Genomic DNA, 57,671 nt, shown 5'->3' on the forward strand with positions numbered 1-57,671 from the left:
ATAAAAGATACTTTCCAAACTATATTTTTTCAAATGATCTCTACGAGGATCTGATACTTTTTCTAATATAGAGAATATTTCCATTACTTCTTTGATTTTTATTATTATTATCCCTTTGACTCTCTAAAGATAAATACTTTTTAAAAGGTCTGGAAGTTTGTAATGCGTCAGCCCTGTGCTGAGGCAGAATTTCTGACATGATAATAAACTTTTCCTGCCATTTTGGGTCTGTTTTTATGATGATACAGCAAGAATGTCAGAAAATAGATTGTTAAAAAGGTACTTTGCATCACAAAGTACTGTTAACCCCGGTTAAGCCTGAGATATTGCTCGTTAAAAGTGATAAAAAATGGGGAGGAAAAGAAATACTTGTACATTTTTTGCTCTTTCTTTGTCGTAACGAAAGTGTTAAAATTGAATGTTGAACCTAATTAGATAAAAGGATTATGAATACAATTTGGAAAGGAGTCTTAGGAGTTGCCTTAGTTGCAGCAGTAGGTTCGGGTGCCGCTATTGGTACAAGTACTTATATGATGAAACATCAGCAATATGCTGTATCAGGAGATAGTATATCCAATGTGTTTAGCCAACCGGTACGGATGGTTAATTATGCGGCAGTGGCGGCTGAAAATACAGATTTTACAGTAGCAGCCGAGAACGCGGTTCATGGTGTTGTGCACATTATGGCGACACAACATGCGGATGAATCTGCTTCTCGTGGTCAATATATGGATCCGTTAGAATTCTTCTTCGGTTTTGGTGGCGGTGGTAGTTTTCAGCGCCCGAAAGCACAGCCTCGTGTAGGATCGGGTTCTGGTGTGATTATCTCAACTGATGGATATATTATAACCAATAACCATGTGATTGACGGTGCGGATGAGTTGGAAGTAACGTTGAATGATAACCGTAAGTTTGAAGCTAAACTGATAGGAACAGATCCTGCTACCGATATTGCTTTGATCAAGATTGAAGCAAAAGATCTGCCCACTATTCCTTTCGGGGATTCAGAAAAGTTAAAAGTGGGAGAATGGGTTTTGGCTGTAGGTAATCCATTTAATTTGACATCAACAGTAACGGCTGGTATTGTCAGTGCCAAAGGTCGTAGCATACCTTCTTTGGGATCGGGCGATAAGAGTAAGATAGAATCATTTATCCAAACGGATGCCGCGGTAAATCCAGGAAACAGTGGTGGTGCCTTGGTGAATACGAAAGGAGAGTTGATCGGAATTAATACGGCGATCTATTCGGAAACCGGGAATTACGCAGGATATTCATTTGCTGTACCTATCAGTATTGCCGGCAAAGTGGCCAGCGACTTGAAACAGTATGGTACGGTTCAGCGAGCTGTTTTGGGCGTAGAGATCATAGGTGTGGGAGATATTATGGATCGATTGAGTGTACCGAATCTTCCGGATGAATATAAGGAAGAATTGAAAGGTATGAAAGAAAACATCAAAGTTTCGGAAGGTGCATATGTGGCTGAGTTTGCCGATCGTAGTGTAGCTAAAGAGGCAGGTATCGAAATTGGTGATGTGATTATATCTGTCAATGGAGTAAAAGTGAAATCTGCAAATGCACTGCAAGAACAGATTGGTAAATATCGTCCGGGAGATAAAGTTACGGTGAAAGTTAATCGTAAAGGCACGGAAAAGAGTTTCGAAGTTCAATTGAAGAATGCGCAAGGAAGTACGAAAGTGATTACACCTGATGATGGAACAGAAATGTTAGGTGGTGCATTCAAGGCTTTGACGGATAAGGAAAAACGTGAGTATGGCGTTAGTTATGGTATTGAAGTGACCGGATTGACAAACGGTAAGTTGAAAGATGCCGGTATCAAGAAAGGCTTCATTATCATGATCGTTAATAATCAGCGTGTGAAGACTCCGGAAGATCTGGAAAAGATCGTGGATGATATTTTACATGGTCGTACAGAAGATCAAGGTTTGTTCATCAAAGGATTCTATCCGAATGGAAGAACCAAATATTATGCAATCGATTTGGCTGAATAAGCATATATTGTATAGAGTACTTTTTCAAAGTGTATGATATCTTCAGAATGAGAAGATATATATTAAAATGTTAAAGGTATATAATAGGCTGAACATGATAGGTGTTCAGCCTGTTCTTTTGGTAGATTTTATTTATCTTTGTACCCTGTATTTTTCAATTAGATTCGTTGGATGAGACAATTAAAAATTACAAAGTCCATTACCAATCGCGAAAGTGCTTCTTTGGATAAGTACCTTCAGGAAATAGGTCGTGAAGATCTTATTACAGTAGAAGAGGAAGTTGAGTTGGCACAGGCTATTAAAAGAGGTGACCGTAGGGCATTAGAAAAGTTGACAAGAGCAAATTTGCGTTTCGTTGTTTCTGTAGCTAAGCAATATCAGAATCAAGGTTTGAGTTTGCCTGATTTGATTAATGAGGGAAACTTAGGATTGATTAAAGCGGCTGAAAAGTTTGATGAAACACGAGGCTTCAAGTTTATTTCGTATGCTGTATGGTGGATTCGTCAATCTATTTTGCAAGCGTTGGCAGAGCAGTCTCGTATTGTTCGTCTTCCGTTAAACCAGGTTGGCTCACTGAACAAAATCAGTAAAGCTTTCTCTAAGTTTGAGCAGGAAAATGAACGTCGTCCTTCTCCAGAAGAACTTGCAGAAGAATTGGATATTCCTGTAGATAAGATTTCTGATACATTGAAAGTGTCAGGACGTCATATTTCAGTGGATGCTCCGTTCGTTGAAGGCGAAGACAACAGCCTTTTGGATGTGCTTGTGAACGATGATGCTCCTATCGCTGACCGATCGTTAATGAACGAGTCTTTATCGAAGGAAATTGATAGAGCTCTTGCTACATTGACCGAAAGAGAAAGTGAGATTATCAAAATGTTTTTCGGTATTGGGTGTCAGGAGATGACATTAGAAGAGATTGGCGATAAATTCGGTCTTACACGTGAGCGAGTACGCCAAATCAAGGAAAAGGCTATTAGAAGATTGAGACAAGGAACGCGTAGCAAGCTCTTAAAGTCGTATTTAGGTTAATCTCCGAGTTGAGGTTCGATACGCAAAGAATTATAGGCTTCTTATCAGGATTGATAGGAAGCTTTTCTTTTTTTTGTACATTTGCAAGTAAAACTGACAATCAGTATACAAAATACCATTAAAAGCAAAATAAGATTATGACGACAAGACGTAATTTTCTAAAAACAGGTTCTCTTTCTTTGGCTGGATTAATGATGGGCGATAAATTGTTCGCTCAAACAGAAGAATGTACAGTCGCTTCTGTCGAACAATCGGGTTCTTTTACAGAGCAGGCAGCCAAAGTTTGGAATGATTTCACAACGAAACGTCCGGCAGAGAATGCTCGTAAGTTTACTTCTGATGCTGTGGAAGCTAAATTGGCAGAAGTGAAAGCTCATATCAAAGATCCCAAATTAGCATGGATGTTTGAGAATTGTTTCCCTAATACATTGGATACAACCTGTGAATTTAAGATGAAGAACGGAAAGCCTGATACCTTTATCTTGACGGGTGATATCCATGCGATGTGGTTGCGTGACTCATCGGCACAAGTATATCCTTATGTCGTATTAGCGAAAGAGGATAAGAAATTACAGGAGATGTTACAAGGAGTTATCCATCGCCAGGCTAATTGTATTTTGATCGATCCTTATGCTAATGGTTTTAATGAAGGCCCGACTGGCAGTGAATGGGAATCTGATCATACAGAGATGAAAAAAGAATTGCACGAACGTAAATGGGAAATCGATTCTTTATGTTATCCAATCCGCTTGGCTTATCATTATTGGAAAGAAACAGGTGATACATCTGTATTCGACAATGAATGGATGAAGGCCATGGAGTTGGTATATAAGACGTTTATCGAGCAACAGCGTAAAAACAATAACGGACCGTATCAGTTTGGCCGTACAACTGCCAAGCAAAGTGATACTCTGTTGAATGGTTTTGGTAGTCCTGTAAAACCGGTTGGTCTGATTGTCTCTTCTTTCCGGCCTTCGGATGATGCGACAATATTTGGTTTCTTGATACCTTCCAACTTGTTTGCCATTACTTCTTTGCGTCAGTTGGCTGAAATAGTCCGTGTAGTGAAGAATAATACAGAATTTGCAACCCGCTGCGAAGCTTTGGCTTCAGAAGTAGAAGCTGCCGTTAAGAAATATGGTATTATTGAGCATCCGGAGTTTGGGCAGATTTATGCCTTTGAAGTAGATGGTTTTGGGGGTCGTAATTTGATGGATGATGCCAATGTTCCCAGTTTGTTGGCTTTGCCATTTTTAGGATGTGTGGATGTCAATGATCCGATTTACCAAAATACGCGCCGTTTCGTATGGAGTCAGGCAAATCCTTATTTCTTTAAAGGTTCTGCGGCCGAAGGAATTGGAGGACCGCACGTGGGTATTGATTACATTTGGCCGATGAGCTTGATCATGCTTGCGAATACGTCAAATGATGAAAAGGAAATTCGTTATTGTATTGAGACGATTCGGGATACGGAAGCAGGAACCGGATTTATCCATGAGTCTTTCCATAAGGATAATCCCAAAGATTATACCCGTCCTTGGTTTGCATGGGCCAATACGCTGTTTGGAGAATTAATTATTAAACTGCAATCGGAAGGTCGCCTGAAAGATCTTCTTTAATGGGGTTGTAATTAATGGGTATTTCTTTTTCTCCTTTTTGCAGGAAATGATGTAATAAGAGATTGTTTACTGTTCGGGTGAAAGGAAGTAAAAAGATTGATATTCGTATATCAATAAGTATCACAATAAAATGAACGAGAATCGAAAACAAATCCCGTGAGGATTGTCGACGATTCTCGTTTATTTCATTTAGAAAGGCTAGGTATTTATCGGAAAATACACCGGTTTTTATACATTTGTTTATGATCTATTTAATCTTGTTCCGTTAGTCTGATGCCATCTTTTTCAAGGACAATGAGATGCTGTTTATATAAAGCACCAACAGCTTGTTTGAAAGCTTTCTTGCTGCACCTGAATAGTGAATAGATCACATCCGGATCGCTCTTGTCGTGGACAGGCAGAAATCCTCCTTTTACTTGCAGGGCATCCAATATCACTTTAGCTATTCCATCAACTTTCTGATAGCCAAGAGGAGTCAGACTGATATCTAATTTGTCGTCATCGCGGACTTCTTTTACATATCCTTTCAGATGTTCTCCTTTCTCTAAACGCTGAAAAACCTGATTGTGATATATCATGCCCCAATGCAGGTTGTTGACAATCACTTTATAACCGATTTCCCCATCTTCAACAACCAAGAGATCTACTTCCTGATTATACTTGTATTGAGGAGGTATATTATTGAGAAACTTTTCAACTTTTTCAGAAGCCATGATTCTTCCTGTTATCGGATCAAGACGCACATACACAAGATACCATTTACCTTCTCTCATGGTCATTTTCTGTTCTTTGTAAGGAACAAGCAAATCTTTCATAAGTCCCCAATCCAGAAAAGCCCCTGTAGTATTGACCGATTTAACCCTCAGGAAAGCAAATTCTCCGACAACAGCTTTCGGATGCAAAGTTGTTGCAATCAGTCGTCCTTCATTATCATGATAGATAAAGACCTCTACTTCATCGTCTACTTTAGCATTATTAGGTACATAACGGGTTGGAAGCAAGATCTCTTTCCCATCACCTCCATCCAAATAGGCACCGAAACTAAGTATTTTTACGATTTTCAGCTTATTGTAATTACCAATAGTAAACATACTCAAATTTAATTTTAGACAAACATACAGAATTATTCCTGAATGTAAAAAAAACTGTGATTAAATGTATCCCTATGCAGCAATATTCTGTCAAATGCATCGTTAGAAGAGTAGAGATTTAATGAATTACTTGTTAAGTCTTGTGGAATTGTTGTACCTTTGCAATTACATTAATAATTATCATAGATTGTATGAAGCTAAAGTATTTTTTGTTTATTCTTTTTAGTGGGTTGATGGTTGCCTGTAAGACCCCAAAAGATGTCATTTATTTTCAGGGGATTGATAATTTATCTGAAGATAAGTTGGCTCAATTGAGCACACAGTCTTACTCTACTAAGATAACATATGATGATTTGTTATCGATTACAGTATCTGCATGGGATCCTACTTCAGTAACCCCTTTTAATCCTCCAGTATATGCTTTTGCTTCTCAAGGAGATGAACCTGTTGTTGTTTCAGAAGCTATGTATAATTATTTAGTAGATAAAGAAGGTAATATAAAATTTCCAGTGATTGGGACAGTTCATGTAGAAGGTTTGACAAAAACAGAAATTAGTGAGAAACTTGAATCTTTAATTTCTAAATATGTTGATAATCCATTAGTAAATGTTCAATTGCTAAATTTTAAAGTGACGTTGATGGGGGATTTTAATAGGCCAGGAACCTATAATATAAAGAATGATCGTATTTCTATATTGGACGCTATTGGAATGGCTGGAGAACTTCAATTAACAGCCAATCGTACCAATATAATGGTGATTCGAGAAGCTGATGGAAAAAAAGAAATTCATCGGATGGATATTACTAATCCTAATATATTTGAATCTCCATGTTTTTATCTGCAACAAAACGATGTGGTCTATGTTGAACCAATTGCCTCTAAACTTAAGTCAAGAAGTAGCTCTACTAGAAATTTCTCTGTGGCTTCGTCCATTATTAGTACTTTGTCTGTTGTAGCTAGTATGATTTTTAGTGTAATAACATTAAGTCGAAGTAATAATTAATTTCAATAATAAGTATAATGGAAAGAGATAATGAAGTAATAAGCTTGAAAAATATAATCATATATTATTTGAATCATTGGAAATTATTTCTAACATCAGGGATTATATCCTTAGTTATAGCGATTCTTTATTTGATTTTGTATCCAAAGACCTATGAGGTGATGTCTGTTGTTAAGATTCAAGATGAAAAAGATTTAAGTAGTGGAGGGGGAATCAGTATGGGGGATGCTGCTGGTTTGATGCGATCTTTTGGTCTTGGAGGGGGAACTGGTGGTTCAATTAATATCGATGATGAGATATCTACATTGAAATCTAATTCTTTATTGTCGAAAACAGTTGTAGAATTAGGTTTAGATGTTACTTATGAACAGCCGTTTTCTTTCAGAACGCTATATGATGATTCTCCAGTGGTTGTTTATCCGGACAGTATGTTTCGAAAGAATATTGATCAAGTCCTTGACTTTCAGTTGCAAGTGAACGAAAGAGGTGTTTTGGTTAAGATGAGAGAAACAGGAGATAAATTTACGTTTGATAAACTTCCTGTAATATTACAAACAGATAAAGGATCTTTAGCTATTTGTTATAGAGATAGCGTTCATAAAGAAACTACTATTAAATTGAATATTTCAATAATGCCAACTAGTTGGGTCGCAGAAGATCTAAGTGAGGATATAAATATTGAAGAGTATTCGAAGACTTCCAATACTATAGAGTTATTGTATTCAGATCATAATAAGAATCGAGGGAAAGATTTGCTGAATACTTTATTACGGCAGTATAACGAACAAGCTAACTTGGTAAAACGAAAAGACGGCAATAAATCTCAGAATTTTCTAGATCAAAGAATTGATGGTATTATTGATCAATTGAAAGAAACAGAAAGATTGATAGAGATGTATAAGTTGAAGAATAGGATGACAGATATTGAATATGATGTAATGTTCTATTCTGAAGCAATAAAAACGTATCGAGAAAAACTTATAGAACTCGAGGCTCAAAAATATATGGTGAATTTGATTGAAGAGTATGTAAAGAATCCAGAGAATAAATACAAGCTGGTTCCTGCTGCTCTTTCTTCTGGTGCAGGTGAATCAGATAAAAGTAGTCCTGTTGCTTTATATAATCAGGCTTTAGTATTGAGAGAAAAAACGTTGAAGTCCTCTAAAGAAGAGAATCCATTGGCCGAAGTAGAAGAAAAACAGATTGAGAAATTAAGAGAAAGTGTTATAGTTTCTGTTGAGAATGCCAGCAAAAGTTTAGATGTTGTAATGTCTGATTTGAAATCTCAGGAACAAGCTATTTTTGATAAAATGGGTAATGTTCCAACGTATGAACGTGAATATTTAGATATGAAGCGTCAACAAGAGATTTTGCAAGGTGTTTATTTAGTTTTATTACAGAAGCGGGAAGAAGTTGCCTTATCAACTGAAGGTGGAAGAGATAAAGGCTTTATAACGGATGCTGCATATGTAAAACATAAACCAGTTGCTCCACGAAAATTGTTTGCTGCGATTTTTATGGTGTTTTTTACCTTTGGAATTCCTATGGGATATTTATTCATAGTAAATAGGCTGAAAGAGTTGTTGGATGAATTAAAAAGACAAAAGTCATGCAAGTAGTTATATTGGCAGCTGGAATGGGAAAAAGGTTGGATAATTTAACCCGTAATAATACAAAATGTATGATTCGGGTTAATGGCATCACTTTGATTGATAGGGCCCTTTCACAGTTCTCTAAAATGAAGCTTAATAGAATAATTTTAGTGATTGGTTATAAAGGTAAAGAATTAAAAGAATATGTGGGTGATAGTTATAATGGAATACCTATACATTATATTTATAATCCAATTTATGACAAGACAAACAATATTTATTCCCTTTCATTAGCGAAGAAAGAATTACAGGAAGATGATACTTTATTAGTTGAATCTGACTTGATTTTTGAAGATGCCGTTTTAGATAAAATCTTATCAGATCCATATCCTAATATAGCTTTGGTTGCTAAGTATGAGAGTTGGATGGATGGTACGGTTGTTACTTTGGGTAGCGATAATATTATTTTGAACTTTATAACAAAGAAGGCATTTAATTTCGATCATAAAGACTCTTATTATAAAACAGTTAATATATATAAGTTTAGTAAAGAGTTCTCGAAAACGCACTATGTTCCATTTTTAGATGCTTATATTAATGCTTTAGGATGTAACGAATATTATGAGCAAGTTTTGCGGGTAATCGCATTATTAGATAAACCTGATTTAAAAGCACTTCCACTGTCAGGTGAAAAGTGGTATGAAATAGATGATATTCAGGACTTAGATAATGCTGAATCTATTTTTGCTGATGAAGACAAAAAGCTTAAAGCATTTCAAAAAAGATATGGAGGTTATTGGCGTTTTCCTTCTTTGTTGGATTTTTGTTATTTAGTAAATCCTTATTTCCCTTCAGAAAAAATGAAAAAAGAAATGAAGGCTAATTTTGATATACTATTGACGGAATATCCTTCAGGTATGCAGGTAAATGCATTGTTAATGGCTAAATATTTTGGTTTAATTCCGGATTATGTTTGTGTGGGAAATGGAGCTGCGGAATTGATCAAAAGTTTAATGTCTTTGTTGACAGGTAATTTAGGAGTAATATATCCTACTTTTGAGGAGTATCCAAATCGATGTGAGAAACATAATATAGTATCTTATTTCCCATCAAATGCTGATTTCTCTTATAGCGTAGATGATTTGATTGGCTTTTATGATGATAAGGATTTAAGTACATTATTAGTAATTAATCCAGATAATCCTTCAGGAAATTATATTTCTCATACAGATATTTTGAAATTGTGTGAATGGACAAAAATGAAAAATATACGATTGATAATAGATGAATCATTTGTGGATTTTTCTGATTTTTCATACGAAGATACGCTTTTATTGAATTCGACTTTGGAAAAGTATCCTTTATTGGTTGTTGTTAAAAGTATCTCTAAATCTTATGGTGTGCCAGGGCTGCGTCTAGGTGTATTAGCTTCATCTGACAGGAATTTAATTCAAGACATACGAAAAGATGTGTCAATATGGAATATTAATTCTTTTGCTGAATTCTATATGCAAATTTTTAATAAGTATGAAGTTGATTATAAATTAGGCTGTGAAAGATTTATAAAAGAGAGAAAACGTTTTTTTAAATCTTTGAGTTCAATTTCATATCTTCGAGTGATACCATCACAAGCTAATTATTTTTTGTGTGAAGTAATCGAAAAATATTCTTCATCAGAATTAACTAGTTTATTACTAAGTAAATATAATATTTTGATAAAAGATTGTGGAACGAAAAAAGCTTTTTCTGAAGGTGAATATATTCGCGTTGCAATACGTTCAACGGAAGATAATAATTATTTGGTCCATGCTTTAAAATCGTTGTGATATGAAGATATTTGATTTTGAACAAATAAAAAATAGAAATATTGCTCCGTCTGATTGTTTGAAATGGGTTGAATGTGCTTTAAGAGAAAAATATGATTGTATTTTGCCTGGTAAGGTTAGTATTACGACTTCTCCTGACATCTTTTTTAATACTATGCCGGTATATTTACATCCAGATAAACGTTTTGGAGTTAAAATAGTATCTCGTTTTCCTGATCGAAGACCTTCGTTGCAGAGTGATATACTATTATATGATTCACTTACAGGTGAGTTGTTAGCTTTTATGGATGGTTCATGGATTACGGCAATGAGAACTGGGGCTGTTGCTGCATTAAGTATTAGTTATTTACAAAAAAAAGCTGCTAAGAATTATGCTTTTATAGGTTTAGGAAATACGGCTAGGTCTACATTGTTATGTTTGCTTGAATTAGTTAAAGGACCTATGCAGATTTCCTTATTAGCTTATAAGGATCAGACAGATTCTTTTATTGAGAGATTTGAGGGGTATCAGAATATATCGTTTACTGTGTATTCAGATGTGCATCAAATGATAGCAGATTCAGATGTAATTATTTCAAGCGTAACAGTTGCACATGATTTGTTTGCTCCAGATGAATGTTTTAAACCTGGAGTTTTGGTTGTTCCCATTCATACGCGAGGTTTTCAGAACTGCGATTTGTTTTTTGATAAAGTATTTGCTGATGATGTGAAACATGTATGCGGTTTTAAGTATTTTAATCAGTTTAAAAAGTTTGATGAATTTGCTCGTGTACTTTTAGGAGAGAATCCAGGTCGTGAATCGGAACAAGAGCGGATTTTAGTATATAATATAGGTATTGCGTTGCATGATATTTTCTTCGCATCTAAAATTTATGATAAGCTTTCAGCAGAAGGGAAAGTATTAGACTTAAATATGACAACAGAGAAATTCTGGGTATAATTAATGTTATTAGAAAAAGGTAAAAAATATAAAGTGATTTTATCCAATACAGCTTATTTGTCTGTGTTGGAGATATTAAAAATGGTAATGCCTTTTGTGGCATTACCTTATTTAATACAAACTGTAGGTACAGAGAACTATGGAATTGTTGTCTTTGCGCAGACTGTGATCTCTTATTTTATTGTTCTTGTAAATTTCGGTTTAGATGTTTCTGCAGTAAAGGATGTTTCTGTCGCAAGAAATGATCTTCCTAAACTAAATGAAGTTGTATCATCTGTTTTACTGATAAAAACAATTCTATTTTTAATTTCATTTGTGATATTAGGGGGAATGGTTTTGTTTATTGATAAATTTAGAATCCATTGTCTCCTTTTTTTCTTGTCTTTTCTTTCGTGTTTGTCTGAAATATTATTTCCTGTATGGTTTTATCAGGGTATAGAAAAAATGAAATATATTACGCTAATACGTTTTATATCCATATTTATATATACTGTTTCAGTTTTTTTATTTATTCGACATGCAGATGATTATATATTAATACCTCTTTTACAATCCGTAGGTTGGATCATTTCAGGTATTGTTTCTTTTCTGATGTTGTTGAAGGCAGAAAATATATCTTTGTTTGTGCCTTCTTACTCTTTGGTCAAAAAGTATTTTGTAGATAGTATACCTTTCTTTTTTTCTCGAGTTTCTGTTGTGATTAATAGTGGTATGGCTAAAATTATTTGTGGCATTTTCTTTTCAATGCATGAGGTTGCAGCATTTGATTTAGCTCAGAAAATAGCTACAACAGCTTTGGTGCCATTACAAATGTTAAATCAGGCTGTTTTTCCTCATATAGCAAAAACTAAAGATGTGAATTTTGTTAATAAATGTTTTCGAATGATGATGTTTGCTACATTAGGAATTATTGTTTGTGTATATGTTTTGGCTCCATTAGGAGTTAAAATTCTTTCAGGAGGAGAATTGATGGATTCTGTTTCTGTATTGCGAATACTTTGTCTTTTTATTTTTAGTGGAGGAATAACATTATATACAGGATCTCCTGTATTAGTGTCTTTTGGATTTTCAAAGCCTTTTAATCGTAGTGTTCTTTTGTCTACTGTTATTCTAATGTTGATATATGGAATTTTATATCTTACGAATAATTTTTCGATAGGACGTTTTGCTTTAGCATTAGGTTTGGCAGAATTTGCAATTGCGGTTTATCGTTTGTATTATTGCACTCATTATAAATTAATTCAGTTTCATGGAGGATTTAAGCTATTTTAATCCAGAGGGATCTATATTGCGGAAACACCAAATGAAGATGGTTGATATTTTGTGTGTGATAGACAAAATTTGTAAGAAACACAAAATCAACTATTGGCTTAGTTCGGGAACATTATTAGGAGCAGTCCGACATCAGGGGTTTATACCTTGGGATGATGATTTAGATATTGAAATGTTAGCTGAAGACTATAATAGATTTTTATCAGTTATTCAGTCCGAGCTTCCAGAAGATTTGGTGCTTCAATCATATAAGACAGATCCTAATTATGTTGCTCCTTATGTTAAAATCAGAGATACAAAGTCTTGTTTGTATGAGACATCAAATAAGGATTGTAATTATAAGTATAGAGGGATCTATATTGATATTTTCTATATAGAGCCTTCTATTCGGTTTTTTATAAGAGTGGCTATGAAATTACATGGCTATTTATACAAGTTGTCATATAGGCCTTGTAGGAAAGGGTCATTTCTTTTTTATTGCAAACGCTTGATCTTAGTTTTTTTGCAGAACTGTATTTATCCATTATTTAGGATACTGTCTAAGCTTTTACGTTGTAAAAAATTTTATCAATGTTTAGGCGCAGGTTTTTTAGGAGAACGGGATAAAAAGGATTTATTTCCATTATCCACAGTTTGCTTTGAGGGGAAGATTTTTCCTGCTCCTTATAATCCAGATGCCTATTTGACGAGATTATATGGTAATTATATGCAATTGCCTGATTTATCGAAAATAGAAGTACATTTAGATAAGATAGAATTTGATAAATAGTATTTGAAATGAAGCAAAAAATATTATTAGTATTTGGGACACGCCCAGAGGCAATAAAAATGTGTCCATTGGCAATAGCATTTCAAGCTGCCACAGATTCTTTTGAGACGATTGTATGTGTAACAGGTCAGCATCGAGAAATGTTGGATCAGGTATTATCTGTATTTGGAATCAAACCAGATTATGACTTGAATATTATGTCAAAAGGACAAGATTTATATGATGTAACCTCTCGAGTTTTATTAGGGATGAGAGATGTATTGTCTAACGTTAAACCAGATGTTGTATTAGTGCATGGGGATACCACAACTTCGATGGCTGCTGCGTTGGCTTCATTTTATCAACAAATTCCAGTAGCCCATATTGAAGCGGGTTTACGTACTCATAATATATATAGTCCGTGGCCGGAAGAAGTAAATAGGCAGATTACAGGAAGGATTGCAACTTATAATTTTGCTCCTACTTTATTAAGTAAGAAAAATTTATTGCTTGAGAATGTAAAAGAATCTTCTATTTATGTGGTAGGGAATACAGTTATTGATGCTTTACATTTAGTTTTAAAGAAAATTAAATCAAACAATAAGATAGAACATGATATATTGAAAGATTTATCAAATATGAATATTCCTCTTTCCTTAGTTAATACATGGAAAGGAGGAAGACGGATGGTTCTAATTACTGGCCATAGAAGAGAAAATTTTGGGGAAGGTTTCATGCATATCTGCTTTGCTATACGGGACTTAGCAAAGACGTTTTCTGACGTAGATTTCGTTTATCCTATGCACTTGAATCCTAATGTTAGAAAACCGATACATGAAGTATTTGGATCAGATTATAGAAATAATTATCCAAATTTGTATTTTATCGAGCCGCTTGACTATTTACCATTTGTATATATGATGGATCATTCTTTTATAGTTTTAACAGATAGTGGCGGAATTCAAGAAGAAGCTCCTGGTTTAGGTAAACCTGTTTTGGTAATGCGTGATACAACAGAAAGGCCTGAAGCTTTGGATGCTGGTACTGTGAAATTAGTAGGAACGGATTATGATAAGATCATAAAGGAAGTTTCATTATTATTAACTGATGATGTGGCTTATGCTAATATGTCAAAAGCAACCAACCCATACGGGGATGGATTTAGTTGTGGAAGAATAGTAGATATAATGCGTAAGAAATAGTCGTATGAAAAAGAAAGTATTGATAATTCACCGAGGTTATCCTTTAGGAACTAATGCTGGCGATAAAGTACGAACTTTGAATATGGCAAAGTCTCTGCAACGTATAGGCTTTCAAGTATTCTTGCTTGGTTTTTATACGAAAGGTTTTTCTTTGAAAAAAAAGGAAATAGAAGAGTTACCTGAAGGAATAAAACCTTTATTCTTTTATACGTTACCAAATCGTTTTCGTTTGCATAATATAGCGGCATTATATAGAGCTATTTTGACTTGGTTAATTTGTAAGCATTATTCAATAGACTTGGTGCAGGGGGAATTAGCTTCGGCTGCTAATTGTGTAAGATTTTTGCCTAAACTTCCTTTGATAACCGATTTCCATTCAGATATTGTTCCAGAATTGGAAATGGATGGTTATTTGAGTTATCAAATTGAGAATGCGAAATGTGAAAACATATATGCCATAAAGCGATCCACAAAAACAATAACTGTTTCTGCTAATTTAAGAAAAAATCTATCTGTATATGGGAATACAGATGCTCCTAATTATGTTTTGCCTTGCAATTTTGTAGCAGAACCATATCTTAATTTTACGATGGAAAAGCGCAAAGCAATGAGAATTGAATATGGTTTAGACGATCGTATACTTTTATGTTATTCTGGAGGATTGCATGTTTGGCAGTGCATATCAGAAACTATTAATTTGGTAATAGAGCTTAGGAAACGTAACCCAGCTTATTTTCTGTGTATTTTTACAAATGATAGTATAGAACCATATAAAGATAAATTAAGTTTTTTGGAAAACTCTTATATGGTAAAAAGTTTGAAGCATGATGAGGTTCCAGCTCATTTATTGATGGCTGATGTTGGATTTGTTTTGAGGGCAAATAGTCTGGTTAATATAAATTCATCTCCAACTAAAACTTCAGAATACATGGCTGCAGGAATGATGGTTGTTGCGACTCAGTATGCAGGAGACGTTCCTCAATTAATTGAAGATAGTGGTTGTGGTTATACTTTAAACGCTCCTGTTGCTTCACCCGATGAAATTGAATCGTTAGATCATAAAATTGCCCAATTTATGTCTAATAGGCATGATGAGTTTGAAAAGACTAGAAAATTTATTTTTGAACATCGTGTTTGGGAAGTAAATGAATGCATATTAAATCAACTATATCAGGATTTATAATAGAAAGGCATGTCCGATTTACCCGGGCATGCCTCTTTTTATCTATTAATTTTAAATCTGTTTTTTCTGAAAAAATATAACATGCTTTTTAAATGTAACAATGTTTTTCTATTTATTTTTTGCGATGATCTTTGATGCGCATGAATCATTTTGCTTGAAGGTAAATAAATAACTTTCTTCCCTAGTTTCCAACATCGGTGGCATATGTCCATATCTTCAACATATAAGAAAAAGCCTTCATCAAATCCGTTTAATTGCTGATAAAATGAATTCTTTAAAAGAAGTGCTGCTCCCATACACCAATCTACATCACTTGGACTTGTTGGTGAGAGTTCTGTCATTAAATATTGCTTTACATAATGATTGGTACTATTATCGTTCCCTTTGGTGAAAATTCTAGCCATTAAAATTGGGGGAGAAATAAATGTTCTTACCGAATGTTGTATGGATAAATCTGTATTTAATAACTGAGGGGCAATAATACCAACTTCTTGGTGGTCTTGCAGATATTGATAAAGCGTATCTATGCTATCCTTTAAAAGGATAATATCCGGATTTAGTATTAATATATATTCTCCTTTTGCATAGGAAGCTGCTTTATTGTTATTGGCTGCAAATCCTGCTATTTTATCATTTTTGTAGTAGCGGATTTGTGGATAATGGGTTCTTATAAATTCTTCAGTATTATCTGTTGAACAATTATCAACAAGGATTAGTTCAAAATTAACTTTAGGTGGATTGTCAATATATAAAGAATGTAACATCTTCTCTAGAAGAGGAAGATGATTCATTGTTACAGTGATAATTGAAATAATAGGATTCATTATTTGCATGATAAATAAAATTGATAATAATCTTTTGCCATTCTTTGTGCTGAAAACTGATCGATAATAATCTTTCTAGCAACCTCTTTTAAGTCGTTCACTTCGTTTTTTTGATTTAATAGTGAAAGACAGATTTTATATAAGGTATCTGTATCATTACAGTCAAATAAATAATTTTCAAAACAACTGTTTTGCACAATTTCTTTATGAGGGTCTATTGATGATAGTATAGGTATAACCTGATTACTCATTGCTTCCATAACAGATAGCGGTAAGCCTTCTGAATATGAAGCTGAAATGTATAAATCTGCAATTTGAAGATATGGAATGATATCCTTCTTAAACCCTAAAAAAAGAATATTGGAGTTCGCTGATTCTTCTAATTCTTTTTTAGCGGATCCTTCTCCAATAATTAATAAGGGGTAATTATTGCCTAGTTTATTATAAACTTGTATAATTGTTTTAATATTTTTCCTAGGATGTAATCCAGACATAACTATAGATATAACTTTTTCTCTTATACCAAGCTCTTCTTTTAATTTTTCTAATGCCTTTTTGTCACATTGTAGAGAAGGTATTTCAATCCCATTTTGGATAGCGGATATATGTATATTGTATTTTTCTAAAGATTTAGAAATACTTTTAGAACAAGCAACAGTATTATCTGCTTCTCTAATAATGTTCGTATGTTTATTAGTTCTCCACAAAGAAAATAAAGGTCCTAAAGGATGTTTTGCATCATCTTTAGGATCTAAATGAATTGTCATTACCTCCTTTGTCTGTGGTATTAATTTTTTAATTTGGTGGTGTATTAAGTTTGCTCTGAAACCATGAGAGTGCATTATATCGAAATGCTCTTTATTTACAAGTTGGGCTAACGCTTTTTGAGCACAGAACATACCTTTTAAACGAGACATGTTCAAAGAATGTACAGGAATATTTTCTCGTTTGAAAGCATCTATCATACTATTTTGTGGCTCCTTGGAAAGCGTAATAGCATGTATTTCTACGGGATAATTGGCTTTAAGTTCTTTTATGAGTGTAAAAGCTATTTTTACTAGCCCGTAACCTTCTAATGTTGAAAACAAAAAAGCTATTTTCATTTTTGTACAATTTTATCTGTTACTTGCTTTTGTTCTGCAATGACTACCCCTAATAACATCATTAAAAAATATCCTCGATGACTGGTGAATGTAGCATCTGCAATACTTTCTATCAGGAAAAAGCCTATGATAAGCAGAGTGATTACTAAGTATTTTTCTTGTAGATTTTGTATGTATAAAGAATATGATTTCTGTATTAAATACCAAAAGAAATAAAAAAATAAAAGTATTCCAATTACTCCAAATTGAGTTAAACAAGGATAATAAGTGTCAGCTATATAACTATAGTCAATTTTGTTAATCCCCCAAACGCCGTCAAGTCCATATTTATAATATAAATCAGAATAATAGACACCTGATGCATAAGAAGCGAAACTAGCGAATCCTGGTCCAAATGGAAAATAATCAACTAGAACTTCTAAAGATGTTTTGTATAACATCATTCGGGCAACAAGACCTGATTGAATGTCTTCTTCAGTTCCTCCTACAGCAAAATATAGATCCAACTTATTCCATCCAACTAATATCAATAATCCTATCACTATAATGCCAAATAGAATTGTTTTGATATTTATTTTAAAATCTTTAAGCTTGGGCGCTATTAATATAAGAATGACGGATATTAGAAAGAAACCATAAAATTTGGATCTAGTGGAAAAAAGGCCTGCTGATAACATTACTATGAATACAAGTTTGTCTCTCAATGTATCGCTTCCACAGAATAGAACAATTAAAGATAAAGCTATAATACATGCTGCAAAATACGAATTATGAAACATGACAGTATTGATGATAAACTTGTCATATAGTGTCATGAATCCAAGCCCTAGTAACAGAAACCAAAAACCTATGCAAATGATTCTCAAAAGACTTTTTTGCCTGTCAGAAAAACTAGGATATAAAAGGTATGTTCCAAAAAAAGCTAAGTAAGGTTTAAATTCAATGATAAGATCCTTGATGATGGCTTGTTTAACATTACTGTTTATGAGTATTGAATAGATTGTGTAGAATAAAAAGATACCAATTGTCACCAAAAAAGGCTTATTAAATCTCCAATCTTTTGTGTGAAATACACCAAAGAGCATGAATATAAATAATAAAAAGGCACATATTTCGTCTATTCCATCAAATCCAATAGTCCCATACAGAAGGAGACCTAGAATGAGTGTGAAGACAAATAATTCGAAATAATGCTTGTTTATGAACTGTTGTAGCATATCAGATCGTTTTTGAATATATAACGCGATGTGTAATTATATGTTGTTTTGATGCGGAAACAAAGATAATGCTATTTTTTGAAATAAGTTCTTTTAAAGTTTAGTTGTAAGGTAAAACAATGACTTCTGGGAAGGAAGGATCATTATCTGGCTGGTACGCCCCAAAAAAAGTTATATATATTTTTTCATTTAAAGTGTCTATATAATATATATTGAAACTATTACTAGATATTGAGTCTTCTTCTCTTTTGACCCGGTTATATACAATACCTGCATCTTTAGGCGCTTGATTTGAACATAAAATCATCTGTTGGTGAGGTAATGAAGTAGGGATACTTACTCCTAAAACATTGAAATAAGCAAAACAATGAGCATGTCCTCCTAAATAACAGATAAATTTCCCGCTAGAGTTCGTGAAGTCGAAATTGACAGAAATACTATCATTCGTGGATAATTTATTTTTATAGATTGATTTAATTGTGGTATGATTGCGGAATGCTTCAACAATATCAGGAATCATGTTCCAATTATGGATAAAATCTCCGTCACATAGATATGTAGTGGAGTTATCCGAGTGAGGTTGAAATGGATAATGATTTAGGATAATGACATTATGTTGATTAGACAGACCTTTTTTTAGAGCAATATTTCCTAGCCAATTGATCTGTTCCTGCGTGTAAGAAGCATAATATACGGTGTTGTATTTTTGCTCCGTTTGATCAAGCATATCTAAAGATATGATCCGAATATAGCCTCCTAGGGGATTAGGAATGTCTGTATAAAAATAATTCTTATTAGCTTTTTGACTTCTTAAACCAAAACAAGATATAGAGGATAAATTTTGATAGATTTCAGAAGCTGTGATATATGTAGAAAAAGATGAATCAATAATATTTGAGTCGTGATTGCCTGTGCAAATATAGGATGGTATATTGTTATTGCTATAGAAGTATTGCGTGAATGACCGTAAATACTTAATGGCAATGTCTTTATCTTTATGATTGGATATAAAATCTCCCGTAGCCACCATTGCATTAATGTTTAAATCTGCTTGATTGGCAAATTTTACAGATTGTATTAGATTTATAGGATAAGAGTAATGATTACTTTCAGAAAAATCGGATAAGTGTGGATCTGAAATATGTACGAGTTTGAAACAACCTTTCACGTTATATTGTGATTCAATTTTAGCCATGCGTTCTTTTGCTAGTTTATTATTAATAGCATATATAGAATCATTTATACTCTTTTTTACTTCCCAATCAATGTCGTCAGCATGCGAACATGAGAATAAAAAGCTTGTAATAAAAAGACATAAATATGAAAGCCTTTTAGTTTGAAAAAGCAATATTTTAATTATGAATGCAAATATATATGCCATGATTAGTTTCTTATCTTAATTTGTTTGTTACAATATTAAGCAAAATATTTTTGTTATCTATGAAATGCTTATAAGTATTTTGAGGAAATGTATTAAATAGATGGGAGGCTACCAAAAAACATAATTATATTTCTGAGTGAGTAATAAATGTTTTAAAAAAACTGTGTTCCTTTAATAACAATTACCTAAACCTTCGTTCTCAATTCTCCTATGTTTTGATTTTGATTTTCTTGAGCAATAAAAGTGGAGTAGAATGTGTGTTTTTTTCATCCTTTTCTCCTATTCTGATTTTTCTTTTAGGGGTTCACACACGGACTCATTGCTTTGATTGCCAAATTATTCCTGTGAAGGGTGTGAAATCTATAAGGAAAAAAGATGATCTCTTTTGATCGCATCTTGAGAATAGGGAAAAATCGTCCTACTTCTTGGTTTGGCGTGAGGAAGTTTGGCATCCTTGTTTTTTGAGTGGACAAGTCTGACAACTTTGGCAACTTGATTTGTCTGATATAGGACGGGTAAAAAAACGATAGATTTTGTGTCCCATCCAAAAGATGGTGACACATCCTATCAAATAAACTGCTATTTCCTGCCACATGGTTAGTTGATAATTATGTTTCCGATTTGATAAACTAAGAAGGATACGACCCAAGCCAGGCAGCAGGTGTAGAGAATGACAAATGCGCCCCATTTCCAGGAATGGGATTCATTCACGATGGCTGTCACTGTAGCTATACAAGGGAAGTAAAGCAGGACAAACAACATCAGACTGAGTCCGACCAAGGGCGTAAAGACGTCTGTCCCGTCTGGATTCTTTTCTTGTAACAATCGTTCCGTCAGTGCTTGTTCACTGTCGTCGCTACCGGTGTATAATACACTCAGCGTACTGACAACGATCTCTTTGGCTGCCATTCCGGATAACAGGCTGACACTGATTTTCCAATTGAAACCAAGCGGTTCCATGACGGGCGAAATGATTTGACCGATGCGGCCGATATAAGAGTTTTCCTGGTGGTCCATAGCCATCTGGTGTTCTATCTCTTGTAATTGCTTGGCCTTTTCTTCCGGACTTATCTGGGTATTCTCGATGGAAGCTATTTGTTGTTTGAAATCAGCTGTACGTGATGTCTCCCTCGGGAAATAACCTAAAAACCAGATGATGATGGATGCAACCAGGATGATGCCTCCCATCTTGTGCAAATATTGTTTGGCTTTTTCCCACATATGGAGCAGAATGGATTTTCCTGTAGGCATACGATAGGGCGGTAACTCCATCACAAAGGGAACATCTTCTTCATGAAAGAAGGCACGTTTGAATACCCGGGCTAAGATAACGGCTAGGATAACACCGGTGACGTATAACGAAAGTAATACGAAACTGGCATTTTTCGGGAATAAGGCTCCCGTGATTAATACATAAACCGGAAGTCGGGCGCTGCAACTCATCAAAGGCGTTACCAGCATCGTGATCATACGGCTGTTTCGACTTTCAATGGTTCGGGTAGCCATTACGGCCGGAACATTACAGCCAAAGCCCATAACCAATGGGATGAATGATTTGCCATGTAAGCCCATTTTATGCATGATCTTATCCATGATGAAAGCGGCACGAGCCATATAGCCCGAATCTTCCATAAAGGAGATGAAAGCATATAGGATCAGGATATTGGGTAAAAAGACGATGACGCCTCCGACACCACCTATGATGCCATCAACAAGCAAGTCTTTGAGCGGTCCTTCAGCCATGTGGGTACGGACAAAATTACCGATCATTTCGACCAGCCATTCAATGCCTTGCATGGGATAATCGCCTAAACGGAAAGTGGCTTCAAACATGATCCACATGAAAAGAAGGAAAATAGGAAATCCCAATACTTTATGAGTAACGAAGAGGTCTATAATCTGGGTACTGGTCGCTTCCTTGATTTTGTTCTGTTCAAAGGTCTCGCGCAAAGCTCCCGAGATGAAGCCATAACGCGCATCTGTCAACGCCGTTTCGCAGTCTTCCTGCAAAAGATTTTCGATTTGGGCGGCGTTGCGGTTCCGTTCTTGGATGATTTGTTCACCGTCAGGAAACTTCCGTATCTGAGATTCTATTTCCTGATCGTTTTCCAGTAACTTGATAGACAGGTAACGCCTTGATATACTTTTAGGCATATTACTATCTACTTTATGGATACTGCGTTTTATGTTGGCAATACCTTTTTCCAGTATATCTCCGTAGTTGATATGTATATGGCGGACAACGGGATCTTCTTCTTCATACACTTTGATAACGCGGTTGAATAACTCTTCGATACCAAAGCCTGTCTTACTGATGGTCGGAACAATTGGGCAACCGATCATACGTGCCAGCGATTCATAATCAAACTTATTACCGGCTTTTTCCAGTTCGTCGTACATGTTGAGGGCAATGACCATTTGCACGTCCATGTCTATCAACTGGGTTGTCAGATATAAGTTTCTTTCCAGATTGGAGGCATCAATGACATTGATAACAATATCCGGTTGCTGGTTTTCGTTCAGATGTTTTCGTACATACAACTCTTCCGGAGTATAAGCCGATAAAGAATACGTACCCGGCAAGTCGACAATCCGGAACGTATATCCGTTTTGCTTGAATACGCCTTCTTTGGCATCGACGGTTACTCCGCTGTAATTCCCGACATGCTCATGAGCTCCTGATGCGAAATTGAATAAAGACGTTTTACCGCAATTGGGGTTTCCTACCAAAGCAACGTTGATAGTCTTTCCTTTATTGTAGGCAATTTCTCTTAATTCATCGTCCGAAGGAGTGATGTAGTCAGTTGCCGGTTTATCGGCAAAAATGAGGTTTTCACGTTCGGCTGCGAATTCGGCAGCACTGACAACTTCGATGAGTTCGGCATCCTGGCGTCTGAGAGAAACGTCATATCCCATAATCCGATAATGAATAGGATCTTTCAACGGGGCATTTTGAATGACTTGTACTTCTTTTCCACGGATAAAGCCCATTTCTATGATACGTTTGCGGAAAGCGCCGCGCCCCATAATTTTGACGATAATTCCTTTTTCGCCTGTACGAAGTTCTGATAGTCTCATCTTAATATACTGTTCTCAAACGTGTGCAAAGTTACGATATATCGTTAGTTTCATCAATACCTATGAATAGGTAATTTCAGAGGCGGAACTATTTCTTTGCCTTATGTCATTTAATGAAAAAACCGACTGGATATATTTTGTTCGCCGATGCTGAATATATATTCGCTCACTGCGAATATGTATTCGCCGACGATGAACGTATGTTCGCCCACGGCGAATAAAGATTTACTGGTAGGCCAACCTATTAGATCATATCCATTTGGAGAAAAATAAAGGGGACTTCCGCTTTTTCGTTTCTATAAATATCATATATTTGCTGTGACATTTCGCTGTGACACTTGTAAACATGAAAAATACTAATATATAATATGAGTCGTAAATTATTGTTGTTTTGGCTATTAACCGGAGTTGCCTTGTTCGTTTTCCTACAAGTTTGCTATCCTTATCTTTTCTTTTTCAACGAACAGAGCCAGTTGTTTTTAGCTGAAGCGGCTTTCTTTTGGGAAAACTTGCCGAACCCCGGAGGTCTGACGCTGTGGTTGTCTGAGTTCTTGGTTCAGTTTTTTTCCTATCCATACGCGGGAGCTTGTATTACTGCTATACTATTGACGTTGATAGCTTTTGTGCAGGGTGAAATTTTACGTAAACTAAGTGGATCATCTATTTTGGCAATGACAGGGTGGTTGGTTGCTATGGCTCAGGTTTGGGTAATTGCTGATTTTAACTACCTGTATCAAGGAGTCCTGTCGATAGTCTTTGTTCTCATAAGTGCGTGGACTTGTCTGTCTATTCGATCGGATCGGGTTCGCTTGCTTTTTGAAGCGGCAGGAGGATTGATTTTAGTCTGGTGGGTAGGAGCTGCTTCCGTATTATTTGCCGTCTGGGTGTTTTTATATGAGATTGTTGTCCGTAAAAACAAGCAGAAATGGTTGGCGCTGTTTCCTTTATTGATAACAGCCGGTTTGTTGTTTGTTTTATGGCGAACAGCTGTTATCAGTGATTTCCGTTTTGCCTTTTTACCCGATGCTTATTATCATCATTTATTAGAGCCTAAATCGGTTATTTATTTTTCATGGTGGGGCGTATGGCTGTTGACAGGCTATGCGCTGATTCTACATCGAAATAATTGGTCATTGAAAACAACGAAGAGTAAAAGACTGGTTGCAGTGGCTTTGTTTGTCTGTTTGATAGCTGTATTTTATGTCGGGACGCTTCGCTTTGGAGAATTAAAGATGCGCCGTTATATGATGCTGGATTATTATTCCCGAACCGGGCAATGGCAGAAAATAGAAGCCGATTGCCAGGGTAAGATAACGAATTTCCTTTATATGAATATCCTTGCCCGTGCATTGGCCGAACAAGGCAAACTGGCAGATACCATGTTTGATTATCAGTTCAAAGGTCCGCAGGCTTTGGCAGTGAATTGGAATCATACAGAAGATGTTTCGGTATTGTTGAGTGATATTTATTTTACGGCAGGAAATATCGCCTTGTCGCAGCGACTGGCTTTTGAAGGTAATTCCTGTGCCCGTGGAAATTATAATGCCCGTTTGCTCCAACGGCTGGTTCAGACCAATTTAATTTATGGCGAGTATGCAGTTGCTGAAAAATACATCCGTTTGCTAGAGAAATCGTGGACTTATCGGGAGTGGGCAAAGCAGCAACGGAAATTCCTTTACAATGATGCTGAGGTAGAAAATGATCCGTTATTAGGTAGTAAGCGTTCGTTATTGTTGTCTCCGGAAGATACAACCCAACAAAAGGTTGCCGGTGAACAACTGGAGACGGCCATGCAACTTCCTATATTGGCCAATTCGGCTCAAGCCAAAACAGCCTTCGAGTATTTGATGGGAGCATATTTATTAAAGAAAGACATGGCCAGTTTTCAATATCTGATTGACCGCTATTGGGGAACTCCGCTTTTGCCTGATTTACCCGTGGCTTATCAGGAAGCTTTGATCGTTGCCCATGAAAAGAATCCGGAAGGATTGGACAAATATGCCTTGAATAAGGATGTCTTAAGCCGATATGCTGATTTTCGGAAACAGGTTTTAGCCAACCGAAATAATCGGGGACTTGCCGGGCTGTTGTATCGGTCGTTTGGTGATACGTATTGGTATTATGTTGTATTTAAATAAAGAACTAGTAGGAAGGTTGGAAGCTTCTTATAAAATAGCAAATGATGAGAAATAAATATTTATACCTATTGATCGGATGTTTGTTGGGCTTGGTTGCTTGTCAGCCAAGTTTGCCCCATATCGACGAGCAAAAAGAGATAACACCGGTTATTTATCCTGATTATAAGGAAGTCACTATTCCGGTAAATGTGGCTCCTCTGAATTTTGGTCTGCGGGATTCTGTGGAAGAAGCAGTAGCCGTTTTTGCTTTCCAAGAACATTCCATATCGGTCTGGTTGAAAGACAGTACTTTCCAGATACCATTGAAAGCCTGGCAAGAATTGCTACAACAGGCAAAAGGAAAAAGCCTGGAAGTATCGGTGTCTGTTAAAGAAGACGGCAAATGGATGGGGTACAAAGCTTTTGATATCTATGTAGCTTCAGAACCAATGGATGCTTATTTGGCTTATCGGAAAATAGCTCCGGGCTATGAATTATGGAAAAACATGGGAATCTATCAGCGCAATCTGGAAACATTCGACGAGTTGCCCGTATTGGAAAACCGGCAAACCAATCAAAACTGTATGAATTGCCATTCCTTTTGTAATCGGCAAGCAGACTGTTTCCTGTTTCACATGCGTCAGAAATTAGGTGGAACCTATTTGGTAAAAGACGGAACGGTTGAGAAACTCAATACCGAAACACCAGAAACCATATCGTCTTTGGTGTATCCTTCCTGGCATCCCGGGGGACGGTTTGTGGCTTTTTCGACGAATATCACGAAACAGTTCTTTCATCCGAATAACCGGAACCGGATTGAAGTCTATGATGAGAAATCAGATGTAGTCGTCTACGATACGGAGAAACATGAATTGATTACGGCGCCAGCCTTGTTTTCTAATCAGGCATTTGAAACGTTTCCAACATTTTCGGCTGATGGAAAGACGCTTTATTTCTGTACAGCCCAGGCAAAACCGATGCCGGATGCTTATCAGGAAGTGAAATACAGCCTTTGTTCGATTTCCTTTGATCCGGAAAAGCGGACATTCGGCAGTCGGGTAGATACGTTGTATGCGGCAGAACAACAAGGTAAAAGCGTTTCCTTCCCCCGTGTCTCGCCGGATGGACGTTATCTGTTATATACGTTATCCGGATACGGAAACTTCTCAATCTGGCATAAGGATGCTGATTTGTATTGGGTAGACTTGAAGACTGGCAAGCACCGGTGTTTGGAGGAAGTCAACAGTCCGGATGTAGAGAGCTATCATTCCTGGAGTGGCAACAGTCGTTGGTTTGTATTCAGCAGCCGGCGGGATGACGGTCTTTATACACGGCCCTACTTTGCATACGTATCAGAAGATGGCAAAGTAGGAAAGCCTTTTATGTTGCCCCAACGTACCAGAGATTATTATGAAGACAGTATGTGGTCGTATAATATTCCGGAGTTCGTATCGGATAAGATTGATGTTTCAGCACGGACGATTATCGATGCTACGACAACGAAAGGTTCAGCAATTCAGTTTGTCAAATAGATATGGAACGATTAAAACAATATATAGACTTTATACAGGAAGTAGAAAAGCTGAAATCTGTATTGCGAACGGCTTGGACATCTTCCGGAAGGCAGGAAAGTACGGCTGAACATTCTTGGAGATTAGCCTTATTAGCCGTTCTTTTTATCAATGACTTCCCGGAATTGGATGGTTTGAAAATCCTGAAAATGTGTTTGATTCATGATCTGGGCGAGTTGTATGATGGGGATATTTCAGCTTTGTTATTACCTGATGAACAAGAGAAACATACGAAAGAGAGAATGGCGATGGAACGGATGTTGTCTCTTTTGCCTCAGGAGGTAGGTTCTGATTTATTGGCAATATGGAATGAATATAATGAAAATCAGACAGAGGAAGCTCATTGGGTAAAAGCCTTGGATAAGGCTGAGACAATTTTGCAGCATAACCAAGGAAACAATCCGCCAGATTTTGACTATAAGTTTAATTTAGAATATGGAAAATCTTATTTTTCTGCAAATTCAAGTTTAGTTACTCTGCGGAATTTGTTAGATTTGGAAACACAGAAACATTGTTAGTTAAATATAGATAGAAAATATGGATATTAAAAAGCTTTTTATCACAGTCATATCTACGTGGCTTGGAATGTTTTCTTGGCCGTTATCTTTGTATGGACAAGAAACACTGCCCAAAGATAAGCAACATGGGGCGATTCTTCATGCGTTCTGCTGGTCCTTCCAGACGATTAAGGAAAATATGAAGCAGATTGCGGATGCCGGATTTACAATGGTGCAGACTTCACCTGCCAATAAATGTTTTGTGGGTGATGATGGCGGATTGGAAATCTTTGGAAAAGGGAAATGGTATTACCATTATCAGCCGGTGGAATGGACGATCGGGAATTATCAGTTGGGAACAAAAGCTGATTTTATTGCCATGACTACCGAAGCCCGGAAATATGGAATTACGGTATTGGTGGATGTTTTGCCCAATCATACGGCTTTTGATACAACGGCTGTTTCCCAGCAGTTCATTGAGGCTGTTGGCGGACAAGAACAACTGTATCATGCCAACGGATTGAATCCGATAAAAGATTATAACGACCGTTTTCAGTGTACAACGGGTGGAGTAGGCGGATTGCCGGATGTAAATACGGAGAATCCGTTATTCCAGTATTATTATATGAAATATGTAAACGAACTGATCGCCTGCGGTGCCGGCGGCTTCCGGTATGATACCGCCAAACATATCGGCTTGCCTTCTGATCCGAAGGATGAAAAATCTCCCCGGAATAACTTTTGGGAGATAGCTACCGGTCGGGAAGCTGTGAATGGTTTGCGTCTGGATACTTCCAAAGAGCTTTTCATTTATGGAGAAGTTTTACAAGACAAGAACGTGAAGGAAAAAGAATATTCCAAATACATCGGACTGACTGCCAGTAATTATGGTGGAGAGCTGCGGAAAGCTTTGGAAAATAGAAGTTTTTCGGGTGTGGACTTGAAATCATGGCATCATCCGGCTAATCCGAAACAATTGATTACGTGGGTGGAAAGTCATGATACCTATTGTAATGCCGGTGAATCGGCGGGCTTGACGGATGCTCAGATTCGTTGTGGCTGGACTATTGTGGCTGCTCGTGCATCAGGTGTTCCTTTGTTCTTGAGCCGGCCAGCAGGTTCATCTCCTGAGAACCGTTGGGGTAACAACCGGATTGGTCCGCGTGGAAATGATAATTTCTTCCATCCGGAAGTAGTTGCTGTTAATCATTTCCGCCAGCGAATGGTGGGTGAAAAGGAAACCTTGTATTACTCGGCTGATGGTAAGGTGATGGAAGTGGCACGAGGTAAAAAAGGTGCGGCCTTGATCAACTTGGGCGAAGCGGGTGATATTTCTATGAAAACTTGTTTACCTGATGGCTCTTATACGGATGCTGTGCATAACGTTTCTTTTACAGTGCAGAAAGGCATGCTGAAAGGTCGTGTAGAAGGTTTGTCTTCTTATATCCTGGAAGTTCAGGAATAAATAAGGTTGAAGATTGTTGTTAACGAAAATCAGATACAGGAAAAATGGAGAGTTTTATCAATAAAGATTTTATGCTGACGAATGAGTCGGCTCGTGAATTATATCATGACAGTGCGGAGTCGTTGCCTATCATCGACTATCATTGTCATTTAGATCCTAAGCAGATCGCGGAAAACCATTCGTTTAAGAATCTGACGGAGGTCTGGCTGGGTGGCGATCACTACAAATGGAGAGCCATGCGCGGCAATGGCATTACGGAAGAATATATTACCGGAAACAGAAGCGATTATGAGAAGTTTGAGAAATGGGCGGAAACGGTTCCCTATACGATGCGGAATCCTTTATACCATTGGACTCATTTGGAGTTAAGTCGTATTTTCGGTATTGATACCTTGCTGAAGCCGCAGACTGCCCGCGAAATCTATGAAGCTTGTACGGATATGCTGCAGACGGATGATTTTCGTGCCCAGGCGCTGATGAAGCGTTGTCGGGTAGAAGTAGTATGTACAACGGATGATCCGATCGACTCTTTGGAACATCACCGTTATTTGCAGGAACATCCTTTTGGAACTTATGTATATCCGGCCTGGCGTCCGGATAAGGTGTTGGCCGTAGAAAATCCGGTGTCTTATCGGGCTTATGTAGAAAAGTTAGGACAGGCTGCTGATATGGAGATCCGATCCTATACGGATTTATTGACCGCTTTGCGGAAACGACATGATTATTTCGCCTCTTTGGGTTGTCGTTTGTCTGATCATGGTTTGGATAACTTCTACGCAGATGATTATACAGAAGCCGAAATTCAGCAGATCTTCAAGAAGGTGATGGCCGGAAAGTTACTGGATGAAACGGAGATTCGCCGTTTCCGGAGTGCTTTGTTGTTTGAACTGGCTGTCATGGACTGGGAAAAAGGATGGGTGCAACAGTATCATATCAGTGTTGTCCGGAACAGTTCCACCCGTATGTTTCAGGCTTTAGGACCGGATACGGGTTTTGATGCCATTATGGAAGTGAATTGTTCGGTCGTAGGACATCGTTTCTTTAACCGGCTTGACCAGGTTGGTAAACTGACGAAAACCATCTTGTATAGCTTGAACCCGAAGGATAATGAAGTACTGGCAACATTGGCTTATACATATAATGACGGAACTATTCCGGGAAAGATGCAGTTAGGCTCGGGCTGGTGGTTCCTGGATCAGGAAGATGGGATGCGGAAGCAGATGAATGCCTTGTCGGCTATGGGATTGTTGAGCCGTTTTGTAGGAATGCTGACGGACTCACGCAGCTTCCTTTCATATCCGCGTCATGAATATTTCCGTCGGATCTTGTGTAACTTGATTGGCGAAGATATAGAGGCCGGAAAGTTACCACGGAGTGAAATGGATTTCCTGAAACAGATGGTAGCGGATATTTCTTATTATAATGCAAAACGATATTTTAACTTTTAACGGATAAATTAGAACACACATGGGTAAGATAGTAACCTTCGGTGAGATTATGCTTCGATTGGCAACTCCCGGATATTTACGTTTTAGTCAGACGAATGAATTGAGTGCCACATTTGGTGGTGGTGAAGCGAATGTGGCTGTATCATTGGCTAATTATGGAATGGACGCTGAGTTTGTGACTCGCTTGCCTGAGAATGATATTGCTGCCGCTTGTGTAAAAGATTTACATAAACACGGAGTTAAGACCGACCATATTGTTTATGGAGGCGACCGTATGGGTATTTATTTTCTGGAAACCGGAGCTGTAGCTCGCGCCAGTAAGGTTGTATATGACCGGGCTCATTCAGCTATCTCGGAAATTAAACCGGGTATGATTGACTGGGAACAGGTTTTGGCCGGTGCCGACTGGTTTCATTGGACGGGAATTACACCGGCAATCAGTCAGGGAGCAGCAGATGTCTGCTTGGAAGCGATTCAGACAGCCAATCGGTTGGGTATTCCGGTTTCCTGCGATTTGAATTATCGGAAGAATCTGTGGAAATATGGAAAGAAAGCATCAGAGGTAATGCCGGATTTAGTGGCAGGTTGTGACATCATTCTCGGAAATGAAGAAGATGCAGAGAAAGTATTCGGCATCAAGCCGGAAGGTTTTGATGTGACGGCGACTGCCGGTGAAGTGAATGCTGCTGAGTTTGAAAGTGTATGTACACAGTTGATGCAACGTTTCCCGCGTGCTCGGAAAGTAATTATCACTTTGCGTGGTTCAATCAATGCTAATCATAATACATGGGGCGGTGTTTTGTATGACGGCAAACAGTTGTTCCAGTCGCCTCGCTATGACATCACGCACATTGTAGATCGTGTGGGCGGTGGTGATTCTTTCATGGGCGGTCTGATTTACGGTTTGCTGACATATCCGCAGGATGATCAGCAGGCATTGAACTTTGCCGTGGCGGCTTCTTGCCTGAAGCATACGATTTATGGAGATTATAATGAAGTAACGGTAAAAGAGGTTGAGAATCTGATGAAGGGCGATGGCTCTGGTCGGGTTTCACGTTAACAGAGGAAAGGAGAACAAATGGCTGCATTTACGAAATTACAAGTGTTGCAGGCAATGCAACAGACGGGCATGGTTCCGGTCTTTTATCATAGTGATGCCGAAGTGGCTCGACAGGTATTGAAGGCTTGTTATGAAGGTGGCGTCCGGGCTTTTGAGTTTACGAATCGGGGCGACTTCGCGTCGGAAGTGTTTATTGATCTGATGAAGTTCTCTCGTCGGGAATGTCCGGAGATGATTTTGGGTATTGGTTCCGTAGTAGATGCTCCGACAGCTGCCCTTTATTTACAGTACGGGGCAAACTTTGTGGTCGGTCCGTACCTGAATCCGGAAGTGGCGCGTTTGTGTAATCGTCACTTGGTGCCTTATACGCCGGGCTGTGGTTCGGTAACGGAAATAGGCGAGGCACAGGAGTTGGGTTGTGACCTGGTAAAGATTTTCCCGGCGGGAAATGTGGGCGGACCTTCGTTTGTGAAGAATATCAAGGCACCGCTTCCTTGGTCGATGATTATGGCGACAGGTGCCGTAGAACCGACGGAAGAGAATTTGACAGCCTGGATGAAAGCGGGAACGACTTGTGTAGGAATGGGTTCTAAACTCTTCCCGAAAGATCGGATCGCGGCTCAGGACTGGAATTATATTACAGAGAAATGCCGGTTTGCTTTGGATATTATCCGACAGGCAAGAGGTTGATAAAACAAATGCTAACCTTTTAATCGGAACGACATGAACAAACACGGAGAAATGAAGATGACAAATTACAGATGGACCATCTGTATCATGATGTTTCTGGCCCTGACGATCAATTACCTGGATCGTCAGGTGCTGTCTTTGACTTGGGATGAATTTATCAAACCCGAATTTCATTGGAATGAAATCCATTACGGTCGGATTACAGCTACCTTCTCGATTGTGTATGCGATCGGAATGTTGTTTGCCGGTCGGGTAATCGACTGGATGGGAACGAAAGCCGGTTTCTTGTGGTCGATCGGGGTGTGGTCGTTGGGCGCTTGTCTGCATGCTTTTTGTGGTGTGGCAACAGAAGCCTGTGTCGGACTTGAAGATCGGACACAATTGATGATGGCTACGGGTGATATGGCTGTCTTGATCGCGACCTTCAGTATGTATTTCTTTTTGGCAGCCCGTTGTGTATTGGCTATTGGAGAAGCCGGATATTTCCCTGCGGCAGTCAAGGTGACAGCCGAATATTTCCCGAAACGCGACCGGGCGTTTGCGACTTCTATTTTCAATGCGGGCGCTTCTATTGGTGCTTTGGCTGCACCGTTGACGATTCCGTTGCTGGCTAAATATTGGGGCTGGGAATTATCATTCGTTATCATAGGTGTATTAGGCTTCATTTGGATGGGATTTTGGGTATTCATGTATACACCGCCAGAGAAGAGCCGGTTTGTCAATGCCGCCGAACTGGAATACATCGGGCAGGACAAGTTACTGGAAGCTGATTTGGTGGATGTGGATCAAGCTAATGAAAAGAAGATGTCTTTGTTGGAATGCTTCCGCTATCGGCAGACTTGGGCTTTCTTGCTGGGTAAATTCTGTACGGATGGTGTGTGGTGGTTCTTCCTCTTTTGGACACCTTCCTATCTGAATACTCAGTTTGGAATCAAGACAACGGAAGGATTGGGAATGGCGTTGATCTTTACTTTATATGCCATCGTCATGCTATCGTTGTATGGAGGAAAGCTTCCTACGATTTTTATTAAGCGGATGAAAACGAATCCTTATGAGGCGCGCATGAGAGCGATGTTGATCTTTGCCTTCATTCCGTTGGTCGTTCTGTTTGCCCAGCCGCTGGGAACGTATTCTCCCTGGTACCCGGTTATTTTGATCGGTATCGGGTGTGCGGCGCATCAATCCTGGTCTGCAAATATCTATACGACTGTGAGTGATATGTTTCCGAAGAATGCGATTGCCACAGTGACGGGAATTGGTGGTATGGCCGGCGGAGTCAGTTCGATGTTGATGCAGGCATGTGCCGGAAATCTCTTTGTCTATGCCGATGAGGTACAGTTGGAGTTTCTGGGATTTGTCGGGAAACCGGCCGGATACTTCATCATCTTCTGTATTTGCTCGGTAGCTTATCTGGTGGGCTGGATCATCATGAAGACGTTAGTACCGAGATATAAGATTATCGGTGGTTAATCATTTTCTGAAATAAACGAGAACCGAAAATGAAACTCACAGGAATCAAAATCGATTCCCGTTTATTTCATTTAAATAGCTGCCTACCTTTTCCTAAAAACACGCCGGCTTTTGAGAAAAATACGCCGGCTTTTTAAGGAGTTGTTGCCTGATCTTCTTGATTGGAATTATAGGCGTTGTAAACGAGTAAGTTAGGCCGCTTTCGTAGCGATAATGAAAATGGATAATTTACAAACGAATTAATGCAATAAAATATGAATCTGTTTGATGTAAAAGATAGAGTAATCGTCATCACCGGAGCAACCGGTGTATTGGGCCGGGCGATGGTACACCACTTTGCTGAAGAAGGAGCGAAAGTGGTGATTTTAGGCCGAAATGAACAAGTGGGGAATCAGTTAGCCGACGAAGCGGTGAAAGCTGGAGGAACAGCGGTGTTTTATACAACGAATGTACTCGATAAAGAGCGGCTGGAGCAGAATTATGCCGACATCATGGAACGTTTTGGCCGGATTGATGTGCTGATTAATGGAGCCGGAGGAAATATGCCGGGAGCAACAATTGCTCCAGACAAAACCCTTTTCGATTTGGATTTGGAAGCTATGCGGCAAGTGGTGGATCTGAATCTCTTCGGAACGGTTTTACCAACGATGATTTTTGCCCGTGCCATGGTGGAGCAGAAGCAGGGCTCAATTATCAATATTGCTTCCGAAGCCGGATTACGTCCGCTTACACGGGTGGCAGGCTATGGAGTAGCGAAAGCAGCAGTCATTAACTTTACGAAATATATGTGCGGCGAATTGGCTACGAAGTTTGGTCCGGGCCTGCGGGTGAATGCTATTGCTCCGGGATTCTTCCTGACCGAACAGAACCGGACCTTATTGACGAATCCGGACGGAAGCTTGACACCGCGGGCAGAAACCATCTTGGCTCATACACCTTTCAAGCGTTTCGGTGAGCCGGAAGAATTACTGGGTACGCTGCAATGGCTGGCAAGTGATGCTTCGCGTTTCGTTTCCGGTACTTTGACCGTTATTGACGGCGGCTTCGATGCATTTTCTATTTAGTTAATTCAAAAACTTACCAATATGTATCTATGTAAACAATCCTGGCGCTGGTACGGACCGAATGATCCGGTCAGTCTGTGGGATATCCGGCAGGCCGGAGCCACTGATATCGTCCATGCGCTGCATCATATTCCCAACGGAGAAGTTTGGAGTATAGAAGAAATCCGGAAACGGCAACAACTGATTGCTGAAACTGGTTTAGTCTGGAGTGTCGTGGAAAGTGTCCCTGTACACGAACATATCAAGACGCAGACCGGCGATTTTCAGCGTTATATTGATAACTATAAAGAGACCTTGCGGAACCTGGCCACCTGCGGGATCCGTTGTGTGACATACAACTTCATGCCGGTCCTCGACTGGACACGTACCGACTTGGCTTATACCATGCCCGATGGTTCGAAAGCTTTGCGTTTTGAACGGGCAGCTTTCCTGGCCTTCGATCTTTTTATCCTGAAACGCCCCGGGGCAGAACAGGAATATTCGGAAGCGGATAAGGAAATAGCACGTCGCCGCTATGAACAGATGGATGAGGAAGAGAAACAGCGCCTGGTGCGCAACATGATCGCCGGACTGCCCGGTTCGGAAGAAAGCTTCACCCTCGAACAGTTCCAAGAAGCATTGGATCGTTACAAAGACGTGGATGCCGACAAGTTGCGTGATAATCTGGTTTATTTCCTGTCTGAAATAACACCGGTGGCCGATGAAGTAGGTGTTGATCTGGTGATTCATCCCGATGACCCGCCTTATCCGATTTTAGGTCTGCCACGTATCCTTTCAACGGCAGATGATTTCCGTCAACTGATAGAAAGAGTGCCTAACAAATCGAATGGCTTGTGTCTCTGTACCGGATCATTCGGCGTGCGTGCCGACAATGACCTGGTTGCGATGATGTATGAGTTTGCCGACCGGATTCATTTCGTTCATTTGCGCAGTACGAAACGGGATGCCGAAGGAAACTTCTACGAAGCCAATCACCTGGAAGGTGATGTTGATATGTATGGCATGATGAAGGCTTTGCTGGAGATACAACAACGACTGAAAGTCTCTATCCCGGTGCGTCCGGACCACGGTCATCAGATGGTGGATGACTTGCGGAAGAAAACCAATCCGGGCTATTCCTGTATCGGTCGTCTGCGTGGTTTGGCTGAGCTGCGCGGCTTGGAATTAGGCATCGCCCGTTCAATGGAATGATGGTTTGATCTTTGCGGGAACGAAGAGTTGATCATATAGAAAGGCACGGAAACAGGAGTTTCAATTTGGCTCCTTGTTTCCGTGCCTCTATTTTATTATTCCTATTTTCAGATGTTTACTCTTATAGGCTATAACGGTACAATAAATCCTTCAGTTCTTTGTCGCTCAGATTTTCGCGCTCGGATTTATCATAAATGGCCAATAATAGTACTTGATCGTTTTCATCTGTATGTACAGTTACCAATGTAATAACTCTAGCTCCTCCGCTTTTACCTTTCCCTTTTGAAGTGATGCTTAAACGGATCTTATGAAGTCCTTGACCTAAATCCGTTCCCATCCAAGGATTTTCTCGAAGCTGATCAAGCAAGTAAGCAAAATCATCTTTCATCGATTTATAATGCTTAGCCAACTTCTTCAGGCTACGAGAAAATTCAGGGGTTACAATAATGTTACAGCTCATGCAGTAAATCCTCCGCGTTGATGGGCTGGAGCTTTCCTTCCTGTATTAGCTTGGCTTCCTTGCAAGCTTGCTCAATATGTGCCTCAATCTCTTGGCGAGACATATAGGGAGTTAACGGTTCATTTGCATTCGAGGTTTTTGCCTCTTCTGCATTGAGCAAGTCTTCTACTTTCTTCAGCAAGGAAAGATCCTTCACGTCGAGAATTCGGCGAATCAGTTCGTTTTGTTCAGACTGTAAACTTATCGTATTCATTGAGATTCCTTTCTTCTGATTGAATGAGACAAAAGTAAATATTAATCCACCAACATCCAAACAACCCTTTATCCTCTCTTCGTTTAGAAGTGATTCAACGCCAAAGCTGTGGTATCCTGGTACTGCTGCTGCAGTTCCACCAGTTTCTTTTCCAACTGACGGGTAATCTCTTCGTAACCCGGCTGGCCGTAAAGATTCTTCATTTCCGACGGATCTTCCTGCAGGTCGTATAATTCCCACGCATCGATGTCGTTGTAGAAATGGATCAGCTTGTAGCGATCTGTGCGGACACCATAATGGCGCTTCACTGCGTGTTCAGCCGGATATTCGTAGAAGTGATAATATAAGGCATCGCGCCAGTGAGCAGGTTTTTCTCCTTTCAGGAACGGCAGGAACGATTCACCGTGTATGTCTTTAGGAATTTCCACACCAGCCAGTTCCAGAATGGTCGGCGCATAATCGATATTTTGGACGAACGCATCCACGTCTCCATGAATACCACCCGGCAGACGCACCAGCAACGGTGTACGGAACGACTCTTCATACATAAAGCGTTTGTCGAACCAGCCATGTTCGCCCATATAGAAACCTTGGTCGGAAGTATAGACAATCATTGTGTTCTCTAATAGTCCGGCTTTCTCCAGATAATCCAGTACGCGACCGATATTACGGTCCACCGAATGGATCACCCGCAGATAATCCCGCATGTACTGTTGGTATTTCCATTCAGCCAATGCCTTGCCGGAAAGATTCGCCTTCTTGAATTTCTGGATGATCGGATCGTAGTGAGCATCCCATGCCTTCTTCTCTTCGGGTGTCATGGTGTCGTACATGTGGCGCCCTACTTCTTCCAATCCGGTTGTCGTATGGATTTCGTTCTCTTTATCTGCCATCTTCAGATCGTAGACCAGATCCATATCCTTGAAGATGCTCATCTCTTGGACTGCAGCCGCCTGACGACCTTCATAATCGTCGTAGAAGTTATCCGGCAGCGGGAAAGTCTTGTCGCTGAAAAGCTCCAAATCTTGCAAATCCGGCATCCAGGTACGATGCGGAGCCTTGTGATGAAGCAAGAGGCAGAACGGTTTGCTCTTGTCACGCTGGTTCTCCAGCCAGTCGATAGCTTTGTCGGTGATAACATTCGTCGCATACCCTTTTGAGGTAATCTCTTCGCCGTTCTTGATAAACGGTGCGTTGTAATAAATACCTTGTCCGATCAGGATTTCCGAATAATCAAATCCGGTAGGAGCGGAGGTCAGGTGCCATTTCCCGATAATTGCTGTCTGGTATCCTGCTTTCTGCAATAACTTCGGGTACGTCTGCTGACTACCGTCGAAAGTCGAGCTATTATCAGTAAAGCCATTCGCATGACTGTGTTTACCTGTCAGCATACATGCCCGACTGGGACCACTGATAGAATTGGCCACAAAACTGTTGGTAAAACGTACACCCTCGTTGGCAATCCTGTCGATATTAGGCGTCTGGATAAACCGGTTATCATACGCGCTGATTGTTTGGTACGAATGATCGTCCGACATGATGTAGAGAATGTTCATCGGTTTCTTCCCTGTCTGCTCGTCAGACTGTGCTTGTTTGTTGTTGCACGCGTAGAAAGGCAATGCCAACACCGGCAGCGTAAGTAGCCATTTGTTTGTTTTCATAGGCTGATCTTTCATGATTAATTATATAAATGAGTTGATAATAGAGATACAAAGGTAATAAATCTGTGCGAAGCATCTATCATATTTAGTAAATAAGCCTGTTATTCTCCGTTTGTTTACGGGGAGCAACAGGCTTATGCTATTGGAATGACTTGTTATATTACCGAACGACCGGCTTCTCTTTCAGTGTACCTCCTTCATTATATTGCTGGTTGTTGGGTAAACCTTTCTGTCCGACACCTTCTTTCATCAACTCTTTCAATTCCGGCAAGTGAGACTGATAGACACCACGCGGATTCACCTGGTATTTCTTACAGATGGAAGCAGCCATGCCGACTACTTCGCCCATCATTCCGGTTGTTCGCATGACACGTACCGTTCCCAAGGCGACATGTGTCACACTGATATTCCGGCCAGCCATGAACAAGTTATCAATGTTGCGTGAATACAGACAGCGATACGGAATCGGATACGGATAAATGTTGATATGTTTGGCAATCGACTTGAATTCCTGACCGGGGAAATTCTCAGTATTCTTCGGATCTGGATAATGCAAATCGATACTCCACGTAGAAGCCGCCGAACCGTCTTCGTGAACCACATGCTTCCGCAAGTCTTCTTCTTTCAGAATATAATCGCCCATCAACCGGCGTGATTCCCGTTTTCCGGAGATATAAGCCACCCATGCCAGCTTTCTATTCTTATAGACATCGTTTTCCTTCATCTCATTCTTGAGATAACTCCAGTTGGAATAAACCACCATCAATCCATAGTCTCGGATACGTTCGAAATCCTTGATCTGGTCGTAGTTCATACCCGTTTCCCAAGTCCATTCACCCATTGTTACCTTTTCACAATTCTTCTCATTGAAATCAACTCCATATTCAAATTGTGGAAAAGAAGAAGGCTTCTTTGTGTCTTCCGAATACCATTGCACGGAAGCACCCATTGTCATTTTATCCGCCTGTTCCGGAGCTGTACTTTCTCCGAATTCATCCCGACTTTCACGTCCCATCCGATAATCGGCACCAGCCAAGTAACCGATGGTTCCATCACCTGTACAATCAGAGAATAAAGGTGCTTCGAAACGTTTCTCTTCACCTGTCTCAATATGCTTAGCGATGACAGCTGTGATGCGATCTCCTTCTTTCTCTACAGCGATCGCACGATAATTGGTGAATAAGGAAACATTCTTTTCCTTCAACAACCAATCCATCTTCTTTTGATCCTCATAATAATCGGCTGGCTGAGCATTACCACCTCGAGTCGGGCCAAATTCTTTCTGTAAATTCCCTAATTCTTTATAAGGACCGGCTTCGATACGTCCACCCAAGTGAACGCGAATTTCCGAACTGTTGTTGCCTCCTATTACCGGACGGTCATTCAGTAAGGCTACCTTGCAACCTAAGCGGGCAGCTGAAACGGCGGCACTCATTCCGGCAATACCTGCACCTACGACTACCAAATCATATTCTCCGGCTAATGGAGCTTCTGCCGGAAGGTTCAACTTTTCCCGCCTAAACTTTTCCAAGGCTGCTACATCCGATGGAGGAACGGCTCCTTCTTCGGTTGTGAAGTAAATGGCATCACACCGCCCGTTGAAGCCTGTCAGGTCATGCAAACGCAGTTCCGTATTCACATCCTTGATCGTCACTTTCCCGGCTGCTTGCCACATCCAAGTATTCCCTTCGCACCCCAGTGGTGAAGCCAATTTCTTGTTACCGACATACAAGCTGAATTTTCCCGGTCCTTCTCCATCTTTCCAAGGCGAAGTCCAGTTATATGTCCGTACATATACATAATACGTTCCTTTTTCCGGGAAGGTCACTTCTGTTTGTGCGTCTTCTACCGGTTCACCCATTCCATGTGCCATCAGATAAGAAGACCCCATCAGGTCCATGAACTGTTGGTCAACTACCCAACCGCCTTTCTTAGCAAAACTTTCTGCCTCGATAAAGAGGTTGGCTGCAGGAAGAGAACTGAAACTAGCAAATAAAAATAAAATATTTGTAAATAGAATCTTTTTCATGATGTTACTCATTTATTTTAAAGGTATGTGAACATTATAGGTATTATCATAATTCTCAGAAGGAGAAACTGCAAGAAATAATGCTTTTGGAATTCCTTTATCTAAGAATAATTGAGGACGTTCTAAGTATGCAACAGTATCTGTTTCCCCTGATTCCCAATGTAAACATAAATCAGAGACAAAGAAATGTTTAGCAAGTTCCCAGTCTGTAGAATTTTCAGAAGTGAATAAAGCTAAGGAACGTCCTTTACCTGTAAAATCTCCTTTCATATCTTTGACAATAGCATAATAACTCCCATTTTGATACCATACAAAAGGATCTTCTGCTGGAAAATCTGATTCTTCTTTTGTAAATATGGGTTTGGGATTTTTAAGAAAAGGACCTATAGGAGAATCTGAAATAGCAGTCATATGTACAACTGGACCTCCAAAAGGAAGAGGATTCTTTTTAGCTACAGCTTTATATACCATTAAGTATTTACCATCAGGCATTTCTGCAATTGATGGATTATTGGTTGCTAAAGCGTCGAAGGCCGTAGAATCAGGTGATACATCTACAAGCGGACGATCAAAACGTTTCCACGGTCCATAAGGAGAGGATGAAACAGCAACTCCAATTCGTTGGCTATTTCTATGAGACCAATTCAATGAGTTTTTTATATTTATACCATCACCACAGTTTCCTGTATAGTATAGATAATAATTGTTATCAAACTTATGAATGGTTGGATTATGTGTTGTTGTTCCATCCCAAAAAGAGTTTCCTCTTGCAGGCAAAGCAATATCAGAAAAAGTATATGGTCCTAATAAACTATCAGAAACGGCATGAGCTATTTCTGAATGTGTGACCCAAGCCATAAATCCCAGTTCCTTTTTCCATCGAGAGTAAAATAAATGATATTTGTTATCATCTCCTTTGATAGGGGATGCTCCCCAAATATAATAAAGACTATCTTTTAATATAGCCTGTTGTGGGATCGGTTGCAGCATTGATGCAATATCTGGTTGGACCGGAATAGATTGATGAATTCCCTGCTTACATCCGATAAATCCTAACAATATTAATAAGATGATAACATGTTTCATATTAAATATTTTACAGAAAATAATTCCTTATATTCCTTTTGAAATCAACGGATACCAATAATACCCAATTTATTATCTATATTCCAACCATGTAGTTGCATTCGTATTCTTATTGGTTATAAAGCGAATCCATCTTGCTTCAAACGTTGCTGGAAAATCATATTTGACAGTTTCTTCTGGTTTAACGGAGAATTCTTTATATTCCATCCAATCTCCGTTTCCTGTTGGATCTACTTCAACTGTAAAAGTAACAGTCTCTTTAGAATCATGCTTTAATTGCATGCTCTTTTGATCATAGAAAGCAATTAAATAAGGATCGGATGGTGTTCCTGCTTTGACTGCAGACTCTTTCCAAGGACCTCCTTGACCAACAGGTTTACCTAAGCTCCATAAATCATCAATGACACCAGCCCATACAGCTGCCTTACCGTCATCCGAAACGATGATGTGTGGGTTATCTTTTCCTTCTTCAGGAGAGATACCTGTCATCAATAGCATACCTCGATAAGATGCGTAGTCGTTTATTTGATATTTGTGACTTGAGATAGGCCTTATTTTGGCATAACCATCGGCATTTTCTGCAGGTAATTCATAGAATGTTCCCATGCAACTGAATAGATCTCGTTCTGTTGCAACTTCTCGACAGATGCGTAGAAGACCTTTATTGGTCATGGATTTATAAACCTGATTGCCTAAAGGAATCCGCCAACGGCGATTTTGATCATCAATAATCAGTACAGACCCGTCATCGATTTCGATTACTTGTTGTGGAATGGCAAATTTAGAACGGATAAAATCTGCTGTTTGTGGATCTTCTTTCTTAACTAATTCTAAAGTTTCGCTCATTTCATAATAACCGGATTCTGTTACTTCTCCATTCTTCTCGGATGTAGCTAATAATCCTAAAGCTCTACGATTATTCCCTAGTCCATATAACAAACCTCCTAATTTCTCACTTTTATCGGCTGTACTTAAACCTGCAAATATGGGATTAGCAGTCGAGTTTCTGTTATCTTCTGTAGCATAAGAGAAAGAAACAGTGGTGATCGTATTCTGATCAACAGAAACGCGGATCCATTCGCCTTCCTCTTTGTCATTAAAGGAGACTAATGCAGATTTACCAGGTTGTACTGTAATGGATTGTAAGATATTCCAATTGTTAGTTCCATCTTTGTCTACCTCAAATGTATATTTGACAGGTAGTTTTCCTTCATTTTTTATCCATCCGTTTCTTTTGCTCCATCCGCTGAATAAGAAAGGTTCAGACGTTTCTCCTGCTTTAATAGATTCTTTAGCCCAAACTGCACCTTCAGCGGTTGCAGGTCCTAATTCGTCCGGTTTAGTTAGAGAAGTAAACCATAAATTGGAGTTTGATTGACCAGGACCTTCAATATTCCCTTTGGCTTTACGTTTGTTGAGAAACTCTTTTTGTGCAGAATCATCACAACCAAATACCAACTGATCTTGCCAGCGTGTAAAATCTCCAATGACTTTTAAGTATGCAGATCGAGGTCGAATACCTGCAGTGTTTTTTGTACAGAATGTTGCTGGGAATTTCCAAAACATACCATGCATAGTCATCAGATAATCAGGTTTAGAATCAGTTCCAATATTCCTGATTCGTGGCCATTCTGTATTCCAACCGTGTGCACCGTCATAGCTATGACTGGCTTTTGGCAGTCGATAAAAAGACCATCCGGTTTTGGCATCTCTGACTCCTAAGATAACAGACTTATAATCCCAACCGGTAGCCCAAATCGGATCTGTTTGCGGATTGGAATTTCCATAAATACCGCCAGGGCCTGTTATTTCGGTAAATTGATTTCTACGGACAACTTTCCAATCTTTTCCATTCCATTCAGCCAGACATCCAGCTTCGACATCAAATTTCTTCAATGCTTCTTGCGTTCCTTCTCCATTATTTGAAAAGATCATGACACCTTGTCCAGAATACAAACCTTTACCATGTACACCAGGTAATAAGGCATTGATCGGTCCTGCGTCAGTGTCGTTCTTTTTCTGTTGCTTTTTATTTCCATCCTGATATAATTCTTTTACTTCAAGAGAATGAACATCTACTTCATAAAATCCTTCTTCCATGGTCCCATAATAGATCTTGTTTTCAGGATCTGTTAAATGTCTGGCATTACCGGTATGCCGTCCAGACATTTTTTCATAAGGAATAACTCTTACATTCCCTTTCTGATCAATAGCGTACGGGCCAATGAATAACTGATTACTTTCTTGATGAATCATACGATTAGCCGGTGTACCTCCAATACTTTCTTTATAGACTGTTTGTTGATAATCTGATGATACAGAATATAATTTATCGGAAGATCCATTGGGCAAATGTGGACCGTACGTAATTACCCATAAACGATCGGCCCATGGTACGACAGCTCCTGTACCACATTCTCCTTCATTGTTATAATAAGCTAGTCTTGGATAAATACCTGAAATAGAATCTGGAACTGTTTTCTTTTGTTCTTGCGAAGAACAAGAAGAAAGTAGAGCAAAAAGCAATAATGTTCCTGGTAGTTTATAATTTAATATATTCTTCATATTATGCTAATTGTATTTTTTTTGAGGTCTAAATTAGAAATAACCTCAAAATTTTTGAGGTTATTTCTGATATAATATTTAGTATCCTTCGTTTTGTTTTAAATTTTCATTAATAAGAATTTCTTTAGTTGGTATAGGCCACAGATACTGTCTGTCATTCCATAATCGTTGGGATAGAACAGCTATTTGCCCTGCAGATTCCATTGCTGAAAAATCAGGAATACCATCTTCATCAATTTGCGGTGTACTTGGCCAGAACCATCCTCCTTGGCTGGTGACTTTTTCGATTAGTAGCGATGAAGGATACAATAAACCATAACTTTTATTTGTTAAAGCTTTTGAAGCCAAACGCCATCGAATTAAATCCATATATCTTAATCCTTCGTATGCTAATTCCATACGTCGTTCAGTCCTTAAAATTTTGCGGAGTTTATTTTGGTCTTTTTCTGTGACTGCAGGATATGAGTCCGTCGCAGAAATATCAACTCCATAAGCTCTAGCTCTTACTTGGTTAATTGCGTCCAAAACACTTTGATCAATTTCGTTTAATTCGATTTTAGCTTCAGCATACATAAGTAATACATCAGCATATCGAATAATTATTTTATCAGGATCGACATCCATACCATTAGCTAACCATGTTTCATCAATACCTTTTTTCCAGATTAACCCGTTAAAAGATGCATATTGAGCATTAGCTCTAGTATCATTGTTCTTTTGCATTTTCCCCGTATTAAAGTTCATAACTTCTAAGGCTTCAGGGTGAGGATTATATTCGTATCCTAAGTGCCTTGAACCAAAAGCTACAATTGTTGCGGTACAACGAGGGTCTCTGTTTTTGAATGGATCGTGAGAATCAAATAATGGTGATTCATCAATTGGAAGTCCGTCCGTACAAGTATACGCTGCTAATAAATCCCAAGATGGATCCATTGCAGCCCAACCTCCTGGATTTCTAGAGATGGCATTTAGGACTGTTCCATTACCTATAGTTATTTTATCCGCAACAGACCGAGGAATGGCAAAAATTGTTTCTTCTGTATTTCTAGTAGTAGATAAAAATAGTTCAGAATAATTAGGATATAAATTGTATATTCCTAATTCCATGCAGGCTTTTGCTGCCTCAGCTGCAATTTTCCAGTCACCCATATAAAGAGCAAATCTGGCTTTTAAAGCTAATGCAGCTCCCGAAGTTGCTCTCTGTGAACTTGAACCACTGTAAGATATTGGCAATCCTGCTGCTGCTTTATCAAAATCTTCATAAACAAGAGGTATGATTTCCTGTTTTGGAGTTCTTCCAATATTGAATGCCTCATCAATGTCTATTACTTCATCGACATAAACAACATCTCCAAAGTGTGAAATTAAACTGGCATAGCGAGAAGCTCTTAAAAAAAGAGCTTCAGCTGTATATTGATTAATCTTGGCTTCAGAAATACCTAATGAAGCAGCTTTTTCCATATTTGCTAAAATTGTATTAGCTCTTGCTATAGCTTTGTATTGATTAGACCATAAGTCGGTAACAGATCCATCTTGACCAGTTAAAGTTCCATTGACTATAGATGAATTTGTTTCTCTATAAACATAATCATCAGTCCATTCTTCTTTATCTAATGGCCAAAATTCATGTCTATATCCATCTTTTAAGGCCATTTCAATTTCAGTTTCGCTTGAATACCAATTTTCACTGGAACCTTGGGCCAAAGGATTTAGATCTAATTCATAACAACTTGTTAAAAAATAACTGCTAAGTCCGGTTAGTAGTAAACCTACAATATATTTTTTCATCTTATTCAAATTTTAGAAGTTAACAGATACACCAAATAATAAAGACGTTGTTATAGGATATGCTGAAGATCCCATTTCTGGGTCCCATCCTTTTGGAAACTTACTGATACAGAATAAATCGTTACCGGATACATAGATTCTAGCATGTTTAATACTTGCTTTTTCTGTTAGGCTCTTTGGTAAAGTATAACCGAATGTGAGATTCTTCAATCGGAAATAACGTCCGTTAAATAGCCAATAATCAGACATTGCATAATTCGAGCTTGCATTAGCATATGTTAATCTAGGATAAAATGCTTCGGCATTTTGAGCTTCTGTGTTTTTAGAACTCCAGTAATTTCCATCAATAATATTAGGAACGTTTCCAAAATTTTCTCGGAGAGGTTGTACCATAACCGTTGAGTACCGTACATTTTGACGACCTACTCCTTGAAAAGCCATAGATAAATCGAACCCTTTATAACCAACAGAAACATTTCCACCATAAGTAAATCTTGGTAAAGATCCTCCTAATAAGACTCGGTCATAATCAGGGGTAATTTTTCCATCAGGCTTTCCATCTGGTCCAGAAATATCTACATATTTAATATCTCCAATTTGTGCATTATTATTAATTTGCGGACCGGCTAAATCTTCTTCTGTTAAAATCAATCCATCACTTACATAACCATACCACTCGTTGAATTCGGATCCTTCCATTTTAACTTGATCTCCTAAAAATTGTGTACCACCTAAATCTCCCATTTTAGAGACGAAATCAGAGAAATTAACTGCTACACTATAACTCCAGTCATTAACTTGATCACTCCATCCCAAATCAAGTTCAAAACCATTTGTATACATATCTCCTGTGTTTTTTTGAGGATTATCAAAACCTACATAATCAGGAATTTCCAGTGCTAGCAACATATCTTTTGTTGTTTTCTTATAATAGTCAAACGCAAAACGCAATCTACTATCTAAGAATTGTGCATCAAGACCGATATCAAACGATTGAGTTTTTTCCCAAGAAATGTTTTCAATCGCATAGACTTGTTGTGCAGCTGATAATTGTGATAACCGTTGCCCGTTTTGATAGAATAAAACGTTACTGAACACAATTGCAGCTTGATATGGATAATAGTTCTGTTCTGTTGTGTTAGGTTTAAAGATTCGTTCGTTACCTAATGTTCCCCAAGAAGCTCTGAGTTTTAAATAAGATAACCAATCGTTTTCTTTTTCTTTTAGAAAGTTTTCTTCACTTATTACCCAACCAGCAGAGAAAGAAGGGAATGATCCCCATCTGTAATCTTTATGGAATCTGGAAGAACCATCATAACGGATGTTTCCTTGTAATAAGTAACGGTTATCATAATTGTACATGACTCTTCCAAACCATGATTGGTAAGCAACTTCTTGAGCATTACCACTATTGTCTCTCATAGACAGAGGACCTAAATCTAGATAAGGATAACTATCGAGTTCGTATTGATCTCGAGATGCCATCAGGTTTTCCCAAAAAGCATAATAAGTTTCATAACCAGCCATAACATTAAGGTTATGTTTTCCAAAGGATTTTATATAATTGGCAATTCCTTGGATTGTAACATTGTAGCTATCGTTTCTGTTCTCTGTTAATTTAGTGGAGGTTTGTCCTTCTAAATATCCTCCAATTGTATTTGGATCACTAGCTATTGTATATGGTACAGCTTTGTTAAATGTCTTTGATTTATCAAAGTTGTATACAGGTGCAATAACCCCTGAGATTTTTAATCCATCGATAGGAGTAAGATCTAATGAGGCCTTACCTCCAATTTGGTTGTACCATTCATTCTTTTCACCTCCTGCAATCATTCTACCGTATGGGTTTGCTCCAGATTTTCCTTCTGCAATTCGTCCGTCATCCCACATTGCTGCATAAACTGGAGGAGTAATACGCATTCTATCAAATGGATCAAATGTTGGTCTGTGTGATTTAGAACGCTTAAAATTAAAGTCGAGAGTTGCTCCTAAATATTTATTGATTTTAAAGTCGTTATTAACACGAAGCATAAAGCGTTCGTAATATCTGTCTGCATATAATCCATCTATTTTATCATATGTAAATGACGCTTTTGTGCGGACAGCTTTACTGCCACCTGCTATGTTAATAGCATGTTTTTGTCTAGGTGCAGAGCTCTTTAAAATTAAGTCTTGCCAGTCTGTATTGGGATAATTATTAGGGTCTGTTGCGCTATTTTTTAACCAATTGTTAATTTGATCTTCCGAATAAGTCTGATACCATCCTCCTGCTGGATTATCATTGTAACGTAATTCGTTGGTTATTTCCATATATCGCTGAAGACCTGCGTATTCTGGCTGCTTTGTAGGTATTTCCCAACCATATTCAAAATTATATCCTAACGATAAGTCATTTTCTTTGGCTCGTTTGGTTGTAATTAGAATAACTCCAGCTGCAGCTCGTGAACCATAAATTGAGGCAGATGCGGCGTCTTTTAGAACTGACATGTTTTCAACATCGTCTGGATTTACCTGATTAATATCTCCAGGTACTCCGTCAATTATAACCAAAGGACTTGTGTCTCCGATAGTTGTTACACCACGGACTTTAATACTACCTGCAGTTGCACCAGGAGCATTATTATCACGAGTTACTGTAACTCCAGAAACAGCACCTTGTAAAGCCGTTGACAATTGAGTTGTTTTCCTAGCTGCTAAATTATCTCCTTTAATAGCACCAACAGCTCCTGTTAAGTCTTTTTTTCTAGCAACACCATATCCCACTACAACTAATTCATCCAAGGCTTCGGAGTCATCTTTCATAATAATAGATAAAGAGCTTTGATTGCCTACCTTAATTTCATGGTTCGAATAACCTACATAGGAAACTTCCAAAGTTGCTCCCTCTGGTACTTCCAAAGAGAATTTACCGTCCATGTCTGTGATAGTTCCGTTGGTGGTCCCTTTGACAAGGACATTCGCTCCGATTACGGCTTCTCCATTGGGATCAACTACAGTACCGGTGATGATTTTCTTCTGTTGATTGGCTAATGCTGTTGTGCTTTCGGCTGCTTTGAACAGATAGATTTTCCCGTCTTTGATTTCATAGCCGATGGCTGTGTTGCCGAACATGGCATTTAATACCTCTCTTACTTCGGTATTGATGAAGTTGAGGGAGACTTTGCGATTCAGGTCAACTACTTGTGCGCTGTAAGCCAGGCTAAGTCCGGTTTGATCTGAAATGCTGTTTAATACAGTTTTGACTTTCGCGTTGCTGACAGTTACGGAAACTTGCTGGGCATCTGCGTTGGCTGCAAATGCTGAAAGCGAAAGCATTAACGATAATGCTGTTAGTTTCATGGATCTAGGTATTTTATTCGTTAATAATAAATAACTTCCATTTGATGAAGTCATGTGTTTTTCTTCCATATCTTTGTACTGATTAATGATGTGTTGAAAACTATGTTTTTGAAATCTTTAATTGTAGCCGGAGAGGGTAGGAGCTTTTCGGCTATTTCTTTTAATATCTTCTGATTTATCCACTCATGTGCTTGTATTTTTAAAAGGTTAAACATTTAAAATTATCTCTTTTTTCTTAATAGACACATAACTTATGGATAAGGATGAGCTAAATTAGATTTTTTTTTGAAAAAACTCGTTTTTTTCTTCTGTCGTTATGAAAATGGGTGGTTGACTTCGTAAGATAGCTCTTGTTTCTTCGTATTCTTTTATATTTTTGACAGATGTGGTAAAGCTTTATCATAGTTGTGCTAAAGCTTTTTGACAAATATAGTAAAGCTTTTCGACAGTTGTCAAAAAATTAAAAGATAGTAGCTTTTGGACTATTAGCCCGAGAGATCAGGTTTCTGTCTTTAATTGTATGTCGATGGGGCGTCCGTGAGTTTTGTGTGTCGGTAATTGGATTCTCGGAGGAATCTGATTACTTTTGTCTAATAGACTAGTCTGATGGTTAAGTCGGTGGTCGGTGAAACATACATAAAATAATATACGAATGAAAAAAACGTTATGGGCAAGATGGTTTGTGACCGTCTTATTAGTAGGAGGTCTGACGGCCTGTTCCCCCAAAGAAGTTCAGGTAGGTAGTTGGCAGGTAATACCGTTGCCACAGGAAATAACGGAGGTGAAAGACGCAGCTCCGTTTGTGATTAATTCTTCGACTGTGATCTGTTATCCGGAAGGAAATGAGAAGCTGGAGAAGACGGCTCATTTTCTGGCTTCTTATATACGGGAAGTGACGGGGACAACGGTGCGTGTGACGACGAAACAGGCTGAAAACAGTATTTCTCTTCAGGTGGATCCTGCTGTTTCTTCGACAAAAGACGGGTATGAATTACAGGTTTCGTCAGATGGTATAACGGTGAAAGGTACGACCGAAGCCGGTGTTTTTTACGGTATCCAGACGATTTACAAGGCGCTCCCAATTACGGATGGAAAGGCGTTGGGAGCTGTTCCGGCAGGAACGGTTAAGGATTATCCGCGTTTTGACTACCGAGGATTTATGGTGGATGTAGGACGCCACTTTTTCTCGGTAGATTATCTGAAGGAAATCATTGATATGCTGGCTATACACCATATCAATTACTTTCATTGGCACCTGACGGAAGACCAGGGTTGGCGTATTGAGATCAAGAAATACCCGAAACTGACGGAGATTGGTTCGCATCGGAAGGAAACGATCACGGCACCGGGTTCCGACAAATACGACGGTGTTCCGGTGAGTGGATATTATACGCAGGAAGAAGCTCGGGAGATTGTACAATATGCTGCCGATCGTTTTATTACGGTAATACCGGAGATCGATATGCCGGGACACATGTTGGCGGCTTTGGCTTCCTATCCGGAGTTGGGTTGCACGGGAGGTCCGTATGAAACGGCTACGAAGTTTGGTGTCTTTGATGAAGTATTGTGTGGCGGTAATGAGGCGACTTTGCAATTTGCCAAAGATGTGATCAATGAAATTATGGATATCTTCCCATCTCCTTATATTCATATCGGAGGAGATGAGTGTCCGAAGGTGGAATGGAAGAAATGCCCGAAATGCCAGGCAAAGATTAAGGAACTGGGATTGAAGGATACACCGGAACATTCGAAAGAGAATCAGCTTCAGGCTTATTTCATGGGCGAAGTGGAAAAAGAGATCATCAAACGGGGACGGAAGATGCTGGCTTGGGATGAAATTCTGGATGGAGATCCGGCCAGAAGTACGACTGTGATGGCATGGACTGGTGTGAAGGCCAGCATTCGCTCGGCACAATCCGGTTTTCAGACAATCGTTTGTCCGATCAGTCATTTGTATTTCAGCAATCCGGGCTATAACCGCCTGACAGGAGTTACCAGTGTGGCACGGGTGTATAACTTTGAACCGGTCAATGAAGCCCTTACTGCTGAAGAGAAAGACCGTATCATCGGCGTGCAAGGTTGTATCTGGACGGAATGGACGAAAGACAGTACGAAGATGGAATGGCAGATGATGCCTCGTATTGCAGCCTTGAGCGAGTTGCAATGGAGTCGTCCGGAAAAAGACTTGGATGGATTCTTGAAGCGGCTTCGTCATCAGTTGGATCTGTATACGTTGAATGGGTATCATTATAAAGAAGACATCGAAGAGGTGACGATGGATATCAATCCGGCAGGCGATGCCGGTAAAGCGCTTGTAACGCTCTCGACTTTTGATAACGCTCCGGTTTATTATACAACGGATGGAACAGAACCGACTGAAGCGTCTTCGCGTTATCAGGAACCGTTTACGATAGATAGTCAGACGCCAACCGTGAAAGCCAAGGCTATCCGCAACGGTCGGGAAAGTCAAGTGGTGGAAGAATCGTTGGAATACAACTTAGCTACCATGCGCCCGGTTCATTTGAACTCGAAGCCGGACGATGCTTATGGTTATAAAGGATCTTCGCTTTTGGTGGACGGACTGAAGGGCGACGGGAATTATCGTTCGGGCCGTTATATCGGTATTTATGGAAAAGATCTGGATGTAACCGTTGATTTGGAAGACGAGAAAGAGATTTCTTCGGTATCGGTCAGCTCTTGTCTGGTGCCGGGTGATTACATCTTCGGTCTGACAGGTTTGGAAGTTCATGTCTCTTCTGATGGAAAAACGTATCGGAAAATAGCTTCGAAGTCTATTCCTGAATTGGAAAAAGGAAGTAAGAATAATGTAACGAGATTGGATGAACTCAGTTTCGATCAGACAAAAGCCCGTTTTGTCCGCATTGTCGGGAAATGTACGCCTGTCTTGCCATCATGGCATCCGGGAGCCGGACACAAGACCTACCTGTTTATCGATGAGGTAGGTGTTTACTAATACGTTTGTTTGCGGTTATAAGAAGTAGTTGGTTGTATGCAGCCAACTACTTTTTTACGTTTACGCAGATTGTATCACCTTGTGACAGGAATCGGACCGGAGAAATCTTTTCCAGTTCCCGCAAAGTAGTCAGGATATTTGTCTGACGGGTTTTGATCGTGTAGGTATAGTTCAATGCTTTCTTGTCTTCTATACGGAATGTCACATCATAAATTCGGGACAAAGTCTGGATGGCATCTTTCATCGGTGTCTGTTCGAAGATGATCTGGTCGGTTGTCCAGGCCGAACTCTCTGCAATGTTTTGCGGACGTACAATCTTACACAAGCGGGAAGTACGGTCATAGATCGCTTTTTCTCCGGGACTCAGTTCGAAGGTCTGGAAGTCTCCCGACGACAATTCTACCCGTCCGTGATTAAGAGCGACCGAAATATCCTGATCTTCCGTATAAGCTTTCACATTAAATTCAGTACCCAGCACTTTTACTTTCATCCGGTCGAGAACAACCGTAAAAGGACGGTTCTTATTGGATGCTACTTCAAACAAGCCTTCTCCGTCCAATTCTACTTCCCGATCCTTATAGGTGAATTTCTTGGGGAAACGGATCCGGCTGTTTGCATTCAGGTAAACACTACTGCCGTCTTGGAAGATAACCCGCATCTTTTCCCCTCTCGGTACGACAATCTCTTCCATTTCGTGCGAAGCCAATAAATCAATCTGGTTATTGACATTGACGAACAAGCCTATAAATAAGGTAATAGGTATTAATATGGCCGCAGCGCGGAATATCCAACGGCGTATGGTTTGCCGGCGCAGTTGCTGGTTAATGCGCTGATACATGACGGCCGAAGGAATTTCATGATCAACCCATTCCTGTTCTTCCCCTAAATGGATTTGCCGTTCGTCTTTATCCATCCGTTCGGAAAGCCATTTCATACCTTCTTCTGTCTTGAACCAGCCAACGACCCATTTCGCTTCTTCTGCCGTGGCTTCGTTATCGAGCACTTTCTCGATGGTTGATATATCCGGTGTTTTCATTGTAATCATCTTCTTTTATTAATAGACACACAATTCGTGATTTGGAATGAGGGCAAATCCGTTTGTTTAGAGTTTTTAAGTTTATCCTTCTTTATTGTTCCTTATGAGCTCATCCATTTACAAACCAACAGAAGAATGCCGAGCAAACGTCCCATTTTATCCCGTAGCAATTTGATGGCTTGCGAATAATGCGATTTAACGGTCGGCACCGAGATGTGTAGCTTGTCGGCCACTTCCTGATTCGACAGATTATCCCGAATCTTCAGGAGGCATACTTTACGTTTCTGCTCGGGCAATTCCGCCAATATCTTATAAAAATGTTGGAACAAGTCTTTTTCCTCCAAGGCACTTTGCAGTTTATCTTCAAATTCCGGTGCATTTTGGATGACTGCATAATTCTTTTCCATATCAGAAAAGTTATCCCGTATTTCATTTAATACCAGGTTTTTGGTCATGGTGTACAGATAATTCCGAAGATGCACGGAGCCCACAAATAAAGAACGAGATTCCCATAACTTGAGAAATACCTGTTGGACAATGTCTTCTGCGAGAAACGTATCCTTCAGGTATTTATAAGCCAATACATAAAGCATTTTATTGTATCGCTCATAGATAGCCGTAAAAGCTTTTTCATCGCCGTTCTGTAAACGCGAAAGAAGCATGTCATCTGGTTGATCGGGATGGAAGAACTGGGGCATATCGTAGTTTGTTAACGCATACAAATGTATGAAAAAACTTAAAAGCGTCACATGAAAATGCTTATATTTGTAGAAATATAATGATAAGCTTATGCCAGACGTTATCAAACTCGACACGATCGAACAGTATAATCAATTGTATGGACTGGAAACTCTTCATCCATTGGTGGCAGTGGTTGATTTGTCAAAAGCATCCCGTTTCCCGACTCATTTTACATTAAACTATGGAGTCTATGCGCTTTATCTGAAACAGACAAAATGTGGCGACTTGCGTTATGGGAAACAGATGTATGATTATCAGGAAGGAACCGTGACTAGTTTTGCTCCGGGACAAGTAGTAGAAGTGAAAGTGACAGACTTTGTTCCTCCGAAATCAAAAGGCTTGTTGTTTCATCCGGATTTGATCCGTGGAACATCTTTGGGCAAGGATATCAAGCATTATTCTTTCTTTTCCTATGCTTCGAATGAAGCGCTTCATTTGTCGGACGAGGAAAAAGGAATTTTCCAGGATTGTCTGGATAAGATTCAGGTAGAACTTTCGCATCCGGAAGACCGGCATAGTCGCCGTTTGATTTGTCGGAATATCGAGTTACTGTTGGATTATTGTACCCGTTTCTATGAACGTCAGTTTGTAACACGTACAAATGTCAACCAAGACATTTTGGGCAAATTCGAAGATCTGTTGGATGAGTATTTTCAAAACGGTAAACCTCAGGAATTGGGCTTGCCTACAGTCAAGTATTTTGCGGATGGTGTTCATTTGTCGCCTAACTATTTCGGAGATTTGGTCAAGAAAGAGACCGGGCGAACCGCTCAAGAGTATATTCAAAACAAACTGCTCAATGTAGCGAAAGAAGAAGTTTTAGGATCAAACCGAAGTATCAGTGAAATTGCCTATCGTTTGGGATTTCAATATCCCCAGCATTTTTCAAGGATATTCAAGAAAGCAGTGGGTTATACACCGAAAGAATTCCGCTTGCTTTGATTGAGATTGGATAGATGGACTTATGAAAAACTGTGTTAAACAGAGCTTTATAAGTAGAGTTTTTTGTAGTTTTGTACATGAATGTGTAACCACAGAAAATACAGAAACAATGTTTGATAAAATCGAAATAGAGCGATTCAGAGGCATTCGATATGCTAATATAGAAGGATTCAGGCAGATAAATCTTTTCTTTGGAAAGAATAATTGCGGCAAGTCTACTTTGCTGGAATCTTTGTTTTTAGTGAGTGGATTATCGAATCCTTTGCTTCCGGTTCATGTTAATATTATACGTGGTTATGGCAAGTCTCGTTTGAACGATTTGAAATTGGATTTCTATAATTTAGATTCAAGTCAGCCAATACATATTCGGATGAAAAACGATGAGATCCGAGATTTAAAGATTCATCTTTTTGAGCAAAGTTCAAATAAGATATCTCTTAATGCAGATGTAGCCAGTATTCTTTCCAATGTAGAAGAAGGAGACTATGGCTTGAGATTTGATTTTAAGGTAAATGATAACTCGTTTGTTTCTCAATTACGATTTAGCTCAGAGAATCCGGATGATGCAACTCGTATGGTTGCGGAAAGTTATGTTGAATCATTGCGATGCACTTATTTAAGTCCTAAATATGATTTTAGCGCATCCATTCACGGACTGAAAAATATTCTTCAAAATAAAGATGAGCATTTTATAATAGAAGGCTTGCAATTAATAGAACCTAGAGTCAAGGATTTTATATTTACAGATAATGAAATGCTGGTGGATATTGGCTTGGCAAAGCGAATACCTGTTAATATGATGGGGGATGGAGCAAGGAAAATTGTATCTCTACTAACGGCTATATATGATTGTAAAGACGGTGCTTTACTTGTCGATGAAATCAGTAATGGTTTTCATTATTCGGTGATGAGTAATTTATGGAAGGTGCTTATTCATGCTGCAGTTCGGAATAATACACAGTTATTTATTACAACACACGATATTGATTCCATAAAAGGACTTAGAAATGCTGCTCTTGGGGAGTTTGACGATCGTATCGCTTCTTTTAAGCTCTTGAGATCTTTAGATGATGAGTTGAAAGCATATCACTATTCATTGGAGAGTTTAGATTATTCTATTAATCAGGAAATAGAGGTAAGATGATATGAATAAGATCTTCATTGAAGCTAAAGATAAGAGAACTTCAGAATATTATTTTCTGAAAACTATTCTAAATCAATTTTTTCCTGACAAAGAAGTTGATTTTATTCCGATGAATGGCATTGGTAATCTATTCCATGAAGCTATTCTTAATCAAATGTCTCTTGCTCAGGATAGCGGAGAGCAAGTGATAGTTTTTGCAGATGCGGATACGATTGCTAAAGGATGGGGTTACAATAAGAGGAAAGCGGCAATAGATAAAGGTATGTTGGATCATGGCATATCTTTTCCTTATTTTCTTTATCCTAACAATCTGGATGATGGAGATGTTGAGATGTTGATGGAGAGTGCTGCCCGACGAGATGCACATACGATATTCTTCGATTGTTTTGAAGATTATGAACGGTGTGTCTTAGGTGTAAAAGATGCGTCCGGACAACCTTTATATAATGTCCCTAATTTGAAAGGGAAACTACATACTTATATGAATGCTCAAAATTTGAGTAATAGCCAGCGTCGAAGGTTAGGAAGTGGAGATTGGCTTTTTGATAATGTAAATTATTGGAATTTAAAGGTTGCAACTCTGCAACCTTTAAGAGATTTCTTGGCAACTCATCTTAAATAAAGAGTGTTGCTTTTAGTTATTGGATCACAAGTGTAAATTATCATTCCATTTATAATAAGATTCTTATTAAGAATCTACCCCTCAATTTCCTTAACATCCAAGTGACGAAGGATACGGGCGGGAACGCCTCCGACAATGGTATTGGCCGGAACATCTTTGGTGACAACAGAACCGGCGGCAATAATAGAGTTGTCTCCGATCGTAACACCTTGCAGAATGGTTGAATTGGAACCAACCCAAACTTTTTTACCTAATACAATCGGAGCCGGATGCATGGAGGCTCTTTCTGCCGGTTCAATGAAATGATTGAGCGTAGCAAAGACTACATTATGTCCGATCAGGCAATCGTCACCCAAGGTAATTCCTCCCTGATCCTGGAAATGGCAACAAGCGTTGATAAATACATTTTTACCTACATGGATGTTCTTTCCAAAGTCCGTGTAAAAAGGAGGAAAAATACGGAATGAAGGATCAACCGGCTTTCCTGAAAGTCGGGAAAAAAGTTCCCGTATTTCATCCATGTTATGATAGGCATTGTTCAATTCGGCTGTTATACGTCTGGCTTCATCGTTCATCTCATTCAAAAACTGAAAAATCTCTGGCGTATTTAACGGTTTCCGTTGATTGACGTGTTCTAAAAAACTTTCGAGTGTCATAAGCTAGTTGATTGATTATACATTTTCTCCCATTTCGTAAGCTTCTTTCAAGGCGGCCTTTCCTTTGATTTCTCCTACATGCCAAACACCGCCGCAGAAAATTGTTCCTTTGATTGTCGGGTTTTCCAGACAATCCAGGAAACCTTGGAAATTGGCAACAACCCGATCCATAATGTGGGGATCATCTTCTGCCGCTGTTGCAATGAAGTAGAATTCTTTGTTCTTCATTTCTGTATAAGGACCACAGCAACGGTCGATCATGATTTTCATTTGTCCACTCATGGCATAAAAGTAAACCGGAGTGGCCATCACGATTACATCGGCAGCCAACATCTTCTGAATGATTTCGGCTGCATCATCTTTTTGAGGGCAAGGCTTGTGGTATTGGCTGCAAACACTGCATCCCAGACAAGGATGGATAGTCTTGTCGCGCAAGAAAATCTTTTCCACTTCGTTCCCGCTTGCCAGAGCGCCTTGCATGAATTCATCGCAAAGCGTATCGGAATTACCACCTCTTCGAGGACTGGAAGATAAAATCAGAATCTTTTTCATCTTTATTTTGTTATAAGTTAGTTCCATTATTCTGGAAACAAAAATACGGAATTTATGATTCCGTTCTTGTATCTGAATTACGGATCATCTAACCTAAATTACGGAAGACTGAAAAAGGATGAAGACATC

At 39.0% G+C, this 57,671-nt stretch carries 44 protein-coding genes (1 of these 44 running past the window's edge); 25 read left to right on the forward strand and 19 right to left on the reverse strand.

Annotated features, from left to right (window positions below):
- Nucleotides 1-446: 446 nt before the first annotated feature.
- The 3 genes from MUN53_RS02040 to MUN53_RS02050 all read left to right on the forward strand — a co-directional run bounded on the left by MUN53_RS02040 (nucleotide 447) and on the right by MUN53_RS02050 (nucleotide 4,660).
- Nucleotides 447-2,009: a Do family serine endopeptidase gene (locus MUN53_RS02040; RefSeq protein ID WP_243323210.1), complete on the forward strand. Its 1,563-nt coding sequence runs from the start codon at nucleotides 447-449 to the stop codon at nucleotides 2,007-2,009.
- 171 nt (nucleotides 2,010-2,180) lie between these two features.
- Nucleotides 2,181-3,041 carry a sigma-70 family RNA polymerase sigma factor gene (locus MUN53_RS02045; protein ID WP_022456678.1) on the forward strand — a complete coding sequence of 287 codons (861 nt, stop codon included), beginning with the start codon at nucleotides 2,181-2,183 and terminating at the stop codon, nucleotides 3,039-3,041.
- A gap of 137 nt (nucleotides 3,042-3,178) precedes the next feature.
- The gene (locus MUN53_RS02050; RefSeq protein WP_243323211.1) at nucleotides 3,179-4,660 is read left to right on the forward strand and encodes a glycoside hydrolase family 125 protein; all 1,482 of its coding nucleotides are present in this window, start codon (nucleotides 3,179-3,181) and stop codon (nucleotides 4,658-4,660) included.
- Nucleotides 4,661-4,911: 251 nt separating this feature from the next.
- Here MUN53_RS02050 and MUN53_RS02055 read toward each other — a convergent pair whose 3' ends face one another.
- Nucleotides 4,912-5,751 carry a CvfB family protein gene (locus MUN53_RS02055; RefSeq protein ID WP_022456680.1) on the reverse strand — a complete coding sequence of 280 codons (840 nt, stop codon included), beginning with the start codon at nucleotides 5,749-5,751 and terminating at the stop codon, nucleotides 4,912-4,914.
- 191 nt (nucleotides 5,752-5,942) lie between these two features.
- Here MUN53_RS02055 and MUN53_RS02060 point away from each other — a divergent pair, with 191 nt between their 5' ends.
- Genes MUN53_RS02060 through MUN53_RS02095 form a run of 8 tightly spaced genes read left to right on the forward strand, consistent with a single transcriptional unit; the run spans nucleotide 5,943 to nucleotide 15,518 of the window.
- Nucleotides 5,943-6,755 carry a polysaccharide biosynthesis/export family protein gene (locus tag MUN53_RS02060; RefSeq protein WP_243323212.1) on the forward strand — a complete coding sequence of 271 codons (813 nt, stop codon included), beginning with the start codon at nucleotides 5,943-5,945 and terminating at the stop codon, nucleotides 6,753-6,755.
- A 17-nt stretch (nucleotides 6,756-6,772) separates the two neighbouring features.
- Entirely contained in the window at nucleotides 6,773-8,374 is a 1,602-nt protein-coding gene (locus MUN53_RS02065; protein WP_243323213.1) for a GumC family protein, read from the forward strand.
- Nucleotides 8,365-10,173 (forward strand): aminotransferase class I/II-fold pyridoxal phosphate-dependent enzyme, encoded by a 1,809-nt coding sequence (locus MUN53_RS02070; RefSeq protein WP_243323214.1) that lies wholly within the window; start codon nucleotides 8,365-8,367, stop codon nucleotides 10,171-10,173. The genes MUN53_RS02065 and MUN53_RS02070 overlap by 10 nt, the downstream gene beginning before the upstream one ends.
- Nucleotide 10,174: 1 nt before the next feature.
- Nucleotides 10,175-11,113 carry an ornithine cyclodeaminase gene (locus tag MUN53_RS02075; protein ID WP_243323215.1) on the forward strand — a complete coding sequence of 313 codons (939 nt, stop codon included), beginning with the start codon at nucleotides 10,175-10,177 and terminating at the stop codon, nucleotides 11,111-11,113.
- Between the two features lie 3 nt (nucleotides 11,114-11,116).
- A complete protein-coding gene (locus MUN53_RS02080) occupies nucleotides 11,117-12,385 on the forward strand; it encodes an oligosaccharide flippase family protein (protein WP_243323216.1) in 1,269 nt (422 codons plus the stop codon).
- A complete protein-coding gene (locus tag MUN53_RS02085; protein ID WP_243323217.1) occupies nucleotides 12,363-13,154 on the forward strand; it encodes a LicD family protein in 792 nt (263 codons plus the stop codon). Before MUN53_RS02080 ends, MUN53_RS02085 begins: the two co-directional genes overlap by 23 nt.
- 8 nt (nucleotides 13,155-13,162) lie before the next feature.
- On the forward strand, nucleotides 13,163-14,335 hold the full coding sequence (gene wecB, locus MUN53_RS02090) for a non-hydrolyzing UDP-N-acetylglucosamine 2-epimerase (protein ID WP_243323218.1): 1,173 nt from the start codon (nucleotides 13,163-13,165) through the stop codon (nucleotides 14,333-14,335).
- 4 nt (nucleotides 14,336-14,339) lie between these two features.
- A complete protein-coding gene (locus tag MUN53_RS02095; RefSeq protein ID WP_243323219.1) occupies nucleotides 14,340-15,518 on the forward strand; it encodes a glycosyltransferase in 1,179 nt (392 codons plus the stop codon).
- A gap of 38 nt (nucleotides 15,519-15,556) precedes the next feature.
- Here MUN53_RS02095 and MUN53_RS02100 read toward each other — a convergent pair whose 3' ends face one another.
- From MUN53_RS02100 to feoB, 5 genes are all read right to left on the reverse strand, one after another.
- Entirely contained in the window at nucleotides 15,557-16,351 is a 795-nt protein-coding gene (locus tag MUN53_RS02100; protein ID WP_243323220.1) for a glycosyltransferase family 2 protein, read from the reverse strand.
- A complete protein-coding gene (locus MUN53_RS02105; RefSeq protein ID WP_243323221.1) occupies nucleotides 16,342-17,445 on the reverse strand; it encodes a glycosyltransferase family 4 protein in 1,104 nt (367 codons plus the stop codon). The genes MUN53_RS02100 and MUN53_RS02105 overlap by 10 nt, the downstream gene beginning before the upstream one ends.
- Complete coding sequence (locus MUN53_RS02110) at nucleotides 17,442-18,662, reverse strand: O-antigen ligase domain-containing protein (RefSeq protein ID WP_243323222.1); 1,221 nt, start codon at nucleotides 18,660-18,662, stop codon at nucleotides 17,442-17,444. The genes MUN53_RS02105 and MUN53_RS02110 overlap by 4 nt, the downstream gene beginning before the upstream one ends.
- A gap of 100 nt (nucleotides 18,663-18,762) precedes the next feature.
- On the reverse strand, nucleotides 18,763-20,043 hold the full coding sequence (locus MUN53_RS02115; RefSeq protein ID WP_243323224.1) for a metallophosphoesterase family protein: 1,281 nt from the start codon (nucleotides 20,041-20,043) through the stop codon (nucleotides 18,763-18,765).
- A 597-nt stretch (nucleotides 20,044-20,640) separates the two neighbouring features.
- Complete coding sequence (gene feoB, locus MUN53_RS02120) at nucleotides 20,641-23,121, reverse strand: ferrous iron transport protein B (RefSeq protein WP_243323225.1); 2,481 nt, start codon at nucleotides 23,119-23,121, stop codon at nucleotides 20,641-20,643.
- Nucleotides 23,122-23,489: 368 nt separating this feature from the next.
- On the opposite strand from feoB, the gene MUN53_RS02125 reads away from it, so the two are divergent.
- The 10 genes from MUN53_RS02125 to uxuA all read left to right on the forward strand — a co-directional run bounded on the left by MUN53_RS02125 (nucleotide 23,490) and on the right by uxuA (nucleotide 35,694).
- The gene (locus MUN53_RS02125) at nucleotides 23,490-25,259 is read left to right on the forward strand and encodes a DUF6057 family protein (protein WP_243323227.1); all 1,770 of its coding nucleotides are present in this window, start codon (nucleotides 23,490-23,492) and stop codon (nucleotides 25,257-25,259) included.
- A 44-nt stretch (nucleotides 25,260-25,303) separates the two neighbouring features.
- Nucleotides 25,304-26,770: a TolB family protein gene (locus MUN53_RS02130; protein WP_243323292.1), complete on the forward strand. Its 1,467-nt coding sequence runs from the start codon at nucleotides 25,304-25,306 to the stop codon at nucleotides 26,768-26,770.
- Between the two features lie 2 nt (nucleotides 26,771-26,772).
- Nucleotides 26,773-27,327: an HD domain-containing protein gene (locus tag MUN53_RS02135; RefSeq protein WP_243323228.1), complete on the forward strand. Its 555-nt coding sequence runs from the start codon at nucleotides 26,773-26,775 to the stop codon at nucleotides 27,325-27,327.
- 178 nt (nucleotides 27,328-27,505) lie between these two features.
- The gene (locus MUN53_RS02140) at nucleotides 27,506-28,771 is read left to right on the forward strand and encodes an alpha-amylase family glycosyl hydrolase (RefSeq protein WP_243323230.1); all 1,266 of its coding nucleotides are present in this window, start codon (nucleotides 27,506-27,508) and stop codon (nucleotides 28,769-28,771) included.
- 44 nt (nucleotides 28,772-28,815) lie between these two features.
- Nucleotides 28,816-30,219 carry a glucuronate isomerase gene (gene uxaC, locus MUN53_RS02145; protein WP_243323231.1) on the forward strand — a complete coding sequence of 468 codons (1,404 nt, stop codon included), beginning with the start codon at nucleotides 28,816-28,818 and terminating at the stop codon, nucleotides 30,217-30,219.
- Between the two features lie 19 nt (nucleotides 30,220-30,238).
- Nucleotides 30,239-31,279, forward strand: coding sequence for a sugar kinase (locus MUN53_RS02150; protein WP_243323232.1), 1,041 nt, complete (start codon nucleotides 30,239-30,241; stop codon nucleotides 31,277-31,279).
- Between the two features lie 18 nt (nucleotides 31,280-31,297).
- Complete coding sequence (locus MUN53_RS02155) at nucleotides 31,298-31,969, forward strand: bifunctional 4-hydroxy-2-oxoglutarate aldolase/2-dehydro-3-deoxy-phosphogluconate aldolase (protein WP_243323233.1); 672 nt, start codon at nucleotides 31,298-31,300, stop codon at nucleotides 31,967-31,969.
- Nucleotides 31,970-32,002: 33 nt separating this feature from the next.
- Nucleotides 32,003-33,439 (forward strand): MFS transporter, encoded by a 1,437-nt coding sequence (locus tag MUN53_RS02160; RefSeq protein ID WP_243323234.1) that lies wholly within the window; start codon nucleotides 32,003-32,005, stop codon nucleotides 33,437-33,439.
- 254 nt (nucleotides 33,440-33,693) lie between these two features.
- Entirely contained in the window at nucleotides 33,694-34,503 is an 810-nt protein-coding gene (locus tag MUN53_RS02165; protein ID WP_243323235.1) for an SDR family oxidoreductase, read from the forward strand.
- Nucleotides 34,504-34,524: 21 nt separating this feature from the next.
- Nucleotides 34,525-35,694 carry a mannonate dehydratase gene (uxuA, locus tag MUN53_RS02170; RefSeq protein WP_243323236.1) on the forward strand — a complete coding sequence of 390 codons (1,170 nt, stop codon included), beginning with the start codon at nucleotides 34,525-34,527 and terminating at the stop codon, nucleotides 35,692-35,694.
- A gap of 121 nt (nucleotides 35,695-35,815) precedes the next feature.
- Here the strand turns inward: uxuA and MUN53_RS02175 are convergent, their stop codons facing one another.
- From MUN53_RS02175 to MUN53_RS02210, 8 genes are all read right to left on the reverse strand, one after another.
- Nucleotides 35,816-36,154, reverse strand: a complete 339-nt coding sequence (locus MUN53_RS02175) for a type II toxin-antitoxin system RelE/ParE family toxin (protein ID WP_243323237.1) — start codon at nucleotides 36,152-36,154, stop codon at nucleotides 35,816-35,818.
- Nucleotides 36,144-36,407: a hypothetical protein gene (locus MUN53_RS02180; protein WP_243323239.1), complete on the reverse strand. Its 264-nt coding sequence runs from the start codon at nucleotides 36,405-36,407 to the stop codon at nucleotides 36,144-36,146. The genes MUN53_RS02175 and MUN53_RS02180 overlap by 11 nt, the downstream gene beginning before the upstream one ends.
- 83 nt (nucleotides 36,408-36,490) lie before the next feature.
- Nucleotides 36,491-38,068, reverse strand: a complete 1,578-nt coding sequence (locus MUN53_RS02185; RefSeq protein WP_243323241.1) for a sulfatase family protein — start codon at nucleotides 38,066-38,068, stop codon at nucleotides 36,491-36,493.
- Between the two features lie 160 nt (nucleotides 38,069-38,228).
- Entirely contained in the window at nucleotides 38,229-40,097 is a 1,869-nt protein-coding gene (locus tag MUN53_RS02190; RefSeq protein ID WP_243323243.1) for an FAD-dependent oxidoreductase, read from the reverse strand.
- Between the two features lie 12 nt (nucleotides 40,098-40,109).
- Nucleotides 40,110-41,183, reverse strand: a complete 1,074-nt coding sequence (locus MUN53_RS02195) for a glycoside hydrolase family protein (protein WP_243323244.1) — start codon at nucleotides 41,181-41,183, stop codon at nucleotides 40,110-40,112.
- A gap of 72 nt (nucleotides 41,184-41,255) precedes the next feature.
- Nucleotides 41,256-43,748, reverse strand: a complete 2,493-nt coding sequence (locus MUN53_RS02200) for a hypothetical protein (RefSeq protein ID WP_243323246.1) — start codon at nucleotides 43,746-43,748, stop codon at nucleotides 41,256-41,258.
- A 78-nt stretch (nucleotides 43,749-43,826) separates the two neighbouring features.
- On the reverse strand, nucleotides 43,827-45,536 hold the full coding sequence (locus MUN53_RS02205; protein ID WP_243323248.1) for a RagB/SusD family nutrient uptake outer membrane protein: 1,710 nt from the start codon (nucleotides 45,534-45,536) through the stop codon (nucleotides 43,827-43,829).
- Between the two features lie 12 nt (nucleotides 45,537-45,548).
- Complete coding sequence (locus tag MUN53_RS02210; protein WP_394803026.1) at nucleotides 45,549-48,929, reverse strand: TonB-dependent receptor; 3,381 nt, start codon at nucleotides 48,927-48,929, stop codon at nucleotides 45,549-45,551.
- A 598-nt stretch (nucleotides 48,930-49,527) separates the two neighbouring features.
- On the opposite strand from MUN53_RS02210, the gene MUN53_RS02215 reads away from it, so the two are divergent.
- Nucleotides 49,528-51,849 (forward strand): beta-N-acetylhexosaminidase, encoded by a 2,322-nt coding sequence (locus MUN53_RS02215; protein ID WP_243323251.1) that lies wholly within the window; start codon nucleotides 49,528-49,530, stop codon nucleotides 51,847-51,849.
- Nucleotides 51,850-51,895: 46 nt separating this feature from the next.
- Here the strand turns inward: MUN53_RS02215 and MUN53_RS02220 are convergent, their stop codons facing one another.
- Together MUN53_RS02220 and MUN53_RS02225 are read right to left on the reverse strand one after the other, a co-directional pair.
- Nucleotides 51,896-52,894 (reverse strand): FecR family protein, encoded by a 999-nt coding sequence (locus MUN53_RS02220; RefSeq protein ID WP_243323252.1) that lies wholly within the window; start codon nucleotides 52,892-52,894, stop codon nucleotides 51,896-51,898.
- 92 nt (nucleotides 52,895-52,986) lie between these two features.
- Nucleotides 52,987-53,583 (reverse strand): RNA polymerase sigma factor, encoded by a 597-nt coding sequence (locus MUN53_RS02225; protein WP_022454471.1) that lies wholly within the window; start codon nucleotides 53,581-53,583, stop codon nucleotides 52,987-52,989.
- Between the two features lie 91 nt (nucleotides 53,584-53,674).
- Between MUN53_RS02225 and MUN53_RS02230 the strand changes: the two genes are divergently transcribed.
- From MUN53_RS02230 to MUN53_RS02240, 3 genes are read left to right on the forward strand one after another with little or no spacing between them, the layout of a single operon-like run.
- Nucleotides 53,675-54,568 (forward strand): helix-turn-helix domain-containing protein, encoded by an 894-nt coding sequence (locus tag MUN53_RS02230; protein WP_022454472.1) that lies wholly within the window; start codon nucleotides 53,675-53,677, stop codon nucleotides 54,566-54,568.
- 22 nt (nucleotides 54,569-54,590) lie between these two features.
- Nucleotides 54,591-55,712 (forward strand): AAA family ATPase, encoded by a 1,122-nt coding sequence (locus MUN53_RS02235; RefSeq protein WP_243323253.1) that lies wholly within the window; start codon nucleotides 54,591-54,593, stop codon nucleotides 55,710-55,712.
- Between the two features lies 1 nt (nucleotide 55,713).
- Nucleotides 55,714-56,334 (forward strand): DUF3226 domain-containing protein, encoded by a 621-nt coding sequence (locus tag MUN53_RS02240; protein ID WP_243323254.1) that lies wholly within the window; start codon nucleotides 55,714-55,716, stop codon nucleotides 56,332-56,334.
- 74 nt (nucleotides 56,335-56,408) lie between these two features.
- Here MUN53_RS02240 and MUN53_RS02245 read toward each other — a convergent pair whose 3' ends face one another.
- The 3 genes from MUN53_RS02245 to MUN53_RS02255 form a co-directional block, all read right to left on the reverse strand.
- The gene (locus MUN53_RS02245) at nucleotides 56,409-56,990 is read right to left on the reverse strand and encodes a sugar O-acetyltransferase (protein WP_243323255.1); all 582 of its coding nucleotides are present in this window, start codon (nucleotides 56,988-56,990) and stop codon (nucleotides 56,409-56,411) included.
- 15 nt (nucleotides 56,991-57,005) lie between these two features.
- Nucleotides 57,006-57,542: a flavodoxin family protein gene (locus MUN53_RS02250; RefSeq protein WP_243323256.1), complete on the reverse strand. Its 537-nt coding sequence runs from the start codon at nucleotides 57,540-57,542 to the stop codon at nucleotides 57,006-57,008.
- A 127-nt stretch (nucleotides 57,543-57,669) separates the two neighbouring features.
- Nucleotides 57,670-57,671, reverse strand: a 2-nt sliver of a protein-coding gene (locus MUN53_RS02255) for a cytidylate kinase family protein (protein WP_243323258.1). Its footprint extends 1,291 nt past the window's final position; just 2 of its 1,293 coding nucleotides fall inside the window; its start codon lies off the right edge, out of view; the stop codon is cut by the window's right edge — 2 of its three bases fall inside, at nucleotides 57,670-57,671.

It is taken from the genome of Parabacteroides faecalis, from assembly GCF_022809355.1.
GTDB classification, from domain to species: Bacteria; Bacteroidota; Bacteroidia; order Bacteroidales; family Tannerellaceae; genus Parabacteroides; species Parabacteroides faecalis.

What these genes read in the sequence shown, in the direction of transcription:
- MUN53_RS02175 (WP_243323237.1), bottom strand. Translation starts at nt 36,154, where the DNA reads ATGAGCTGTAACATTATTGTAACCCCTGAATTTTCTCGTAGCCTGAAG.
- MUN53_RS02070 (WP_243323214.1), top strand. Translation starts at nt 8,365, where the DNA reads ATGCAAGTAGTTATATTGGCAGCTGGAATGGGAAAAAGGTTGGATAAT.
- MUN53_RS02180 (WP_243323239.1), bottom strand. Translation starts at nt 36,407, where the DNA reads ATGAATACGATAAGTTTACAGTCTGAACAAAACGAACTGATTCGCCGA.
- MUN53_RS02085 (WP_243323217.1), top strand. Translation starts at nt 12,363, where the DNA reads ATGGAGGATTTAAGCTATTTTAATCCAGAGGGATCTATATTGCGGAAA.
- feoB (WP_243323225.1), bottom strand. Translation starts at nt 23,121, where the DNA reads ATGAGACTATCAGAACTTCGTACAGGCGAAAAAGGAATTATCGTCAAA.
- MUN53_RS02220 (WP_243323252.1), bottom strand. Translation starts at nt 52,894, where the DNA reads ATGATTACAATGAAAACACCGGATATATCAACCATCGAGAAAGTGCTC.
- MUN53_RS02125 (WP_243323227.1), top strand. Translation starts at nt 23,490, where the DNA reads ATGAGTCGTAAATTATTGTTGTTTTGGCTATTAACCGGAGTTGCCTTG.
- MUN53_RS02205 (WP_243323248.1), bottom strand. Translation starts at nt 45,536, where the DNA reads ATGAAAAAATATATTGTAGGTTTACTACTAACCGGACTTAGCAGTTAT.
- MUN53_RS02130 (WP_243323292.1), top strand. Translation starts at nt 25,304, where the DNA reads ATGAGAAATAAATATTTATACCTATTGATCGGATGTTTGTTGGGCTTG.
- MUN53_RS02140 (WP_243323230.1), top strand. Translation starts at nt 27,506, where the DNA reads ATGAAGCAGATTGCGGATGCCGGATTTACAATGGTGCAGACTTCACCT.
- MUN53_RS02195 (WP_243323244.1), bottom strand. Translation starts at nt 41,183, where the DNA reads ATGAAACATGTTATCATCTTATTAATATTGTTAGGATTTATCGGATGT.
- MUN53_RS02060 (WP_243323212.1), top strand. Translation starts at nt 5,943, where the DNA reads ATGAAGCTAAAGTATTTTTTGTTTATTCTTTTTAGTGGGTTGATGGTT.
- MUN53_RS02235 (WP_243323253.1), top strand. Translation starts at nt 54,591, where the DNA reads ATGAAAAACTGTGTTAAACAGAGCTTTATAAGTAGAGTTTTTTGTAGT.
- MUN53_RS02150 (WP_243323232.1), top strand. Translation starts at nt 30,239, where the DNA reads ATGGGTAAGATAGTAACCTTCGGTGAGATTATGCTTCGATTGGCAACT.
- MUN53_RS02095 (WP_243323219.1), top strand. Translation starts at nt 14,340, where the DNA reads ATGAAAAAGAAAGTATTGATAATTCACCGAGGTTATCCTTTAGGAACT.
- MUN53_RS02160 (WP_243323234.1), top strand. Translation starts at nt 32,003, where the DNA reads ATGAACAAACACGGAGAAATGAAGATGACAAATTACAGATGGACCATC.
- MUN53_RS02100 (WP_243323220.1), bottom strand. Translation starts at nt 16,351, where the DNA reads ATGCAAATAATGAATCCTATTATTTCAATTATCACTGTAACAATGAAT.
- MUN53_RS02075 (WP_243323215.1), top strand. Translation starts at nt 10,175, where the DNA reads ATGAAGATATTTGATTTTGAACAAATAAAAAATAGAAATATTGCTCCG.
- MUN53_RS02250 (WP_243323256.1), bottom strand. Translation starts at nt 57,542, where the DNA reads ATGAAAAAGATTCTGATTTTATCTTCCAGTCCTCGAAGAGGTGGTAAT.
- MUN53_RS02105 (WP_243323221.1), bottom strand. Translation starts at nt 17,445, where the DNA reads ATGAAAATAGCTTTTTTGTTTTCAACATTAGAAGGTTACGGGCTAGTA.
- uxaC (WP_243323231.1), top strand. Translation starts at nt 28,816, where the DNA reads ATGGAGAGTTTTATCAATAAAGATTTTATGCTGACGAATGAGTCGGCT.
- MUN53_RS02110 (WP_243323222.1), bottom strand. Translation starts at nt 18,662, where the DNA reads ATGCTACAACAGTTCATAAACAAGCATTATTTCGAATTATTTGTCTTC.
- MUN53_RS02200 (WP_243323246.1), bottom strand. Translation starts at nt 43,748, where the DNA reads ATGAAGAATATATTAAATTATAAACTACCAGGAACATTATTGCTTTTT.
- MUN53_RS02190 (WP_243323243.1), bottom strand. Translation starts at nt 40,097, where the DNA reads ATGAAAAAGATTCTATTTACAAATATTTTATTTTTATTTGCTAGTTTC.
- MUN53_RS02165 (WP_243323235.1), top strand. Translation starts at nt 33,694, where the DNA reads ATGAATCTGTTTGATGTAAAAGATAGAGTAATCGTCATCACCGGAGCA.
- MUN53_RS02155 (WP_243323233.1), top strand. Translation starts at nt 31,298, where the DNA reads ATGGCTGCATTTACGAAATTACAAGTGTTGCAGGCAATGCAACAGACG.
- wecB (WP_243323218.1), top strand. Translation starts at nt 13,163, where the DNA reads ATGAAGCAAAAAATATTATTAGTATTTGGGACACGCCCAGAGGCAATA.
- MUN53_RS02045 (WP_022456678.1), top strand. Translation starts at nt 2,181, where the DNA reads ATGAGACAATTAAAAATTACAAAGTCCATTACCAATCGCGAAAGTGCT.
- MUN53_RS02050 (WP_243323211.1), top strand. Translation starts at nt 3,179, where the DNA reads ATGACGACAAGACGTAATTTTCTAAAAACAGGTTCTCTTTCTTTGGCT.
- MUN53_RS02080 (WP_243323216.1), top strand. Translation starts at nt 11,117, where the DNA reads ATGTTATTAGAAAAAGGTAAAAAATATAAAGTGATTTTATCCAATACA.
- MUN53_RS02245 (WP_243323255.1), bottom strand. Translation starts at nt 56,990, where the DNA reads ATGACACTCGAAAGTTTTTTAGAACACGTCAATCAACGGAAACCGTTA.
- MUN53_RS02065 (WP_243323213.1), top strand. Translation starts at nt 6,773, where the DNA reads ATGGAAAGAGATAATGAAGTAATAAGCTTGAAAAATATAATCATATAT.
- MUN53_RS02040 (WP_243323210.1), top strand. Translation starts at nt 447, where the DNA reads ATGAATACAATTTGGAAAGGAGTCTTAGGAGTTGCCTTAGTTGCAGCA.
- MUN53_RS02055 (WP_022456680.1), bottom strand. Translation starts at nt 5,751, where the DNA reads ATGTTTACTATTGGTAATTACAATAAGCTGAAAATCGTAAAAATACTT.
- MUN53_RS02115 (WP_243323224.1), bottom strand. Translation starts at nt 20,043, where the DNA reads ATGGCATATATATTTGCATTCATAATTAAAATATTGCTTTTTCAAACT.
- MUN53_RS02230 (WP_022454472.1), top strand. Translation starts at nt 53,675, where the DNA reads ATGCCAGACGTTATCAAACTCGACACGATCGAACAGTATAATCAATTG.
- uxuA (WP_243323236.1), top strand. Translation starts at nt 34,525, where the DNA reads ATGTATCTATGTAAACAATCCTGGCGCTGGTACGGACCGAATGATCCG.
- MUN53_RS02135 (WP_243323228.1), top strand. Translation starts at nt 26,773, where the DNA reads ATGGAACGATTAAAACAATATATAGACTTTATACAGGAAGTAGAAAAG.
- MUN53_RS02240 (WP_243323254.1), top strand. Translation starts at nt 55,714, where the DNA reads ATGAATAAGATCTTCATTGAAGCTAAAGATAAGAGAACTTCAGAATAT.
- MUN53_RS02210 (WP_394803026.1), bottom strand. Translation starts at nt 48,929, where the DNA reads ATGACTTCATCAAATGGAAGTTATTTATTATTAACGAATAAAATACCT.
- MUN53_RS02215 (WP_243323251.1), top strand. Translation starts at nt 49,528, where the DNA reads ATGAAAAAAACGTTATGGGCAAGATGGTTTGTGACCGTCTTATTAGTA.
- MUN53_RS02185 (WP_243323241.1), bottom strand. Translation starts at nt 38,068, where the DNA reads ATGAAAACAAACAAATGGCTACTTACGCTGCCGGTGTTGGCATTGCCT.
- MUN53_RS02225 (WP_022454471.1), bottom strand. Translation starts at nt 53,583, where the DNA reads ATGCCCCAGTTCTTCCATCCCGATCAACCAGATGACATGCTTCTTTCG.